Source organism: Opitutus sp. ER46 (genome assembly GCF_003054705.1).
In the GTDB taxonomy this organism is placed as follows: domain Bacteria; phylum Verrucomicrobiota; class Verrucomicrobiia; order Opitutales; family Opitutaceae; genus ER46.
Map to the genome: position 1 here is coordinate 1 of NZ_QAYX01000010.1, position 57671 is coordinate 57671.

The 57671-nt window shown below is 66.3% G+C and carries 44 protein-coding genes and 3 tRNA genes (1 of these 47 running past the window's edge); 26 read left to right on the forward strand and 21 right to left on the reverse strand.

What is annotated here, in order from left to right:
• Positions 1-790: 790 nt before the first annotated feature.
• The 4 genes from DB354_RS00160 to dnaE form a co-directional block, all read right to left on the reverse strand.
• Complete coding sequence (locus DB354_RS00160; protein ID WP_107833409.1) at positions 791-2230, reverse strand: ATP-binding protein; 1440 nt, start codon at positions 2228-2230, stop codon at positions 791-793.
• Positions 2223-2894, reverse strand: coding sequence for a response regulator transcription factor (locus DB354_RS00165; protein WP_107833410.1), 672 nt, complete (start codon positions 2892-2894; stop codon positions 2223-2225). The genes DB354_RS00160 and DB354_RS00165 overlap by 8 nt, the downstream gene beginning before the upstream one ends.
• A gap of 678 nt (positions 2895-3572) precedes the next feature.
• Positions 3573-5096 carry a DegQ family serine endoprotease gene (locus DB354_RS00170; protein ID WP_107833411.1) on the reverse strand — a complete coding sequence of 508 codons (1524 nt, stop codon included), beginning with the start codon at positions 5094-5096 and terminating at the stop codon, positions 3573-3575.
• A 155-nt stretch (positions 5097-5251) separates the two neighbouring features.
• Positions 5252-9187: a DNA polymerase III subunit alpha gene (gene dnaE / locus DB354_RS00175; protein WP_233256504.1), complete on the reverse strand. Its 3936-nt coding sequence runs from the start codon at positions 9185-9187 to the stop codon at positions 5252-5254.
• Between the two features lie 142 nt (positions 9188-9329).
• Here dnaE and DB354_RS00180 point away from each other — a divergent pair, with 142 nt between their 5' ends.
• From DB354_RS00180 to DB354_RS00190, 3 genes are all read left to right on the forward strand, one after another.
• Complete coding sequence (locus tag DB354_RS00180; RefSeq protein WP_146180039.1) at positions 9330-11810, forward strand: ABC transporter permease; 2481 nt, start codon at positions 9330-9332, stop codon at positions 11808-11810.
• Between the two features lie 241 nt (positions 11811-12051).
• Positions 12052-12249: a 30S ribosomal protein S21 gene (rpsU, locus tag DB354_RS00185; RefSeq protein WP_107833413.1), complete on the forward strand. Its 198-nt coding sequence runs from the start codon at positions 12052-12054 to the stop codon at positions 12247-12249.
• Positions 12250-12380: 131 nt separating this feature from the next.
• Positions 12381-13337: a sugar phosphate isomerase/epimerase gene (locus DB354_RS00190; RefSeq protein WP_233256505.1), complete on the forward strand. Its 957-nt coding sequence runs from the start codon at positions 12381-12383 to the stop codon at positions 13335-13337.
• Positions 13338-13428: 91 nt separating this feature from the next.
• On the opposite strand, the gene DB354_RS00195 is transcribed toward DB354_RS00190, so the two are convergent.
• Positions 13429-14460, reverse strand: a complete 1032-nt coding sequence (locus DB354_RS00195; protein WP_107833415.1) for an A/G-specific adenine glycosylase — start codon at positions 14458-14460, stop codon at positions 13429-13431.
• A gap of 136 nt (positions 14461-14596) precedes the next feature.
• On the opposite strand from DB354_RS00195, the gene rnhC reads away from it, so the two are divergent.
• Positions 14597-15610 carry a ribonuclease HIII gene (gene rnhC / locus DB354_RS00200; RefSeq protein ID WP_107833416.1) on the forward strand — a complete coding sequence of 338 codons (1014 nt, stop codon included), beginning with the start codon at positions 14597-14599 and terminating at the stop codon, positions 15608-15610.
• 27 nt (positions 15611-15637) lie between these two features.
• On the opposite strand, the gene DB354_RS00205 is transcribed toward rnhC, so the two are convergent.
• Positions 15638-16165: a hypothetical protein gene (locus DB354_RS00205; protein WP_107833417.1), complete on the reverse strand. Its 528-nt coding sequence runs from the start codon at positions 16163-16165 to the stop codon at positions 15638-15640.
• Positions 16166-17076: 911 nt separating this feature from the next.
• Here DB354_RS00205 and DB354_RS00210 point away from each other — a divergent pair.
• Positions 17077-17955 carry a ribonuclease HII gene (locus DB354_RS00210; RefSeq protein WP_233256506.1) on the forward strand — a complete coding sequence of 293 codons (879 nt, stop codon included), beginning with the start codon at positions 17077-17079 and terminating at the stop codon, positions 17953-17955.
• 73 nt (positions 17956-18028) lie between these two features.
• Entirely contained in the window at positions 18029-19213 is a 1185-nt protein-coding gene (locus tag DB354_RS00215) for an ATP-binding protein (protein WP_107833418.1), read from the forward strand.
• Positions 19214-19300: 87 nt separating this feature from the next.
• Here DB354_RS00215 and DB354_RS00220 read toward each other — a convergent pair whose 3' ends face one another.
• The gene (locus tag DB354_RS00220) at positions 19301-19969 is read right to left on the reverse strand and encodes a hypothetical protein (protein WP_107833419.1); all 669 of its coding nucleotides are present in this window, start codon (positions 19967-19969) and stop codon (positions 19301-19303) included.
• A gap of 144 nt (positions 19970-20113) precedes the next feature.
• Here DB354_RS00220 and DB354_RS00225 point away from each other — a divergent pair, with 144 nt between their 5' ends.
• The 7 genes from DB354_RS00225 to DB354_RS00255 all read left to right on the forward strand — a co-directional run bounded on the left by DB354_RS00225 (position 20114) and on the right by DB354_RS00255 (position 28376).
• The gene (locus DB354_RS00225; protein ID WP_107833420.1) at positions 20114-20662 is read left to right on the forward strand and encodes a sigma-70 family RNA polymerase sigma factor; all 549 of its coding nucleotides are present in this window, start codon (positions 20114-20116) and stop codon (positions 20660-20662) included.
• Positions 20652-21017 (forward strand): hypothetical protein, encoded by a 366-nt coding sequence (locus DB354_RS00230; RefSeq protein WP_107833421.1) that lies wholly within the window; start codon positions 20652-20654, stop codon positions 21015-21017. The genes DB354_RS00225 and DB354_RS00230 overlap by 11 nt, the downstream gene beginning before the upstream one ends.
• On the forward strand, positions 21014-21673 hold the full coding sequence (locus DB354_RS00235; protein WP_107833422.1) for a hypothetical protein: 660 nt from the start codon (positions 21014-21016) through the stop codon (positions 21671-21673). The genes DB354_RS00230 and DB354_RS00235 overlap by 4 nt, the downstream gene beginning before the upstream one ends.
• Before the next feature lie 46 nt (positions 21674-21719).
• Positions 21720-23123: a sigma-54 dependent transcriptional regulator gene (locus tag DB354_RS00240; RefSeq protein ID WP_107833423.1), complete on the forward strand. Its 1404-nt coding sequence runs from the start codon at positions 21720-21722 to the stop codon at positions 23121-23123.
• Between the two features lie 127 nt (positions 23124-23250).
• Positions 23251-24981 (forward strand): hypothetical protein, encoded by a 1731-nt coding sequence (locus DB354_RS00245; protein ID WP_146180040.1) that lies wholly within the window; start codon positions 23251-23253, stop codon positions 24979-24981.
• Between the two features lie 57 nt (positions 24982-25038).
• Complete coding sequence (locus DB354_RS00250) at positions 25039-26220, forward strand: outer membrane beta-barrel protein (RefSeq protein WP_107833425.1); 1182 nt, start codon at positions 25039-25041, stop codon at positions 26218-26220.
• A gap of 5 nt (positions 26221-26225) precedes the next feature.
• Positions 26226-28376 carry a polysaccharide biosynthesis tyrosine autokinase gene (locus tag DB354_RS00255; protein WP_107833426.1) on the forward strand — a complete coding sequence of 717 codons (2151 nt, stop codon included), beginning with the start codon at positions 26226-26228 and terminating at the stop codon, positions 28374-28376.
• Between the two features lie 49 nt (positions 28377-28425).
• Here the strand turns inward: DB354_RS00255 and DB354_RS00260 are convergent, their stop codons facing one another.
• From DB354_RS00260 to DB354_RS00270, 3 genes are all read right to left on the reverse strand, one after another.
• Positions 28426-28863, reverse strand: coding sequence for a type II toxin-antitoxin system VapC family toxin (locus DB354_RS00260; RefSeq protein WP_107833427.1), 438 nt, complete (start codon positions 28861-28863; stop codon positions 28426-28428).
• Positions 28864-28905: 42 nt separating this feature from the next.
• Complete coding sequence (locus DB354_RS00265; protein WP_107833428.1) at positions 28906-29151, reverse strand: type II toxin-antitoxin system prevent-host-death family antitoxin; 246 nt, start codon at positions 29149-29151, stop codon at positions 28906-28908.
• Positions 29152-29261: 110 nt separating this feature from the next.
• Positions 29262-29337, reverse strand: a tRNA-Gly gene (locus tag DB354_RS00270).
• A gap of 224 nt (positions 29338-29561) precedes the next feature.
• On the opposite strand from DB354_RS00270, the gene DB354_RS00275 reads away from it, so the two are divergent.
• Positions 29562-30242, forward strand: coding sequence for a UDP-N-acetylglucosamine diphosphorylase (locus DB354_RS00275; protein WP_107833429.1), 681 nt, complete (start codon positions 29562-29564; stop codon positions 30240-30242).
• 216 nt (positions 30243-30458) lie between these two features.
• A complete protein-coding gene (trpS, locus tag DB354_RS00280; RefSeq protein WP_107833430.1) occupies positions 30459-31424 on the forward strand; it encodes a tryptophan--tRNA ligase in 966 nt (321 codons plus the stop codon).
• A 24-nt stretch (positions 31425-31448) separates the two neighbouring features.
• On the opposite strand, the gene DB354_RS00285 is transcribed toward trpS, so the two are convergent.
• The 4 genes from DB354_RS00285 to DB354_RS00300 form a co-directional block, all read right to left on the reverse strand.
• Positions 31449-32114 (reverse strand): lysophospholipid acyltransferase family protein, encoded by a 666-nt coding sequence (locus tag DB354_RS00285; protein ID WP_233256507.1) that lies wholly within the window; start codon positions 32112-32114, stop codon positions 31449-31451.
• On the reverse strand, positions 32111-34120 hold the full coding sequence (gene aroA, locus DB354_RS00290; RefSeq protein WP_107833431.1) for a 3-phosphoshikimate 1-carboxyvinyltransferase: 2010 nt from the start codon (positions 34118-34120) through the stop codon (positions 32111-32113). The genes DB354_RS00285 and aroA overlap by 4 nt, the downstream gene beginning before the upstream one ends.
• A 206-nt stretch (positions 34121-34326) precedes the next feature.
• Complete coding sequence (locus DB354_RS00295; RefSeq protein WP_233256508.1) at positions 34327-35181, reverse strand: prephenate dehydrogenase/arogenate dehydrogenase family protein; 855 nt, start codon at positions 35179-35181, stop codon at positions 34327-34329.
• 232 nt (positions 35182-35413) lie between these two features.
• A complete protein-coding gene (locus DB354_RS00300; protein ID WP_107833432.1) occupies positions 35414-35830 on the reverse strand; it encodes an EVE domain-containing protein in 417 nt (138 codons plus the stop codon).
• 170 nt (positions 35831-36000) lie between these two features.
• Here DB354_RS00300 and DB354_RS00305 point away from each other — a divergent pair, with 170 nt between their 5' ends.
• Positions 36001-37008, forward strand: a complete 1008-nt coding sequence (locus DB354_RS00305; protein WP_107833433.1) for a PIN domain-containing protein — start codon at positions 36001-36003, stop codon at positions 37006-37008.
• Between the two features lie 127 nt (positions 37009-37135).
• Here the strand turns inward: DB354_RS00305 and DB354_RS00310 are convergent, their stop codons facing one another.
• Entirely contained in the window at positions 37136-39400 is a 2265-nt protein-coding gene (locus DB354_RS00310; RefSeq protein ID WP_158277292.1) for a DNA/RNA non-specific endonuclease, read from the reverse strand.
• A gap of 38 nt (positions 39401-39438) precedes the next feature.
• Positions 39439-40722 carry a hypothetical protein gene (locus DB354_RS22145; RefSeq protein WP_158277293.1) on the reverse strand — a complete coding sequence of 428 codons (1284 nt, stop codon included), beginning with the start codon at positions 40720-40722 and terminating at the stop codon, positions 39439-39441.
• A 558-nt stretch (positions 40723-41280) separates the two neighbouring features.
• Here DB354_RS22145 and DB354_RS00315 point away from each other — a divergent pair.
• Both DB354_RS00315 and DB354_RS22960 read left to right on the forward strand, forming a co-directional pair.
• Positions 41281-41356 (forward strand) — tRNA-Ala (locus DB354_RS00315).
• 141 nt (positions 41357-41497) lie between these two features.
• Positions 41498-41743 carry a GIY-YIG nuclease family protein gene (locus DB354_RS22960; protein WP_107833452.1) on the forward strand — a complete coding sequence of 82 codons (246 nt, stop codon included), beginning with the start codon at positions 41498-41500 and terminating at the stop codon, positions 41741-41743.
• A 189-nt stretch (positions 41744-41932) separates the two neighbouring features.
• Here the strand turns inward: DB354_RS22960 and DB354_RS00325 are convergent, their stop codons facing one another.
• Positions 41933-42598, reverse strand: a complete 666-nt coding sequence (locus tag DB354_RS00325; protein WP_107833435.1) for a hypothetical protein — start codon at positions 42596-42598, stop codon at positions 41933-41935.
• Between the two features lie 901 nt (positions 42599-43499).
• On the opposite strand from DB354_RS00325, the gene DB354_RS00335 reads away from it, so the two are divergent.
• Positions 43500-44279, forward strand: coding sequence for a hypothetical protein (locus DB354_RS00335; protein WP_146180041.1), 780 nt, complete (start codon positions 43500-43502; stop codon positions 44277-44279).
• Between the two features lie 159 nt (positions 44280-44438).
• Entirely contained in the window at positions 44439-44837 is a 399-nt protein-coding gene (locus tag DB354_RS00340; RefSeq protein ID WP_107833438.1) for a hypothetical protein, read from the forward strand.
• A 273-nt stretch (positions 44838-45110) separates the two neighbouring features.
• On the opposite strand, the gene DB354_RS00345 is transcribed toward DB354_RS00340, so the two are convergent.
• Complete coding sequence (locus DB354_RS00345) at positions 45111-45509, reverse strand: hypothetical protein (protein ID WP_146180042.1); 399 nt, start codon at positions 45507-45509, stop codon at positions 45111-45113.
• 365 nt (positions 45510-45874) lie between these two features.
• Between DB354_RS00345 and DB354_RS00350 the strand changes: the two genes are divergently transcribed.
• Positions 45875-46318, forward strand: a complete 444-nt coding sequence (locus DB354_RS00350; RefSeq protein ID WP_146180043.1) for a hypothetical protein — start codon at positions 45875-45877, stop codon at positions 46316-46318.
• A gap of 246 nt (positions 46319-46564) precedes the next feature.
• Here the strand turns inward: DB354_RS00350 and DB354_RS00355 are convergent, their stop codons facing one another.
• On the reverse strand, positions 46565-47215 hold the full coding sequence (locus DB354_RS00355) for a lysophospholipid acyltransferase family protein (RefSeq protein WP_158277294.1): 651 nt from the start codon (positions 47213-47215) through the stop codon (positions 46565-46567).
• Between the two features lie 252 nt (positions 47216-47467).
• Between DB354_RS00355 and DB354_RS00360 the strand changes: the two genes are divergently transcribed.
• Positions 47468-48010: a hypothetical protein gene (locus DB354_RS00360; protein WP_107833442.1), complete on the forward strand. Its 543-nt coding sequence runs from the start codon at positions 47468-47470 to the stop codon at positions 48008-48010.
• Between the two features lie 309 nt (positions 48011-48319).
• Here DB354_RS00360 and DB354_RS00365 read toward each other — a convergent pair whose 3' ends face one another.
• On the reverse strand, positions 48320-49822 hold the full coding sequence (locus DB354_RS00365; protein ID WP_158277295.1) for a PLP-dependent aminotransferase family protein: 1503 nt from the start codon (positions 49820-49822) through the stop codon (positions 48320-48322).
• A 69-nt stretch (positions 49823-49891) separates the two neighbouring features.
• On the opposite strand from DB354_RS00365, the gene DB354_RS00370 reads away from it, so the two are divergent.
• Positions 49892-50854: a DMT family transporter gene (locus tag DB354_RS00370; RefSeq protein WP_107833444.1), complete on the forward strand. Its 963-nt coding sequence runs from the start codon at positions 49892-49894 to the stop codon at positions 50852-50854.
• 165 nt (positions 50855-51019) lie between these two features.
• Here the strand turns inward: DB354_RS00370 and DB354_RS22150 are convergent, their stop codons facing one another.
• Positions 51020-51532, reverse strand: coding sequence for a YetF domain-containing protein (locus tag DB354_RS22150; protein ID WP_158277296.1), 513 nt, complete (start codon positions 51530-51532; stop codon positions 51020-51022).
• A gap of 382 nt (positions 51533-51914) precedes the next feature.
• On the opposite strand from DB354_RS22150, the gene DB354_RS00380 reads away from it, so the two are divergent.
• The 3 genes from DB354_RS00380 to DB354_RS00390 form a co-directional block, all read left to right on the forward strand.
• A tRNA-Met gene (locus tag DB354_RS00380) sits at positions 51915-51989 on the forward strand.
• A 97-nt stretch (positions 51990-52086) separates the two neighbouring features.
• Positions 52087-53283 carry a hypothetical protein gene (locus DB354_RS00385; RefSeq protein ID WP_158277297.1) on the forward strand — a complete coding sequence of 399 codons (1197 nt, stop codon included), beginning with the start codon at positions 52087-52089 and terminating at the stop codon, positions 53281-53283.
• Between the two features lie 411 nt (positions 53284-53694).
• On the forward strand, positions 53695-57671 hold the 5' portion of the coding sequence (locus tag DB354_RS00390; protein WP_107833447.1) for a hypothetical protein. 88 nt of this gene lie beyond the right edge of the window; only the first 3977 of its 4065 coding nucleotides appear in the window; it begins with the start codon at positions 53695-53697; the stop codon falls past the right edge of the window.

The window sequence follows — 57671 nt, forward strand, 5'->3', positions numbered from 1 at the left end:
TTAATTTTCATCCTCGCTCCTCGGTTTTCGAGAACCACATCCCTTCACGAAGGAGCGCGAAAATCTGGGGCGGCTGATCGCGAGGGAGGAATGCGGGTGCGGCGGCGACCACCGCCCGTTTTCGCGGGTCGGTTCGCGGCCGTTCGCGGTGGACCCTGTTTGGGAGGACGGAACCGTTCGGAAGGAAGGGTAACCACGAATGGACTCGAAGGGACACGAATGGACCCGGAAGCCCGCAGACGGCGGACGAGATGACGGGTGAACCGCGAAAGGCGCGAAGGAACGCGAAAATCTGGCGTGGCTGATCGCGAGCGATGAATGCGGGTGTGGCGGCGACCACCGCCCGTTTTCGCGGCTCGGTTCGCGGCCTTTCGCGGTGACCTGACCCTGGTATGGAGGACTTAGGCGGCTGGGGGCTTAAACCGAGATAACTAGCCAAATCTGGCTAGTTACGGGGGCTAACTAGCCAGATTTGGCTAGTTATCTCGGACGAGCGACGCTTTCGGCGGCGGGTGGTTCGCGTCCCCGGGCGCGGACGGTCACCATAAAACGGCGCGGGCGATTTTCGTCGGGTGCCTGCGCGCTTGAGTGCGCCACAGCGGTCAGGCGCAGGCGGCGGGGCGCGGGGCCGGCGGTTTAGTTCCGACCACGCACGAGACGGCGCGACGACTCGGCGCGCCGCTGCGAGGCAATCCGGCCGGAGGCCTGCGGCGACCAGACCAGACCTGCGTCGCGATCCACTGGAGACCGCGCGGCGATCCGTGGCGCGGCGATCCAACCGGGACGCAACTCACACCGCGGGTTCGGCGGCGGGGGTGGGGGCGTTCGCGGCGGGGGCGGGCGTGCTCGGGGCGGGGAAACGGAGGACGAAGCGGGCGCCGCCGGCGGGGGCGTCTTCGATCGCGATCGTGCCGCCGTGGGCTTCAACGATCGCCTTCACCATGCTGAGGCCGAGGCCGAGGCCGCGCTGGGAACGGCTGGCGTCGCCGCGGTACAGTCGGCGGAATACGGCCTCACGTTCGGCCAGCGGCACGCCGGGACCGTTGTCGGTCACGCTGAGCTCCACGCCTTCGGCCCCGATGCGGCCGGCCAGCGTGACCTTGCCGCTGGCAGGCGTGTATTTCAGCGCGTTGTCGACGAGATTGTTGATCGCCTGGCCAAGCCGGATCGCGTCCGCGTCGAACTCCACGGGCGCCGGGGCGTCGACTGTGATCGTGATCCGCTTCTCCTCGGCGACTTCGCGGTAGAGGTCGGCGGCGCGATCAAGCGCGGTGCGGACGTCGTGGCGTTCCCGATGCAGCTTCAGCGCGCCGGCTTCGGCGGCGGAGATGTCGAGCAACGCCTCCAGCAGGTGCAGCACCCGGTCGGACTCGTCCACGCAATCGGCCAGCGCGTCGCGCGCCTGGGCGGCGTCACCCGAATCCTGCAACGCAAGTTCGGCGGTGCCGCGCAGGCGCGTCAGCGGGGTGCGCAGGTCGTGCGCGAGGTTGTCGAGCGTCTCGCGGAGGACGCGGACGTGCGCGGCGTTCTTGTCAAGGAGCGTGTTGAGCTGGCGGACGAGCTCGGCGAGTTCGCCGCGGCCGTTGGGGCCGGGGACGCGCGCGGCGAGGTCGCCGGTGTCGAGGATCCGGCGGGCGGTGTCGGACACGGCGCGCAGTGGGCGCGTCGAGCGCCAGGCGAGGATGGTGCCGACGAGGATGGAAACGAGCAGGGCGCCGGCGCCGACGCCGATGAACGCGCGCCGCAGCGGCGCGAGCAGGACGGCGGTGCTGTCAGTCAGCACGCCGACCTGCAGCAACCGGCCATCGTTGAGGCTGTGCGTGGCCATGGCGTAGTCGCGCAGGACGTTGGCCGTGGGCAGGCGCAGGGTGGGTGTCTCGCGGTTGAGGACGAACGGGCCGAAGGGCACCTGCTGCACCTGGGTTTCGATCCAGGACGGCGGCGCGCCGACCCAGTCGTAGGTGCTGTCGGGATTCACGATCCGGACGAAGTACGGCTGCGGGTCGCGGATCGAATCGATGGCGCGCTTGAGCAGGATGACGCCGCCGGCGTCGTAAGCGGCGGCGAACGTCTCGGCGCGCTTGGCGGCGTTCTGGCGCTCACGGCCCTCGAGCGAGTTGGCGAGGATCCAGTAGAGCACGCCGAAGAGCACCGCCGCGCACACGGCGAAGACCAGCGCGTATTGGACCGCGAGGCGGAACGCGAGGGACTGCCGGAGCCGCTCAAGCATGGGGCCGAAAAACGTAGCCGACGCCTCGCACCGTCTCGAGGCGCGTGTGGTCGGGATCTATTTTCGCGCGGAGCCGGGAGACGACGACGTCCACGACGTTGGTCTGCGGGTCGAAGCTGTAGTCCCAGACATGCTCGAGGATCATGGTCTTCGAAACGGGGCGGCCGGCGTGCCGCAGCAGGAACGCCAGCAGCGAGAACTCGCGCGGCTGCAGTTCCACGGGCTGGCCGGCGCAGGTAACCTCGCGGGTGACGAGGTCGAGCGTGACGTCGCCGGCGGTGAGGCGAGTGGCCTCCGGCGACTGGCTGGCGCGGCGGATGAGGGCCTGGACGCGCGCGAGGAGCTCGGAGAAGGCGAACGGCTTGGTAAGGTAGTCGTCGCCGCCGCTCTGGAGGCCGCGGATGCGATCGTCGACGGAACTCTTGGCGCTGAGGAAGAGGACGGGCGTGGTGCGGCGCGCGGCGCGGAGCCGGCGGACGAGGCTGATGCCGTCGAGCTTCGGCAGCATGATGTCGACGACGGCGGCGTCGTAGTCGGTCGACTCCAAGAGGGCCAGGCCGGTCTCGCCGTCGGGCGCGTGATCGACGGCGTAGCCGGCCTGTTTCAGGCCGCGGACCACGAACGAGGCGATCTTGGCATCATCTTCGACGATGAGGACGCGCATGGGGGGCGGAGGGAGGACGGAAGAAACGGAGGGGGGGACGGAGCGACGGAGGACGGAAGAATGGAGTACGGATCGAGGAGCCGCGAAGAACGGAGGCTGGAAGGAAGGAGGAAGATCGCGATGGAAGCGGGTCGCGGGATGCGGGACAAGGTCGGTGTTGGCGGGGCCCGAGGGGGGGCATCCGGCCGGCGGCGTCCGGCCGGTCTTTCTCTTACTCGTACTCTTTCTCTTTCTTCCCGAACGGATGGCTCGGAGGGGACGGATGGAACGGAGGGGACGGATGGCGCCGCGCGGGAGCGCGGCGCGAGAACGAGAACGGCCTTCGGAGTGGAGAGTGAGCCTTCGGAGTGAAAGTGAGAGTGAAGGTGAAAGTGGGGAGCCTTCGGAGTGAGAGAGGGAGTGGGGAGACGCTGATCCCGGGGGGGCGACCCTCAATCCCTCAATCCCTCAATCCCTCAATCCCTCAATCCCTTGAGAGTAAGAGAAAGAGGAAGAGTAAGAGAAAGAGTCCGGCGGACGCCGGAAGAGGAACGGTCCCGGCTCGTGCCCAACACCCCTGCTTGGCACGAACCGGGACCGGTTAACTAGCTACAACAACACAACAACTACCAACCTTGAAGAACGCTGAGGGGGGACGGCGGCTGGGCGCGGCCCCCCGGGGAAACTTTCGATCGTGGCTTACGAGTTGTCCTTGGCGTCGGACTCGTCGACGACCGCGAAGACCGTGCTGCCGCCGCCAGAGGGGTTGCTCACCCACAGCTTGACCAGGGTCTTCTTCGACTCGGTCTTGGCGGTCAGGTCGACCGCGTCCTGGGCGTTGCGGATCGGCTTCTTGTTGATCTCGAGAATCACGTTGCCGGCGCGGATGCCGGCGCGGGCGGCGGCGGAGTCGGGATCGACGTTGGTGATCAGGGCACCCTTCACGCGGGCCGGAATGTTGAACTGCTCGCGCAGCTCGGCGGAGAGATCGTCGACGGCGACGCCGTTCAGGACGCCGGTGTCGGATTCGTCACCACCGGAGAGGAGCGACTCGGAATCCTTGCCGGAGTTCGGGCGCTGGCCGGTCGTGACGGTGATCTCCTTGGTGTCACCATCGCGGAGCACCTCGAGGTTGATCTTGGTGCCGGGGGAGGTGCTGGTGACGGCGAGCGTGAGCTCGTTGGCGCCGACGACCGGCTTGCCGTTGATCTTGGTGATGACGTCGCCACCCTTGATGCCGGCCTTGGCGGCAGGAGCGTTGGGCTCCACATCGGCGACGAGCGCGCCGCGGTTGTCCTTCAACTTGAACGACTCGATGAGGCCCGGAGTGAGATTCTGGATACTCACGCCGAGGTAGCCGCGGACGACCTTGCCGTTCTTGACGAGCGAGTCGGCGACGTGGCTGACCATGTTGGCCGGGACGGCGAAGCCGACGCCCTGGAAGCCGCCGCTGCGGCTGAGGATGGCGGAGTTCATGCCGACGAGGCGGCCCTGGATGTCGACGAGGGCGCCGCCGGAGTTGCCCGGGTTGATGGCGGCGTCGGTCTGGATGAAGTTTTCGTAACCCTGGACGTCCTGGAGGATGCCGACGCGGCGGCCCTTGGCGCTGACGATGCCGCTGGTGACGGTTTCGCCGATGCCGAACGGATTGCCGATGGCGAGGACGCGGTCGCCCACCTCGACGGTGTCGCTGTCGGCGAAGGTGACGGCGGGGAGGCCCTTGGCGTCGACCTTGATCACGGCGACGTCGGTCTGCGGGTCGCGGCCCACGACCTTGGCGGTGAGCTCACGGCCGTCGTTGAAGGTGACGTTCAGCGTGTCGGCGCCATCGACCACGTGATTGTTGGTGACGATGTAGCCGTCGGCGCTGATGACGACGCCGGAGCCGAGGCCGCTGACCGGCTGCTGGCGCATCTCGGGCATGCGGTTGCCGAAGAACTGGCGGAAGAACGGATCGTTGAAGAGCTCCTGGCCCTGGGCGGCCATTTTCTTGGCCTTGGTCTCGGTGGTGATCTTGACCACGGCAGGCGAGACGCGCTTCACGACGTCGGAGAAGCTCGAGGGCTCCATCGGCACGCGCTTGATGGGCTGCGGGTCGCGTTTGACGGAGACGGTGGCGTTGCCCGGGTTCTGGGCGGCGATGCCGACGAACGCGCCGGCGACGGCGAGGGCGCCAGCCAGGAAGGCGGCGCGGCTGCGGGTGAAGAGGGATGTGGTGTTCATGGCGTTTTTCTCGGTTTTGCTGGACCGAAGATGCCACAGCCCCCTGTCGGGCCCCTTGCGCGACCATTACAGAATGGAAAGGTTCGGGCGGCGCCCGAGGGTGGGCGGCCGCGCCGAACAATCCGGCAAATGCGAGCGAGGCGGGCGGGCGGCGCTCAGCCGCCGCCGCGTTTGCCCCAGCGGCGCTCCTGCACGAGCTCGAGGTGGCGCGTCTCGATCTGGACGCCGGCGACGGCCGGGTGCTCACGCAACTTCTGGAAGGAAGCGGCGTTGATCTTCCAGGTGAGGGCGGTGCTCGCCTCGGCGAACGGCGCGACGCGGTCCTCGAAGACGAAGGCGAATTCGACGCGGGTGTCGCCGACCTGCTTGTTGAGCGTCTCGCGCAGCAGCTGGAGGAAGGCGGGCAACTGCGGGTGCTCGGGGCGCAGGAGCCAGATCACCTTGCGGGCGAGCCGGGCGACCTGGCCGTCGAGCGGGTAGCATTCCTTCACGTTGATGCGGGCGCCCTCCTGGTTGACGAGGATGTTGCCCTGCACGAGGACGAGCGCGTTTTCGGCGAGGCTCTGGCCGTAGGAGGCGAAGGCGTCGGCGAACATGTTGAGCGCGATCGAGCCGCGCTTGTTCTGCAGCACGAAGGCGACCCACGGGCGGTTATCGCGCTTGGAGAGCCGCTTGACGATGTTGCTGGCGATGCCGCAGAGGCGGAACTCGACGCGGTCGCCCTGCTGCAGGAGCTCGTCGATCGGGTAGGTGTCGATCGCCTCGGCGAGGCCGGTGTAGGCGTTGAGCGGGTGACCGGAGACGTAGAAGCCGAGGAGCTCCTTCTCGAACGCGAGCCGGGAGTCGCGGGTGAGCTTGCGCTCGGGCGCGGCGGCCTTGCCGTTGCCGGATTTGGCGCGCGGCGTGGCGGGGCCGCCGAGATCGAGGAAGCCACGGGCCTCCTCGGCCGGGGTGGCGACGGCGACGGGCGCGGCCGCGGCGGCGGGGACCTTGCGCGAATGGCGCAGCATCTGGGCAAACTCCTCGGCGAGTCGCTCCGCGGGCGGCAGCGGCGGCGCGGCGTCCATGCCACCGAGGTCGAACAGCATGGTCTCGGCGGGGGCTTCGACCTTGGCGACCGCGGGCTGGTCCTTGCGCAGCGCCGGGTATTTGCGCTGCAGCTCGGAGAGGGCGGCGACGGCTTCGTCGATGTGCGCAAACAGGTCCTCGCGCTCGGCGCCGCTGTAGTCGAAGGCGCCGGTGGCGATCAGGTTCTCGAGGATGCGCTTGTTGACGGCGCGGGCGTCGGACCGGAGCAGGAACTCGTAATAGTCGCGGTAGGCGCCGGCGGCGTCGCGCTCGGCGATGATCTTCTGGGCGGCCTGTTCGCCGACGCCCTTGATGCCGGCGAGGCCGAAGCGGATGGCGGCCTCGGGCTCCTCGGCGCCCGCGTTGGCGTTGGCGGCGGCTCCGGTCGCGGCAGCTGGCTGCGCGGCACGGTCGCGACGGCGAAACACCGGGGTGAACGCCTCGCGCGACTCGTTGATGTCGGGTCCGAGGACGGTGATGCCCATGGCCTCGGCCTCGGCGATGAAGTGCGACACCTTTTCCGCGTTGCCGAGCTCGGCCGTGAGCACGGCGGCCATGAACTGGACCGGGTAGTTGGCTTTGAGATACGCGGTCTGGTAGCTGACGAGGGCGTAGGCGGCGGAGTGCGACTTGTTGAAGCCGTAGCTCGCGAACTTGTTCAGCAAGTCGAAGATCTCGTTGGCCTTCTTCTCGTCGATATTGTTCACGCGCTTGGCGCCCTCGACGAACTTGATGCGCTCCTTGGCCATGGCGTCGGCGTCCTTCTTGCCCATGGCGCGGCGGAGCATGTCGGCGCCGCCGAGCGTGTAGCCGGCGATGATCTTGGCGCACTCCATGACCTGCTCCTGGTACACGATGATGCCGTACGTCTCCTGCAGCGACTGCTCGAGGAGCTTGTGCGGGTACTCAACCGAGGACGGGTCCTTCTTGCCGCGGGCGTAGTCGGGGATGAACGCCATCGGGCCCGGGCGGTACAGCGCGCAGATGGCGTTGATGTCGTCGATGTTCGAGACGCCGACCTGTTTGCACGCGCTCTGCATGCCGGAGGATTCGAGCTGGAACACGCCGACCGTCTTGCCGGCGTTGAGCAGCGCGTAGGTCTTCGGGTCGTCGAGCGGGATCTTCTCGATGTCGAACTTCGGGTCGGCGGTGCGCCGCACGTTCTCCACCGCGTCGGAGATGACCGTGAGCGTCTTGAGCCCGAGGAAGTCCATCTTCAGGAGGCCGAGCTTGGTCACGGCGCCCATGTCGAACTGCACGGTGACGTCGCCTTCCTGGAGCGTGAGCGGGACGAATTCGTCGAGCGGCTTGTCGGTGATGATGATGCCGGCGGCGTGCTTGCCGGTGTTGCGCACCATGCCCTCGAGCACGCGCGCCTGCTCGAAGATCTTCTTCGCGACGGGGTTCTTGTTCACCTCGTCGCGGAGCTCGGCGCTCTTGGTGACCGCGTCCTCGAGCGTGATGTTGAGCTCGTCGGGGATCATCTTCGCGATGCGGTCGGCCTCGGCGAACGGCAGGTCGTGCACGCGCGAAATGTCGCGGATGACCATCTTCGCGCCGAGCGTGCCGTACGTGATGATGTTGGCGACGCAGTCGTTGCCGTATTTCTGCCGCACGTAGTCGATGACCTCGCCGCGGCGGCGCATGCAGAAGTCGATGTCGAAGTCGGGCGGCGACACGCGCTCCGGGTTGAGGAAGCGCTCGAACAGCAGCTTGAAGCGGATCGGGTCGAGGTTGGTGATGCCGAGCAGGTAGGCGACGAGACAGCCGGCGCCGGAACCACGACCGGGGCCGACGGGCACGCCGTGCGACTTGGCCCAGTTGATGAAGTCCCAGACGACGAGGAAGTAGTCGACGAACCCGGTGACGTTGATGATCGCGAGCTCGTAGCCCATGCGGAGCGCGAGCTCCTCCTCCGCGGTGAGCCCGCTGTAGTCGGGCGCCTGGGGCTTCTGGCCGGCGGGCAGGTTGACGAGCTTGGCGAGGCGCTCGGCCACCAGCGGGCGGCGCGAGATCTCAAGGTAGTCGTGGCCGTAGCGCCGTTGCATGCCCGACAGGCAGAGATCGAACAGGTACTCGGCGGCGGTGAACTTCGATTTGATCTCGGGCGAGAGCGGGTAACGCGGGTAGCGCTCGCTGCCCTTGGGGAAGGGGATCGCGAGTTCGCACATGTCGGCGACGAGCTGCGTGTTGGTCAGCGACTCGGGCACCTCGGCGAAAATCTTGGCCATCTCCTCGGCCGACTTGAGGTAGAACTGGGTGCCCGTGAACCGCATCCGGTCCGTGTCGTGGATCTTCGAACCGGTCTGGATGCACAGCATGGCATCGTGCGGGCCGGCGTCCTGCGCGCGGACGTAGTGCACGTCATTCGTGCAGATGACCTTCAGGTTGAACTCCTCGGCTAGCTTGAGCAGGCCGGGGATGATCTTCCGCTGCTCGGGAATGCCGTGGTCCTGGATTTCGACGAAGTAGTTTTCGCGGCCGAAAATGTCGACGAACCGGGCGCACGCCGCGCGGGCATCGTCGTAGCGGTCGTAGAGCAGCCGCTGAGGCACGAGTGAGGCGAGGCAGCCGGTGAATCCAATGAGCCCGCCGGAGTACTTGGCGAGCGTCTCGATGTCGGTCCGCGGCTTGTAGTAAAAGCCCTTGAGGTGAGCGTCGGAGACGAGCTTCAGGAGGTTCTGGTAGCCGGTGAGGTTTCGCGCGAGCAACCCGAGGTGGAAAATGGACTTTCCCTCGTCAGAGCGGCCGGTCTTTTCGAGCCGGGAGGTCTCAACCAGGTAGAGCTCGCAGCCGATCAGCGGCTTGATGCCCTTCTCCTTGGCCTGTTTGTAGAACTCGATCGCGCCGTAGAGGTTACCGTGGTCAGTGAGGGCGAGCGCCGGCATGCCCAGCTCGGCGGTCCGGCCGATCAGCCGGTCAATGCGGCAGCAGCCATCGAGCAGGCTGTAGTCGGTGTGGACGTGGAGGTGGACGAAGTTCTGGTTGGCGGTCGACACGAGCGGAGCCGAGGACAAGGCCAAGCCCGCGGCGGATCAAGCGAGGTTTTCGGCGCCACGAAGCCCGGCGGCGCGCGGCTGGTGTAACTTTCGGCGGGCGTGCGGTGTACTGCGATTGGCGCCGGCCGGGCGTCTGTTCCCGCGCGCGGTGGGCGCCGCCTTCGCCATGTCAAACCTCCGCCTTGCCCTGCGCCTGTTCGCCCAGTCGCCCGGCTTCACCGCCATCATCGTGCTGACCCTCGCCATCGGGATCGGGGCCAACACCGCCATCTTCAACCTGGTGAGCGCGACGTGTCTGCGCCCACTGCCGTACCCGGAGGCGGACCGGCTCATTGCCGTGACGGAGCGGACCGCCTCGGGCGGCGACATGAGCGTGTCGTATCCGAACTTCGTCGACTGGCGCGCCACGCAGGATGTGGCGAGCGGGCTCGCGATCTTTCGCAGCGATGGCGCGAAGCTGGTGACGCGCGACGGCGCGGAGCGGGTGACGGTGGTGCAGGTTTCCCAGGACTTCTTCCAGGTACTCGGCTACCGCATGGCGCTGGGCCGGGAGCTGCGGCCGGAGGACGACCGCGCGGCGGCGGCGCCGGTGGCGTGGCTGACGCATGCCGCGTGGCAGCGGTATTTTCACGGCGCCGTGGACATCGTGGGCCGGAGTGTGGTGCTGGAAGGGCAGGCGACGGAAATCGCGGGCGTGTTGCCGGCGGAGTTTCGGTTTCACCGGCATGCGGACGTGTTTGTGCCGATCGAGCCGATCGTGGACCGGCAGTTCATGCGGGAGCGCGAGAACCATAACGGCACGGCCGTGATCGGGCGGCTCAAGCCCGGCGTGACGATTGAGCGGGCGGCGACGCAGCTCGCCGCGATCGGGCAGCGGCTGGAGCAGCAGTACCCGAAGGCAAACGCCGGGATCCGCGTGGCGGTGCTGCCCTTGCGCGAGCAATTGCAGGGGCGGGGAACGATGAACCTCTTCCTCCTGCTCGGGGCGGTGGGCACGGTGCTGCTGATCGCGTGCGTGAATGTCGCGAACCTCCTGCTCGCGCGCTCGTTCAACCGGCGCCGGGAAATGGCAATTCGCACGGCGCTCGGGGCGTCGCGGCGCGACCTGTTCTCCCAGCTCCTGATCGAAAGCTTGGTGTACGCGCTGACGGGCGGCGTGCTCGGCACGGCGATCGCGTGGTTTGGCTACGCGTTCGTGGCGCGGCTGGCGCCGTGGGAGATGAAGGAACTGCTCGCGGCGGGCGGCAGCTTTGACGCCTGGGCGTGGTTGTTCATGGCCGGCGTGACGCTTCTCACGGGCGTCGGCTTCGGTTTCGCGCCGGCGTGGCAGCTTTCGCACAGCGATCCCAACGACGCGCTCAAGCGCACGCCTGCCGCGGTGCGCACGGCGTTCGGACGCTTTCACCTGACGGACGGGCTCGTGGTTGTGCAGGTGTCGCTCGCGGTGATGCTGCTGGTGGGCGCAGGCCTGCTGATCCAGAGCCTGTATCGGGTCGCCATGGCGCCCACGGGACTGCGACCGGACCGCGTGATCACGCTGCAGGTCGCAACGCCGCCGACGGCGGCGATGACGCGGGATCCGCATGCGTTTATCCGGCACCACGAGGCGATGCTCGCGCGGCTGCAGAGTGTGGCGGAGATCGAGTCGGTGGCGTTCTGCTCCTCGCTTCCGTACACCTGGGACAGCTCGTCGAACTGGTTCTTCCGGCCGGACCGGCCGACGCCGGAGCCGGGCAAGTTCCCGCTGGCGAACGTGCACGTGGTCACACCGGACTATTTTCGCACGATGGGCATCCCGTTACTGCGCGGCGCTGCGTTTGATGGCCGCGAACGGCGCGCGCCGCTGGTGGCGGGGCAGGCCATCAGCATGGCCACGGTCGCGCAGCTCTATGAAGGCTTCGTGGTGGATACGGTGATCAGCCGGAAAATGGCGGAACAGCACTGGCCGGGCGAGGACCCGATCGGGCGCACGTTCCAGATCGGCCAGCCGCAGATGAAGCTGCCGCAGATGCGGGTGATCGGGATCGTCGGCAACACGCTGCAATTCGGCGCCGAGCGCGGGGAACAGGTCGAATACTACACGCTGCTTTCGCAATGGCCGGCGACGCTCGGCCTGCACCTGGTGGTGCGGACGCGGGCGGACGCCGCCGCGGCGCTGGCGTCCATCCGGCGCGCGGTGCGCGACGTGGCACCGGACGAACCCATCTATGATGTGAAGCTGATGTCGGACCGCGTGGCGGAGTTTGCGAGCAACCGCCGGTTCAGCATGGGGCTGTTCGCGTTCTTTGCCGGCGTGGCCGTGTTACTGGCGAGCGTGGGCATCTACGGCGTGCTGGCGTGCGTAGTGGGGCAGAGGACCCGCGAGATCGGGATCCGGATGGCGCTGGGTGCGTCGCGCCTGAATGTGCTGGGACAGATCGTCGGGCGGGGGCTGGGGCTTGCCGGCCTGGGCGTCGGGCTCGGCCTGGCGGCGGCGTGGGCGGCCAGCCGGTTCCTGCAATCGCAGCTCTTCGGCGTGTCGACCACCGACCTGCTCACCTACCTGGCGAGCGCGCTCTTCCTGCTCGCGGCCTCGATCCTGGCGTGCGTGGTGCCGGCGCAACGGGCGTCGCGCGTGAACCCGGTGGAGGCGTTGCGCGCCGAGTGAGGCGGAGTGCGCGGGCCGGATTCCGGCCCGCTTTCGACCGACCAGGACCGCCCGCTATCCCCGTGATGCAGAGGAAATAGCGCTCGCCGGGAGCGACCTCCGCCGCAACGATTGCTGATGCGTCAGGTAACGAGGTACTTACAAAGACCTGCCGCCGGGGCAAAAAAGCCGTTGACGCGGACGATGGCGGGTGGCGTATTTACCAACTTTTCCGTTCATCCCGTCGTACACGTCTCATCTCATGGCTATCGAAATCAAGATTCGCAAAAACGAGCCGATCGATCGCGCGCTCCGTCGCATGAAGAAGAAGCTCGATCGCGAGAATATCATCAAAGGCACTCGCGCGAAGCGTTACTACGAAAAGCCCTGCGAGAAGCGCCGCCGCAAGGAGAAGGTTCAGGCCTTCACCCAGATGCTGCGCCGCCGCTACGCGGAATGAGTCAGATGCCGGCCTGAGGCCGAGCAATATCGAGCCGCGCTACCGCCCCGTTGCGGAGCGCGGTTTGTTTTTACCGATCGCCCCGAGCGCAAGACTCGGGTTGGCTCCAGCGGCTGCCCTTCCGGTTCGACGTGAAATCTAGCCTCGCACTTTCCACCTGCTGGCTGTCTCACCGTCACAACGACGGCTACGCCATGCTGCGCGAAGTCGCCGAGTTGGGCTTCGAATACGTCGAGTTGAGCCATGGCGTGAGAATCACGCTGGTCCCGGGGGTGCTCCGGGCGGTGGAGGAAGGGCTGATCAAGGTCGCGACGACCCACAATTTTTGTCCGCTGCCCACGGGCGTGACGCAGGCGGCGCCGAATCTCTTCGAGCCGTCGTCGAACGAGTCGCGGGAGCAGGACCAGTGGCTGCGGCACACAAAGCGCTCGATCGACTTCGCGGCGCAGGTGAACGCCCGTGCGATCGTCTGCCACCTGGGCAGCGTGAAATTCTTCTGGTTCAACCCGACCCGCAACGTGCGCACGTACCTGCGGGACCATCCTGGCGCCGGGCGCAATCGCGACGACCAGGCGTACCAAGCGCTGTTGGAGAAGTCCCTCGCGAAGCTGCGCCGGCGGATGCGTCCGTACTGGGAGCAGACGAAGAAGAGCATCGGCGCGGTGCTCGACTACGCGGGGGAGAAGGGCGTGAAGCTGGGGTTCGAGAACCGCGAGCGGATGGATGAACTGCCGCTGGACGGCGACCATCTCGAACTGCTCGGCGCTTTCCCGGCGGGCGCCTCGTGCGGCTACTGGCACGACGTCGGCCACGCCGACCTGAAGGAAGGCATGGGATTGCTGCGGCATCGGGAGCACCTGGAGAAGATGGCGGCGCGGACGCTCGGCTTTCACCTGCACGACGTGGACGCGCACGGGCACGACCACCAGCCGATCGGCGCGGGGCACATTGATTTTGAGATGGTGAGCCAGTTCTGGCGGCCGGAGCACCTCCTCACGCTGGAGTTCAGCCCCCGGCTTTCGGTGGACGACGTCCGCAACTCAAAGGAGCGCGTCGAGACCCTGCTCACCCAGCGCTTCGGCGCCTAACGCCGCCGCGGCACGCGAGCGCCAGTCCGACAGCCTTGAACGCCTGCGGGCCCCTTGCCACCGCCCCAGAAGAAATCGCGTCAGCGATTTCTTATTGGAGCAGCTCGGCGACCCAGCGGCGGTGGGGACCGGACAAGGTGATGGCGTCGAGTCGGGCGAGGGGGACCCACACGAGTTCGGCCGAGGGCAGCTTTCGCGGGGCGGGCGCGGCGTGGATCGTTTCGGTGATCTGAAATCGGGTGATCGCGCGGCGCTTGCGGGCGAGCGGGGCGGCGCTGCTGGCGGCGGGGTCGAAGCCGATGTGGCTGGCGAGCGGCAACTCGTGGAGGTCGGCCAGACGACGGGCGCCGGCGGGGGTGCGGTGGAGCAGCAGGCTGTCGCCCTGGCGGCACCAGACCCGCGCGACGGCGCGCTGCTCGATCTGCCTGGCGGCGAGCCGCGGGTAGGCTTCGGGTTCGCCGGCGCGCGCGGCGGCGCAGAACGTCCGCACCGGGCACGTGAGGCAGAGCGGGCTCTGGCGGAGGCAGACGGTCGCGCCCAGCTCCATCATGGCCTGGTTGTGGTTGCCGGGGGCGGACGGCAGGAGGAGCTCGGTCGCGAGCTCGGTGAAAGCCTTGGCGGCGCTGGCGGAATCGCGGAACGGCGTCGGATCGGCGGTGAGGCGGGCCAGGATGCGAACGACGTTGCCGTCGACGCAGGCGGCGGGCTGCCCGAAAGCGATGCTGGTGATGGCGGCGGCGGTGTAGGGTCCGACGCCGGGCAGTTCGAGCCACTCGGCGGGCGTGCGGGGCAGGGCGGGAAGGGCGACAACGGCCTGGGCGAGCCGGTGCAGGTTGCGGGCGCGGGAGTAGTAGCCGAGGCCCTCCCAGAGCTTGAGGACGCGCGCCTCGGGGGCGGCGGCGAGCGCGGCGAAGTCGGGCAACTCGGCCAGCCAGCGGGCGAAGTAGGGCAGCACGGTCTTCACCTGCGTCTGCTGCAGCATGAACTCGCTCACGACTGTCTTGTAGGCGGACGGGTGTTCGCGCCACGGCAGCGGGCGGGCGCTGGCGCGGTACCAGCGATGCAGTGCGTGCTGAAAGTCGGCTTTGGCGGCGATCAGGGCGCGGGAGCGGGCGGAAGGCATGGTGGGGCGCGGATTGGCCGGGAAAACCGGGCGACGGCGCAAGCCAAATAGGCACGGCCGCACGGTGGCGAACGCCTGCGCCGATGTTTCCACCAAAAGCTTTGCCCTTTGGACCTGATTTTGCGGCCATCCGCGCATGGCCAAGAAACCAGGCGGCGACGAAGACGCCCCGAAGAAGATCGCCAGCTATACGGTGAAACTCGACGACGCGCAGATGGAGACCCTGCGCGGGATCCTGGAGCAGCGCGGCTGGACGCCCTTCGAGGTGGCGTACACCCGCTTCGCGTTCAAGGCCGACCACCTCAAGGTCAACGTCTCGGCCTACACGAGCGGCAAGGTCGTGATTGCCGGCAAGGGCACGGAGGACTTCGTGCGGGACGTGCTCGAGCCCGAGGTGACGGGCGCGGCCAAGCTCGGCTACGACGACGTGCTGCATCCGGACTGGTTCGAGTCGCATGCCGGCATGGATGAAAGCGGCAAGGGCGACTTTTTCGGGCCGGTGGTGGCGGCGACGGTGATCGCGGACCGCGTGGCAATCGAAGGTTGGATCAAGGCCGGGGTGAAGGACTCGAAGCGGATCGCGGACATGCAGATCATCAAGCTCGACCAGCTTATCCGGGACACGCCCGGGGTGGCGGTCCGCACCTGCTTCTGCGGGATGCCGAAGTACAACGAGCTGATGGGGCGGCCCGGGGCGAACCTGAACCGGCTGCTGGCGTGGCAGCACGCGACGGCGCTCGAGCAGGCGCTCGCCACCAAGCGGGTGCCGTGGGGCCTGCTGGACCAGTTTACGGAGCAGCCGTTGGTGCAGCGCGAGCTGGCCCGCAAGAACGTGGCGGGTTTCGACCTGCGGATGCGGACGAAGGCGGAAGAGGACCCGGTCGTGGCGGCGGCCTCGATCGTGGCGCGAGCCGAGTTTCAGCGGCAGATGGTGATGCTCTCGAAGCAGTTTGGCGCGCGGCTGCAGAAAGGCGCGGGCCCGTTGGTGAAGGAGCAGGCAATGCAGATCATCCAGCAATTCGGCGCGCGGGCGCTGGGCAACTTTGCCAAGCTGCACTTCCGGACGGCGTACGAAGTGGTTTCGGCGGCGGGCAAACTCGACGAGTTGCCGCTGAAGGAGCCGGCGGCGCGGATGGAGTGGGGCAGCTAGCCGCCTCCGAAATTCGCCCGCAGGCTGCTAGGCGCGCGGCGTGTTGCCGGGGGCGGAGGTGGCCGCGCGCGGCGCGGCGTGTTTCCGGGCCTCGTCGACCGCGAGCTCCTCGATGTAGCGGGTAAAATCCTCGTCCTCGCCCTCGACCAATTCGGGGAGCGCGGCGCGAAATTCGGGGCGGGCGACCCACTCGCGCATGTAGTCCTCCCATGACTTCCACAAGCGGCGGGTCTGCTTGTTCATGTTCTCTTCGTACACGAGCAGGTAGGCGCGTTCGAAGAGCGAGATGAGGATGCCGAAGATCGCGAGCCGCCGTTCCTGCTGCTCGGAGGTGAGTTCCTGGGCGCGACCGTCGCGGCGGAGGAGCTGCAAGTCGGCGTTGTCGAGGACGAGCTTGAGGAACTCGCGGTATTCGTCGGACAGGCGCTGGTAGATCTCCTCGTCCTCGCTCTGCCGTTCTTTGCGCTGCTCCATCAGGAACACGATGATCGCGAACGGCAGACCGACCACGGTCACGATGTAGCTCAGGAGCTCCCAGGTTTCGAGCGACAGCATGACCTCTGGTTACGCGAGGGGCTTGAAAGGTGCAAGTTACGTGTCGGGTCGGGTGTTGGCGCGCGCTGAACCGCGCGCGACGTTGGCAGGTTGCAGGTTCGAAGGTTGCAGGTTCCGAACCACGGAAGAGGAGGTGGACCGCGAAAGACGCGAAAGGGCGCGAAAACCTGGGGTGGACGGGGGCGCGCGCTGAACCGCGCGCGCGACGTTGGCAGGTTGCAGGTTCGAAGGTTGCTGGTTCCTGAACCACGGAAGAGGAGGTGGACCGCGAAAGGCGCGAAAGGGCGCGAAAACCTGGGGTGGACGGGGGCGCGCGCTGAATCGCGCGCGCGACGTTGGCAGGTTGCAGGTTCGAAGGTTGCAGGTTCCGCACCACGGAGGATCGGGGCCGAGGACTGCGGGTTTTCGCGGCTCGTTTCGCGTAATTCGCGGTAAGCTCTGGTTAGGGGATCGGGAGGTTGAGAGTGAGTAACGGCGAAGGGACGAAGGGACGGACGCCAAGGCAGTTTTGAACAGGAGATAAGGGAGGGAACAGAGGGTCGGTTTCAGCGCGGGTTGGCGGAATCTTTCTCGTTCTCTCGAGGGATTGGGATGCGGGGTGGGCGACGCACGGAGGAGGGGAACCGCGAAAGACGCGAAGGGGCGCGAAAATCTGATGTGGACGGGGCGGGCGCTGAGCCGCGCGTGCGACGTTGGCAGGTTGCAGGTTTGAAGGTTGCCGGTTCCGAATCACGGAAGGTCGGGGGCGAGAACCGCGGGTCTTCGCGGCTCGGTTCGCGTATTTCGCGGTGCACTCCTCTTCTGTCCTCGGCGCGGTTTGTGGTCCAGAAGCTGCCGAGTTGCAGGAGGCGGGCGGGAGCCGGAAGGCGCGGGGCTTGCCAGCCATGGAGGGGGACTCTGTGATCCCCGGGATGAAGCGCCGCCAGCTGCGCGGGTTCGACCTGAAGCAAATCGAAGGAGTAAACAGCCTCATCGGCGTCGATGAGGTGGGGCGGGGCGCGTTTGCCGGGCCGGTGGTGGCGGCGGCGGTGTTGGTCAATCGCGAGTTCCTGGAAAGCCGGTGGGCGCTGACGAAGAGCGGCCGGGTGAACGACTCGAAACTCCTGACGCCCGAGCAGCGGGAGGAGCTGTGGGGGGAGTTTGAGAAGCTGACGGCGGCCGGGCTGATCCATGCGAACCACGGGTCGGCGTCGGTCGAGGAGATCGCGCAATTGAACATCCTGGGCGCCACGAAGCTGGCGATGCGGCGGGCGCTGGAGGGCATTTACCCGGCGACGGCGTTTCAGCCCGAGCGCACCGAGCCGGACCTGTTTTCCAGCCTGGAAGAGCGCGAGGCGTACACGCCCACGGTCTCGGCGCGGGTCCTGATCGACGGGTTGCCGTTGCGGAGCTTCCCGTACCCGCACCGGGCGTTCGTGCACGGTGATGCGCGCTCGCTCTGCATCGCCATGGCGTCGGTCATCGCGAAGGTGACGCGCGACCGGCTGATGGTGGCGATGGAGGCGAAGCACCCGGGCTACGGCTTTGCGCAGCACAAGGGGTACGGCACCGAGGAACATCGCGACGCGGTGCTGCGGCTCGGGCGGTGCGTGGAGCACCGCGAGGCGTTCCTGCGGAAGCTCCTGGCGGTCCGGATCGACCCGGCCCAGATGAACCTTTTCGAGAAGGGTGGCGCGGCCAAACTGGCGCCGGTCGACACTGACCCGGAGGTCGAGGGCGAGGGGGAGTCCGCCGGTGGCGGGACGGAGCCGGCGGCGAGCGAAACGAAGCCGGTGGGCGCCGACACCTGAGCGGCGCGGGACGCGCCCGGCCGGATACGGGTTTCAGCTTCCCGTTGTCGCGGCTTCGGCTTTGCTCGTGGCCATGGCCGGCAAGAAGACGACTTCGCTAGATCGGGTGCTCGGGCGGCTGGATACGCTCGACACGGTTAATCTCACGAACCTCGTGCAGCGGCTGGCGCGGGAGCGGGCGCTGTTCGAGGAGATCTTCAACACGCTGCAGGAAGGCATCCTCGTCATTCGCGACGACGGCGCGATCGAGTACGCCAACGCCTCGGCCTATGCGCTGATCGGGCTCGGGTCGGACGAACTCACCGGCGAAACGCTGTGGCGGCTGGTGCCGGGACTGCGGACCTCGCTCGGGGCGACGCTGGACGACACCCGCGCGGTGGCGCCGGTGGCGACGCGGGAATTCGAGCTGACCTACCCGGAGCCGCGGACGGTGCGGATGTACATGGTGCCGTTCACGCAGCCCACGCGCGGGGCGGCGCGGCGGTTCGTGATCATCCTGTCGGACATCACCAAGGATAAGGAAACGACGGAGGCGCGCATCGAGAACGAGCGCACGTCGTCGATCCTGCTGCTGGCGGCGGGCGTCGCGCACGAGTTGGGCAATCCGCTGAACTCGCTCACGATTCACCTCCAGTTGATCGAGCGGAAACTGAAGCGCCTGGGCGCGGGCAAGGAAGTCGACGCCGTCGCGGATTCCGTACGCGTGTGCCGCAACGAGGTCTCCCGGCTCGATGGGATCATTACCAACTTTCTCGAGGCGATCCGGCCGCGTCCGCCGGACCTCGCCGACACCGACCTCAACGACGTCCTCGACGAAGTCCTGCGTTTCCAGCACCGCGAAATGGAGGACCGGGGCATTGCGGTGGAGGCGGAGACGTCGGAGGCGCTGCCGCACGTGATGGCGGACCGCAACCAGCTGAAGCAGGTGTTCTTCAACCTCACCAAGAACGCCATGGAGGCGATGCGGCCTGGCGGGAAGCTGCGGATCCGCTCCCGGGCGGACGACGACTACGTGTATCTCATGGTTGGAGACACCGGCGCGGGCATCAAACAGGAGGATCTCGTGCGCCTGTTCCAGCCTTACTACACCACGAAGGCGGGCGGCAGCGGGTTGGGCCTGATGATCGCGCAGCGCATCATGCGCGAGCACGGCGGCCACATTGGCATCGAGAGCAAGGAAGGCGTGGGCACGATCGTAACCCTGCAGTTCCCGCGCAAGGACCGCCGCGTGCGCATGCTCCAGAGCGGCGGGCGCTAAGCGCGGCCAGCGGTTGCGATCAGCAGCGAACTGCGGGCGCAAAAAAAAGGAGCGCGGTGGCACCGCGCCCCTCGGAAATCGGAGGTGCTACTTTCGCACCGAGTCGCGGATGACGTTCTTCACGAGCACCACCTGGGACTCGGTCTTGCCGCCGATGCGGAGGCTGAGCTTCAGCGGAATCTCGTCCGCCGTGACGCCGAGCTGCGAGACCATTGGCTCGAGCGAGTCGCGCTCGCCGGGGGCAATCGTCAGCTTGGCGGGTTGGGCGGCAAAGTTGCCGAGGTCGGAATTCACCTCGCTGGCGGAGAACTCAATCGGCGTGGTGCCCTTGTTCTCGAAACCCACGCGGAGTGTCACCGGCGGCATCGGGCTGCCGGCGGCGCGGCGGGCCATCGCCTGGCGCACGTAGTCTTGCATCGCCTCCTTCTGCTGTTCCTCGGAGTCACCGTAATCGAACGAGTAGCTCTCGCTGAACGCGTCGGTGTCGCGCTTGAACCAGCCCTTGCGCTCCGGGGGCGCGGCCTTGCTGCCGGCGCCGCGCTGGAAGCCGCGGGACACGGTGACGAGCACCTGAATCTGACCGCCGGCAAACGTGGCGTCTCCCTTCATCGCGACCGGACGTTCGCCGGGAGCGAGCCGGGCCTCTTCCGCCATGAGATCACGGGGCACGGCCGGGTTGCTGCATCCCGCCCCGGCGAGGAGCGAGGCGGCGAAGATCACGGCGGCAAGTTTCAGGGGTAATGGCGTCTGCTTCATGTGTAAGTCGTGCGGGCGGCGACATCATGCGAAGCCGCCGGCGATTGCAAGGGCGCGCATGTCAAAACCGGTGCGGCCGGCGGCCCGTCCGAAAGAATCTTTCTGGCCAACCACCCGTCTTGCTGCTGACAACATGCCCTCTGCATGGACACCAGTTCAACGACGGCGCTGGCGGACTTGGTCCGACGAGCTCAGACGGGCGAAGAAGTCGCCCAACGGGAGCTCATTGTCCGTTACCAGCACCGTGTCGCGGGTTTCATCTACGCCATGACCGGTCGCAGCGATTACGTCGAGGACCTGGCGCAACAGGTGTTCATCAAGATGATCCGCGCCCTGGACCGTCTCGAGGCGCCGGCGCAGTTCGAGTCCTGGCTGTTCCGGCTGGCGCGCAACACCTGCATCGACCAGCTGCGGCGCCAGAAGCTGCGTCGGATTTTTCTGCCGTTCGGTGAGGAGCACGAAAACATTCCCGAGCCTCCCGGCGCCGTGGATACCGAGGAGCTGGACGCGCTGCGGCATGCGCTGGCGCAACTGCGGCCGCAGGACCGCGCGCTGCTGGCTCTCGTGCAGGAAGGCCGCAGCCATGCCGAGATCGCCGTGATTCTTTCCACCAGCGTCGCCGCCGTGAAGGCCCGCCTGCACCGCGCGCGTGAGCACCTCCGCGAACATTACCAACCGCAACATGAAGACTGAAGACCAAGCGTGGCGCCAGCTGCAGCAGCATGCTGCCGCTCAACTCCACCCCGATTTTTCCCAGCGGGTGCTGCGTGCCGCACATGGTCCTGCCGTCGACACCTGGCAGCAGTTGCAGGCGCGCGGGGCCAGCTCCCTCCGGCCGGGCTTCGCCGAGCGCGTCCTCCGCGCCGCGCGCCACCTCCCGGGTGTGCCGTCCTTCATTGATCAGATTGCGCTTGGGGCTGCCACGGCCGGGGTGTGCCTGTTGGGCGTCCTGTACGTGCACTCCCGCAGCACCCAGCACCAGGAGGAGATCAATCTCGCGCGCTGGGAGCAGCTCGCAGCCGAGGTCCAGGAGTACGACGTGCAATGAAGCAACGCGTCCTCATCGCCGTTTTGACGCTGCTTGGCTTTGCGGCGGGTTTCGCCGCCCGGTTGCTCACCGAATCGGGCCCCAATGTCCCGCCACCTCCGACCCCCGGCACCGAGTTTGTCCGCTCCGGCAATGGTGCCGGCCAGGCGGAAAACAAGGAGCGCCGCTCGCCAACGTATTCGGAGAAGGATCGCACCCGGCTGCTCACCGACATCCAGAAGATCCGCCCGCAGATCGAAACCTACCGCGTGCGCATCGACCAGATCGGCGACGAGTTCGAGCGCGACGTCCTCGCGATTCTCGATCCCGAACAGCGCCAGAAGTTCGAGGCCCGGCTGAAGAAGAACGCCGAACGCCGAGCCAAGGGCGAGAAGGAGGCCGCCGAGACCACCACGCTGTCCGACGAGCAGATCTTCCGCCTGCAGCAGGAGCCGCTTTGGAACGCGCTCTGGAACGTCGCGATCAACTGGCGGCTCGAGCGCCTCACCCGCGACTACAAGCTCGACGACCAGCAGCAGGCCCGCGTGCGCGTCCTCCTGCAGCAGCGCCGCGAGAAGTTTCTCGAGCTCGTCGACGCCACGCCGCCCCCGAGCATCATGCTGAGCCGGCTCGCGCCCCAGGCCGAGAAGCTTGGCGCCGCTCCCGCAAAGAACTGACCCGCGGACTTGACCGGCTGGGGGTGTACTGCGTCAATATGGCGCAATGGTTCCCAGCGTACTGATCGTTGACGACGAGAAGCACACTCGCGAAGGACTGCAGCAGGCGTTGACGGAGAATTTCGACGTCACCGTGGCGGCCAACGCGGAGGAGGCGTTCAACCTGATGGACGCCCAGCCTTTCGATGTCGTGCTCACGGACTTGCGCATGCCCGGCAAGTCGGGGCTCAAGATCATCGACAAGGCGCTGACGCTGCCGAACCGGCCGGCGGTGCTGATGATGACGGCCTATGGCAACATCGATTCCGCGGTGGAGGCCATGAAGCGCGGCGCGGTGGATTTCCTGACCAAGCCCGTCAACATCGAGCGGCTCGAGGTCCTGATCCAGCGGGCGCTGAAGACCAAGACGCTGGAGGTTGAGGTGCAGCAGCTGCATGAGCGGCTCGATGAGCGGTTCAGCATGGAGGGAATCATCGGTACCTCCGCGAAACTGAAGGAGGTCATCGAGCGCGTGCGGCTGGTGGCGCCTTCGCGGGCGACGATCCTGATCGAGGGCGAGTCGGGCTCGGGCAAGGAGCTGATCGCGCAGGCGATCCATCAGGCGAGTCCGCGGGCGCGGGCGCCGTTCATCGCGGTGCATTGCGCGGCGCTTTCGGAGAACCTGCTCGAAAGCGAAATCTTCGGCCACGAGCGAGGCGCGTTCACCGGTGCGGTGGAGCGGCGGATTGGCCGCTTCGAGTCGGCCAACAACGGCACGCTCTTCCTCGATGAAATCGGCGAGATCTCGGCGTCGACCCAGGTGAAGCTGCTGCGCTTCCTCGAGACCAAGACGATCGAACGGGTCGGTGGGTCGAAGCCGGTGGAGCTGGACGTGCGCCTGGTGGCGGCGACAAACCGCAACCTCGAGCAGATGGTGCGCGACGGGAAATTTCGCGAGGACCTCTTCTTCCGGCTCAACGTGGTGCGGGTGACGATGCCGCCGCTGCGGGAGCGCACCGAGGACATCCCGCTGTTGCTGGCGCACTTCATCAAGCAGTTCTCAGAGGAGAACGGCGTGCCGCCGCTGACGATCGAACCCGGGGCGCTGCGGACGTTGCAGGCTTATGCCTGGCCCGGGAATATCCGCGAGCTGCGCAACTTCTGCGAAAACGCCGTGGTCCTGCGCCGCGGCGGGAGCCTCACCGAATACGACCTCGAGCCGAAGTTCCGCGGCGGCGCGGCGCTGGCGGCGCCGGGAGCGGCGCCGGTGGGCGGGACGTCCGTGCCGGGACAGGCCACAGTGCCAACGAACTCCCTCTCCGTGGAGGACAACGAGAAGCGGCTGCTCCGCGAGGCCCTGATCAAGGCGCGCGGCAACCGGACGCGGGCTGCCGAGCTCATGGGCGTCAGCCGCCGCACACTGCATCGCAAGCTGGCTCAATGGCCGGAGCTCGACGTGACCGACAAGTGAGCGCGGCCCCAGGCTCGTTTCCCGGCATCGAGGCGCCAACCGCATGAAGTCTCCCCAGGAGTTCATCCACTGGCTGGAGATGGGGGCGGGCGCCCGTTGGATCCGGCTGGCCGCAGTCCTCACCGCGGTGCTCGCGCTGTCGCTGGTCATCGCGTGGAAGCAATTCAAGGGACCGAACAGCGAGGCCACGCTCGAGCAGGCCGACGTGGGACGACAGGTCGCGGCCGGCCAAGGCTTCACCACGCTGGTCAACCACCCGCAGACCGTGGCGGTGCTGACGTTGCGCGGGCGCAGATTCGATCCGGCTGTGCCGCAGCCCGAGCTGCACCATGCGCCGCTTTATTCGACTGTGATCGCGGCCGGGCTGCGGCTGCTGCCGGAAGCGCGGCGCGCCGAGCTATTCAAGGCGCCGGCACAATCGACGGACACCTTCGGCGGTGACGCTTTCCTGCTCGCGATGAACCTGGTGCTGCTGTGGCTGGCGATCTGGCTGACCTACGAGCTGGGGCGGCGGCTCTTCGAGCCCAGGGTCGGCTGGGTGGCCGCGCTGGCGGTGCTGGTGTCGCTGCCCTTCTGGCAGCAGGCGCTGGCGCTCAACGGCACGCCCCTGCTGATGGTCCTGGTCCTGGCAACGTTCCTGGTTTGGCACGCCGTCGATCGCCGGGCGGAGAGCTTGGCAACGGCGGACGTGGCGGAAGGCGCGGGGTGGGGCCGGCTTCTGGGGTGGATCGCCGGGCTCGGCGCCGGTTGCGGGCTGCTTTTCCTGACCGAATACTCGGCGGGCGCCCTGGTGCTGGTGGCGGCCGGTTATCTCCTCGTGCGGCTGGGCGAACGCCGGCGGTGGACGGCAATGGCCGCCCTGGCGCTGGGATTTGCAGTCGTCAGCGGCCCCTGGATGGTGCGCAACGTGGCGTTGACCGGGCACCCGGTGGCGCTCGCGGCGCAAAATGTCGCCTTGCGGGCAGGGGATCCCACGGCGGAGCCGGGGGTGGCGCGGGCGACGTTGTCGGCGGACGCGCCTTCGCTGTCGCTGCGCAAGCTCGGCAACAAGACGCTGACGTCGTTGCAGGAAACGGTGAAGACGAAGCTCTGGGCGGGCGGCGCGATGTGGTTCGTGGCCTTCTTCGTGGCCGGCTGGCTGTACGCTTTTCGGTCCCCGGTGGCCAACCGCCTGCGCTGGGTCTTCACGGCCAGCCTGGGCGTGCTGCTTTTGTCGCAGGCGATGCTGAACTCGGGGGAATCCGAGCGCTTGGCCGCGGTGTGGCTGTCGCCGCTGATCATGATCTTCGGGGCGGGGTTCTTCTTTGTGTTGCTGGGCAGCAACGCCTTGCTGGGCGGCTGGCCGCGCGCGATCGCCGCGGTGCTGCTGGTGGCGCAGGCGCTGCCGCTGGTGCACGACGTGATGGCTCCTCCGCCGCGGGTGCGGTTTCACTATCCGCCGTATTTCCCGGCCCTGCTGCGCGGGATGAGGACCGAGCTGGAAATCCGGCAGGCCGACCGGTTTGGGCTGATGGCGGACATCCCGGCCGGCATGGCGTGGTATGCCGGGACGCGGGTATGGACGCAGCCGGCGCGGCTGCGGGACTTCTATGCGGTGTCGTTGGAGCAGCCGATCGGCGAGCTGGTGCTGACGCCGCGCACGCTCGACCGGCCCTTCTTCTCGGAGTTGAACGCGACGCCCCCGCCGCCGGGGGCGCTCGGAAGCGTGGCGAATCGATTTGGCGATTGGGGAGAGATTTACGGCGGGCTGGTCACCGGGACCTTACCCCGCGAGTTTCCCCTGAAATCGCTCCACCGGGTCACCGAAAACCTGTGCGTTTTGCTCAATCCGGCCCTGCCGCCGGTCCGGGGAAAGTAATTGCCTAGGTAACGGCCCGCCGAGTACGGTCGCCGGCAAATCTCCGGTCCCGACCCTATGAAGTTTTCTCATGCCTTGGTCGCTGTCTGCCTCGTCGCGGCACTGCCGGTGCGGGCGGTTTACGCCCCGATTCCCGAACAGGAGCAGGGCAAGGATCTCACGGTCTCGGTGCGCGCCGGTTTGTTGTACGACAGCAACATCTTCGGTGGGGCGACCGGCGCGATAAACAGCAACGTTTACCAGCTTGCGCCGCGGCTGACCTACAATGCCTCGCTGACCGACCAGACCTTCTTTTCGGCCATCTACGGCCTCGGGCTCGACTACATTGAGCGCAGGCCGGGCACCAAACTCCTGGACAGCCACGACTTGACGCTGCGCCTGGCGCACGCGTTCGACCAGAGTCGGATCCTGGACCTCACCGATACCTACATGCTGGCGCGGAATCCCGAGTCGCTGCTCAACGGCATCCCTCAGAACACCGACCAGTCCTACGCCCGGAACCAGTTTGATGGGAGCTACAGCATGCCGGTGACGCCGAAGATCTCGCTCACCTACAAGGCGCGCTCGGCCAACATGAAGTACCGCAATGCGTCGCTCGGCCGGCTGCTGGACCGGCTTGAGAACCTCTACGGCGTGGCCGGCAGTTACGCCATTCTGCCGGAGCTGAAGGGCGTCGTGGAGTATCGGCATCTGGACGTGTACTACTGGACCGAGGGCGAAAATAAGAACAAGCGCTCGGACTACCTGATGGGCGGCGTCGACTACGAGGCGGCGAAGAAGCTGACCCTCGCGGCGCGCCTGGGAAGCGAGTGGCGCAATCGCGCGAACGAGGAGAGCACCACCGGGCCGTTCGTCGAGTTTTCGGGCCGCTACCGCTATGCCGAGAAATCGGTGCTGGCCGGCGGCTTCGCCTACACGATCGACGAGGCCTCCGACGTGGCGCGGTTCACGGACCAGGAGGTGCAGCGCTACTTCGTCAGCGTGCAGCATTCGCTCACCGCGCTGATCGTCGCCTCGGTGTCGGTCAACTACGAGCCGGCGGTGCTGCAGGCGCGGCGGGCGCTCGGCTTTGTGGATCTGAACGAGGAGACCACGCGGTTCGGCGCGGCGCTCACGTATTCGCCGACGAAGAACTGGAGCATTTCCGCCACCTACGACTGGGATCACACGTCGTCTGACGACCCGATGCGCGCGACGGAGCGCCACCGGTTCGGTTTGAACGCGAGCTACACGTTCTGAGCAGCATGGCCAACGTCCACGCTGCTCCAGTCGGTGCGTCGGTTGCAGGGTTTCTGCAGATTCTTCGCCAACGCCAGTGGTTGATTGCGCTGATCCTGGCGCTCGTGGTGGTGACCACGATCGGGGTGACGGCCTTCCTGCCCAAGGGCTATCGCGCGACCACGAAAGTGCGGGTGGAGCGGCCGGACGGGCAGGTGAAGCTCTTCCAGGCGCAGACGAGCCCGAGCTACGACCCGGTTTTCCTGCAGGATCAGTTCAAGATCATGCAGTCGGAGAAAATTCTCTACCCGGTGATCGAGCGGCTGGATCTGAACCGGAAGATCGCGGCGCTGAAGGACTCGCCGGCGGCTTTCCCCTCGGCGGTCACCTACGCGATCCTGACGCGGAAGATGCTGCGGGTGGAGTCGCAGCGGGCGTCTTCGGTGATCGAGATCAACGTGGATGCGGAGGATCCGCAGCTCGCGGCCGACATCGCGAACGAAGTGGCGCGCACGTATTCGGCGGATCGGATCGCGCTCGCGACCTCGGACCAGAGTGAGGGCATGGCGCAATTGCGGCAGGAGCTGCTGAAGCAGGAACAGGCGGTTACGCGCCAGCGCGATGCCGTCGAGAAGCTGCGCAAGGAGCTGAATATTTCCGGCGTGGACCTGAACGCGCGGTACTCCGACATGGAGATCGAGACGCTGCGGCAGATGCAGAACACGCTGATCGCCCTGAGCGTGGACGCGATCGGGCGGAAGACGCGCTGGGAGCGGTTCAAGTCGATCCCGGCGGGCGAGCGCCAGAGCCTGGTCAACTCGGAGCTGATCCCGGACCAGAACATCCAGAACCTGTTGCAGGCGTACCTCGTGGCCGACCAGAAGGTGACGCAGTTGCAGGGCCGGTTGGGCGAGGCACACCCGGACCTGATCGCGGCGGTGGACAACCGGGCGAAGATCAAGGAGCAGCTCGATGCGCAACTGCGCGGGTACGAAAACTCGCTCGAGATCGCGTACAAGGAAGCCGAGGCCCGCGTGGCGGAGCTCAAGAGCCAGTTGGCGCAGGCCAAGGTGGACCAGATCCTGTCCGCGCGGGATCGGATGCGTCCCTTCGAGGAGGCGGCGCAGAAGCTGGAGGACGAAACGCGGTTGCTGACGACGCTGAAGCTGACGTTGCGGCAGCGGGAGATCGATTTCCAGGTGCCGAAGAAGACGATCGAGATCCTGAACACGGCGGAGGCGCCGCGCTTCCCGATCCGGCCGAGCTGGCCCCTGAATCTCACGTTTGCGTTCGTGTTCGGCGCCGTGCTCGCGGTCGGCGTCGCGGTGGTGCTCGAGTATTTCGACACGAGCTTCCGGAACGTGGCGGACGTCGAGGCGCGGCTGGGTCTGCCGGTGCTGGGGGTGATTCCCTTTGCCCAGGATCCGTTGGCGCGCGGCGGCGACGACCCCGCGGAGCTGGAGCCGTACCGGGTGCTCTACACCAACTTGAACCTGGCGTTGAAACCGGGGCAGGCGCATGCGCTCGTGTTCTCGTCGGCCGGGCCGGGCGAGGGGAAGTCGACGACGCTCCACCGGCTGACGCGGCTGATGGGCGAGATGGGTGACCGCGTGCTGTTGATCGACGCGGACCTGCGACGTCCGACGCAGCATCGGATTGCCGAGCGGCCGAGATCGCCAGGCCTGAGCGATCTGCTGACTGCGCAGAAGACACTGGATGAGGTGATCCAGAAGAGCATCTCGCCGGGGCTGGACTTCATCGCGAGCGGCGCGGCCGGCAATTTCACGCTCTCGCTGATCTACGCGAACCGGCTGCGGGAACTGATGACGACGCTGCGTGGGCGGTACGACCGGATCGTGTTTGATTCGCCGCCGATCATCGGGGTGAGCGACACGAGCGTGCTGATGACGGTCGTCGATGGAGTGGTGTTGCTGATCCAGCACCGGCGCAACCCGCAGAGCATGGTTCTGCGCGCGCAGCAGATCGTCGGCGGCGTGAAGGCGTCGATCCTGGGCATCGTGCTGAACCAGATTCCCGGCAACGCTGGCGGTGACTACGGTTACTACACGAGCAACTACGCCTACTATCACGAAGGCTCACGGCGCACGCGCCGTTCAGCACGTTCCGACAAGAAGCCCGAGGCCGGCGGCGAGGATCGCCTGGACCTGCACGAGTGATCGGCGGGGGGGGGGCGCGCGGCGCTTGGCCACACGTCTCGGCAGGCTGCTAGGGGCCGATGGGCAGACCGACCGCCGCCGCGAGCTTCTTCTGGTTTGTGTCGAATGTAAGAAACAAGGCTGCCTGCAGCGTGCGTGCCGACCCGATGTGCAGGATATCGAACGAGCGGTGTCCACCGTTTGCCGTGTAAGTGTTGGATAGTGTCCGAGCTTCTTCGACGACGGCATCCAAGTCACGCTGGGCTGGCTGGAGCAGCCCTGCTTGCATATCGGCTTCGAAAGCGGTCAGCGTGGCGAAGGCTTCGTCGCGCGTGATGAGCTGGCGGAACGTGGCGAAATGGACCGCATTGGTGAGTTCGTATCGATTCAGAGGCGTCACGGTGATCGGACTGCTGGAGTCCGCGATCCAGGCGCGCGCTGCAGCCGAGTTTACGTCTGAGCCGTACAAGGAGAAGAGGAAGCTGGTGTCGGCGACGATTGTAGGCATGGCGGGACCCAATCGGTGGTCGGCCGGGCCGGGAGGCGGGCGCTAGTCGCCCTGGCTCTCCGCCAGGATGGAGGCGGACTGCTCGGCGGTAAGGTGCCGGGTCCAGGGCGCGCGGGTGAGGGCCGCGCTTCGCGACCAATCGACGGTCTGAGGGACCTTCATCGTCGGCGGTACAACCCGGGCGACGATTTGGCCCCGACGCGTAACCTGGACCTCCTCGCCGGCGCCGACCCAGCGAAGGATCTCGGCATAGTTGTTCCGGAGTTCGCGTACCGACGCCGTTTTCATGTGCTACATCGTGTAGCACATCGCTCTGAAGGCAAGGCGGACATCCTTTTGTGCCCGTCGGGAGTGCGGTAAAAACACAAAAGCCCTTGATCTCTCAAGGGCTTGGAAAATGGAGCGGGCGAAGAGACTCGAACTCTCGACGTCCACCTTGGCAAGGTGGTGCTCTACCAACTGAGCTACGCCCGCAAAACAGGGTGCTAAGGAGTAGGCCCGCGAAGACCGCCGTCAACAGCTATTTTCAAAGTTTTGATCTCCCAGAGGATGGCGGGCAGTGGACGCGGAATCTCGGCCAATTTCTGCAACGTGCGCGGAGGCCGGATACGGGAGTGGGGGCGGTGCGGAGTGCGAGGTGGGGCTGATTTCCTCCGTGTGTATTCAGGGGCAATCGTGCTAACTCGCCGGCCTACCACATGAATGCCTCCGAGTTCTTTGCGCTGCCCCCTTCGCTGGCGTCCTTTGCGGCCCATTTCCCGCCCGATGTGGCGCCTTGGGAGTGGCTGAAGCGGATTGGCCCGGCGCTGGCGGCGCTGACCGAGGTGCCCGCAACCGTCACTGTTCCGCCGGGCGTGCAGGTTGAGGGCAAGGTCTGGTTGCACCCGTCGGTGAAGCTCCCGGCCTACGCCACGCTGATCGGCCCGGCCTGGATTGGCGCCAAGACCGAGATCCGTCCGGGCGCCTTCATTCGTGGCAACGTGATCATTGGCGAGGGCTGCGTCATCGGTAACGCCTGCGAATTCAAGAATTGCCTCCTCATGGATGGCGTGCAGGTGCCGCACTTCAGCTACGTCGGGGACTCCATTCTCGGGAACAACGCGCACCTCGGCGCCGGCGTCATCTGCTCGAATCTACGCCTCGATCAGAAGCCGGTGACGGTGCGCGCCAACGGCAAGACTTACGAGACCGGCTTACGCAAGTTCGGCGCGATCCTGGGCGACGCGGCCGAGGTCGGCTGCAACTCCGTGCTCAATCCGGGCGCGATCCTCGGCCGCCGCGCGCTCGTGGCGCCGACCTCGGCGTTCTCCGGCTACCTCCCGCCCGAGAATGTCGCGTACTGTCGGTCTCAGGCGAAGATCCTCCCGCGGCGCGCCTAGACCGCCTCGCACTCGCGGCGCCTTTGCCGCCGGTCGCGACCACGCGCGGCATCGGCCCTGATCGTCGGCCGTTGGCCGTCCGGGCCTCCGTCGTGCCCGATCCCTTGCCGCCTCGCGGTCAGACTGTGGGGGCCTGCCGCCGGACCCGCTGCTTGGGACCGGTGGATTTTTCGACTGACTTCCCCGGGGGCAGTCGTGTCTGCTGCTGCCTTTCGCATGCGTACGCTCACTGGCATTCAGCCCTCCGGGACGCTCCATATCGGCAACTACTTTGGCGCCATGCGCCCGGCCATCGATGCGCAGTCGCGCGGTGATTGTTTCTACTTCATCGCCGACTACCACTCGATGACCTCGCTGTTTGACCCGGCCCAGCGCCGGACGAACACCCTTGGCGTCGCCCTCGACTGGCTCGCGGCGGGGCTCGATCCGAAGCGGTGCGTGTTCTGGCGCCAGAGCGACGTGCCCGAGGTCGCCGAGTTGATGTGGCTCCTTGGCACCCTGACGCCGATGGCGCTCCTGGAGCGCGCGCACAGCTACAAGGACAAGCTTGCCAAGGGCATCGCCCCCAACTTCGGCCTGTTCGCGTACCCGGTGCTCATGGCCGCCGACATCCTGCTGTACGACACCAACGTCGTGCCGGTGGGGCGGGACCAGAAGCAGCACGTCGAGATGACGCGCGACATGGCGATCAAGTTCAACCTGGCCTATGGCGAGACCTTCGTGGTGCCCGAGTCGGAGATCCGCGACGAGATCGCGGTCGTGCCCGGGCTCGACGGCCAGAAGATGAGCAAGAGCTACGGCAACACGATCGACATCTTCGGCGAGGAGAAGGCCACGCGGAAGAAGATCATGGGCATCGTGATGGACTCCCGCACGCCGGCCGAGCCGAAGCCCGATGCCGACCGCAACATTGCCATCCAGCTTCTCAAGCTCGTCGCGCCCGCGGAGGTCGCGACCGACTACGAGAACCGGCTGCGCGCCGGCGGACTCGGCTACGGCGACCTGAAGAAGGCGCTGTTCGAGCACTACTGGAACTACTTCGCCGCCGCCCGCGCTCGCCGCGCCGAACTCGCTGCAAACATGGACTACGTTCACCAGGTGCTCCGCGACGGGGCCCAGCGGGCGCGCGTCGTGGCCGATGGCGTGCTGGCCCGGGCCCGTACTGCGAGCGGCCTGCGCTGATTCCTTCCTGCCCGCCGCGCGCCGCTAGATGACGATCGGCGCCGGTGGTCTCGGCAGCTGCGCGATCGCATTCATGATGCGCTGGCTGGCGAGCTGATAGCGCTCCTTGCCGGCGCGCGGGTCGTCGTAGGCCTCCGGCGCGATGGGCTGCCCGAAAACCACCGAGATCGGTTTGCCGGGGGTGGGGACCTTGGCGCCGCGGCCAAAGGCTTCAAACGAGCCAAAGATCCGCGCCGGCACCACCGGCACCTGCGATTTGCACACGATGAAGCCCACCCCGGGTTTCGGCGCCTGCAGGTTGCCGTCAGGTGACCGCGTGCCTTCCGGGAAGAGGATCATCACCTTGCCGTCGGCCAGCGCGCGCAGCACGCGTTTCAGGGCGCCGACATCCTGCCCGCCGTCGCGGTCAACCGGGATTGTGCCGACTGCGTCCAGCCACCAGGAGGCGAGCTTGCCGGACCAGAGGGTCTTGCGCGCAAAGAAGCTCATCTGCCGCGGCACGTGCGCGCCGATGAACGGCGGATCCAGGTGGCTCGCGTGGTTGGCGGCGATCAGGAAGGGACCCGTACGGGGCAGGTTCTCCCGGCCCGCGACGTCGCCGCGAAAGAACATTTCGAAGCTGACGCGTATCGTGTAGTGGCAAACCCCGTACAGCGGGTCCATCCACACCTGCGGAAAGGCTTCGCTCATGGGAGGCGGCGGGCAATCTGCTCCGCCATCAACTCCACGACCTGGGGCAGGCTGACGTGCGTGGTGTCGATCGAGGTCGCGCCCTGCGGACAGGCCAGCGGCGCGGTCTTGCGGCCGCTGTCGATCCGGTCGCGCTCGGTGATCGAGTCCTGGTGCCCCTCGTTCGCGCGCCGACGGGCGCGCTCCGCCGGATCGGCGTGCAGGAAGAAGCGGAAGTCGGCCTCTGGAAAAATGACCGAGCCGATGTCACGGCCTTCCATCACGAGGCCGCGGAAACCATGGATGCGCCCGACGTCGGCCTGGCCGCGCTGGTACGCGAGCAGCGCGGTGCGCACTTCGGGGATCGCGGCGAAATGGGAGACGTGGTCGTTGACCTCGCGGCTGCGGATCTCGTCGCCCGCGACGCGCCCGCCGATTTCCATCTGGGCGGAGCGACCGTTCAGCCGGGTCGTCAGCTTCAGGTCGCCGAGCGCCGCCTTCACCGCCGGCAAGTCTGACGCGCTTACGTGCCGGCGCAGCAGCTCCGCCGTGATCGCCCGATAGAACGAGCCGGTGTCGACATGCAGGAGGTTGAAGCGATCCGCCAGCGCGCGGGAAGAGGAGGACTTGCCCGATGCCGCACCGCCATCGATCGCGACAATGAGGAAGGGGGAGGAGGGCATCGCCCTAGACGATTTTTCGCGCACGGTGCCGAGCAACTCAAAAAAGTGCGGGAAAGTTTTCGCGCAGCATTCCGGGTGTCGAATCGTGAGCCACGGCTGCCCATCGCCGCGCAGATCGTGGCTGCCGAGAATGCCAAAGCTCATTGCAAACCGGTGGTCGCCATAGGTCTCGATGGTCTCACCGGGGCGTAGAGGTTGGGGGTGAATCTCGAGACTGTCCTCGGTCTCGATCACCTTCTGGCCGAGCCGCGTGAGCTCGCGCGCCATGCCGGCCACGCGATCGGTCTCCTGCTTGCGCGTGTGCGCGATCCCGGTGATCCGCGTCGGCCCGCGTAGCAGCGGAGCGAGGGCGGCGAGGGTGAGAAACGTATCGGAGAACCCGCTGAAGTCCTGCGTCACGCCCTGCGGGGGCGTGCCGCGCGGCAGCGCGACCTTCAGTCCGCCTTCTGCCAGCGGGGTCACGCTGAGGCCAATCTGCTGCAGTACGGTTGCGAAGGCGGTGTCGCCCTGCAGTCCTTCGCCCGGGCCGCGCAAGTCGGCGACGCGAAGCGTGCCGCCCGTCGCGAGCGGCAAGGCGAGGAAGTAACTGGCGGCGGTCGCATCGGGTTCGACGGCGTAGCGGCCGCTGGCGAGCGTGTACGGCCGGCCCGCCGCGACGCGCAGGGTATCCTCGGCAACCGGTTCCACCGCCGGTTGGCCAAAGTGCTCCATGAGCCGCGTCGTCATCCGCACGAACGGCCAGCGCACGCCGCCGATGAGCTGGATTTCGAGCGGTTGCGCCGCGCGCGGGGCGACCATCAGCAGGGCGGAGAGGAGCTGGCTGCTCTCGCTGGCATCGAGGGTCACGCGCCCGCCCCGCAAGCCACGGGCGCGAATCTCGATCGGAAAAAATCCTTCCTCGCCAAGGCAGCGGATATCGGCGCCGAGCGCGCGCAGCGCCTCGAGCAGCGGCCGCATCGGGCGCTTTCGCATCTGCGCCACGCCGTCGATCAGGTACACGCCGGCCGGGGCCGTGGCACACAGGGCGGTGAGAAACCGGGCCGCGGTGCCCGCGAGACCGACGAAAAGCGCGACGGTTTTGCCCGCGAACGCACGCGACTGGCCGCCGACCGTGACGGTGTGCTTGGCGGCATCGGCCGCGACGTCGAATCCGAGACGGCGCAACGCTTCCGCCATCAGGTGCGTGTCTTCGCTGAAGAGCGCCCCGGTGAGAGTGACCGGTTCACGGCAGAGCGCCGCCAGCAGGAGCGCGCGATTGGTCAGGCTCTTCGATCCCGGCAGCGTCACCTCGCCCCGCGCGGGCTGGGTGAACGGTGGGATCGGCAGGAGCTCGGGAAGCGGCATACGAAGCGAGCAGCGTCGGCCAACTTGCGGGGCGTGTGAAGGGGAAAATCCGGCGGGCGCGCCGCGCCCGCCGAAGTGAAAGTGAAAGTGAAAGTGAAAGTGGGCGGAAGGCGCGGAGTGGCTGGTTGCGCCGGAGTGAGCGTCCTTCCCGGACGGGCGGCCGCCCGTCCTTCGTAGGATTTTTGCGGGCCCGCCCCGCAAAAATTCTACGGTCGGAACTGGTCGCGGTAAGCCTTGCCGCGTTCGATGCGCGAGACGACTTCGTGATAGTCGCGGTTCAGGAGCGCGGCCTTGAAGCCGTGCAACTCGTCCTCGAACTGCTGCAGCGCACGCAGCACCTCATCGCGGTTCTGCTCGAGAATGCTTCGCCAGATCTGGGCGTCGCTGCCCGCAATCCGCGTGGTGTCCCGCAGTCCGCCGCCGGCGTAGTTGCGCCACGCAGGATTTTTCTGCGCGAGAAACGAACAAAGGCTCGTCGCGATCACCTGGGGCAGGTGGCTGATGTGGGCGACAATCTCGTCGTGCCGGTCGGGATCGACGGTGACCACCTCGGCACCGAGCGCATGCCAGAAGCCGACCACGGTTTCCACCGCGGCGGCGGCCGTGTCGGGCAGCGGCGTGACGAAGCACGTGCGCCGCTGGAAGAGCTCGGCGGTGCTGTGTTCCCAGCCGGTCTTTTCGGACCCGGCCATCGGATGCGAGCCCACGAACGGGTTGGCCGACTTGAGCGCCGCGGCGGCGTGGCGGGCGATCTCGCCTTTCACGCTGCCGACGTCGGTCACGATTGCGCCGGGCGGAAGCGAGGCGGCGATCTGTGTGACCAGCGGGACAATCTTGTCCACCGGCGAAGCCACCACGACCAGGCTGGCGGCGCGGGCGGCGGCTTCGGGCGTGTCTGCGACCTCGTGACACCACGGCTGCTCGCGCAGCTTCAGCCGCGATTCGGGGCGGCGTGCCCAGAGGACGATGCGGTCGGCGATGCCGGCGGTGTGCGCGGCGCGGGCGACGGAACCGCCGAGCAGCCCGGGGGCGAGAATGGTGATTTGGGAGAGTCGCGGCACGGCGTACCAACCACGCAAAAACGCCCGGGGCTGTCGAGCCGGCGGCGGGGTGGTGACGCAACGGCTGCTAGGGACGCGGGCGGAGGGAAGGTGAGGGCCCGCGTCGCCCAATCGCGCCCGCGGGCACCACGGCCCCGGCCAAGGGGGATAGGTCCGTTTGGGGCTCAGCCATTGGGAAGGTCCGGTCTCCTCCCTCAATCCCTCAATCAGGGACAGGTCCGTTTTGGCCCGGCTAGCGCGCGCCGCCGAGCGCGAGGATGCGTTCGAACTCGGCGCGCGTGACCGGCTGCACGGAGAGGCGCGAGAGCTTCAGCAGCGCCATCTCGCGCAGCTCGGGGATCGTCTTGATCTGCGCGAGCGTGACGGGCTGGGGCAGGGCGGTGCGGGCCTTGAGTTCTACCGCCACCCAGCCTGGTTCGTCGGCGGTGGTGTCGGGGAAGGCAGTCCGGCTGACTTCGGCGGTGCCGATGACGGCCTTGGTGGTGACGCTCTCGTAGAAGAGCACGCGGTCGCCGCGCTGCATCGCGTTGAGGTTCAGGCGGGCGGCATAGTTGCGGACGCCGGTCCAGTCGGTGCGCCCGTCGCGTAGGAAATCGTGCCAGCTGTAGGTCTCGGGCTCGGACTTCACCAGCCAGTATTGCGTTGTCATGACACGGTGGGTTTGGTGCGCTGCAGCAAATGGAACCCACGGAGGCTGAAAAGCTAAAAGCCCGGCGCACGCAGGTGTTTCTGCTGCTGCTCACGGCCGTGATGATCGGGGTTCCGGTGGCGATTTTCTTTTTGCGCGGCTCCTAGAGCGCAACCCTCGCGCCCCGACTCATGGACAAGACTCTGCTGCCAATTCGGCTCGTGTTCATCGCGCTGTGCTCTGCCGGCGGATGGCTGGTGTGCTACACCATCAGTGAGTGGGATGCCTTCCGCGCCTTGGCGGTGGCCATCGGCTTCCTGATCGGCGTGCTCGTCGTCCTCGTGGACGTGCTGCTCAAGGGCTTTTCCTTGCGGGGCCTGTCGGCGCTGACCTTTGGGCTCTTTGTCGGCTCGCTGATTGCCTACATGCTGAGCGTATCGCCGCTGCTGTCGGAGGGTGACCCGCAGGTGATCTACCTGGTGCGACTGGGGCTGTTCCTGATCTGCACCTATCTCGCGACGGTGATCGCGTTGCGCGGCAAGGATGAGTTCAACCTGATCATCCCGTACGTGCGCTTCGTGCCGCACGAGGTGGATGTGCCGCTCGTGGTCGTCGACACCAGCGTGTTGATCGACGGCCGGATCGCGCGGGTGTGCGAGTCGGGCTTCCTGACGTCGGCGCTCGTGATCCCGCGATTCGTGCTGAACGAGCTGCGCGCGGTGGCCGATTCGAACGACCCGACCAAGCAGGCCCGGGGCCGACGTGGGCTGGAGGTGCTCAATGAGCTGCGGAAGATCAAGCACCTGGACATCCGGATCACCGAGAGCGAGGTCACGAAGCGCGAGGATGTGGATGCGAAGCTGGTGTTCCTGGCGCAGTCGATGCGGGCGAAGCTGCTGACGACGGACTACAACCTGGCGAAGATGGCCGAGTTTCACGGCGTGCCGTGGCTGAATTTCAACACCCTGGCGCGCTCGCTGCGGCCGGAGCTGATGATCGGTGAGCGCATCGAGGTGGACCTGGTGAAACCCGGCAAGGAGGAAACCCAGGCGGTCGGGTTCAACGAGGACGGCTCGATGATCGTGGTGAACGGTGGCCGCGGGCTGATCGGCCGCCGCGTCGAGGTGGAGATCATCAGCGTGCTGCCGACCGCCGGCGGGAAGATGATTTTCGCCCGGCACGTCGCGGGAACGGAGTAGCCGCCGCCTGCGCCGCGAGCGCGGTTCAGGCGGATGACTCCCGGCGTCGTCGAGTTCAGTTCGATCCGGCCTTGGGATTGGCCCGGTTTTCAGGGTCTCGTATTACGCTCGTCGGATTCTCCCGCGCCTAATTCGTCGGGGCCGCTCGGCTGCCGCGGCGCACCGCCTGGCTGGCGTCTTGGCGGCGGAGGCCGTGACCAATCGCGAGTTCCAGGCCGGTGACGGCGTGGTATTGGTCCGCGTCGGTGATCGCCGGGGCGAAGGTGACTCCGGTTGCCGCCGCGATCTCCACGATCGGCGTCATCATCGGGATGAACTCCCGCGCCACCGCGAACTCCTCGAATTGCACGTCGGACAGGTCCTGCTCGAGGACGAAGCCGTAGGCGCCGAGGCCCTGGTCTGCCCGGGTGACAATGACCTTCCAGAAACGCGAGGGAATCCTCACCAGGATCCTCGCCCCGCCGGGGCCCTTGCCTTGGAATATCTGGTCGTTCGCGTCGAGCACGGGGCCGGCGAAGACGCACAGCCGCTCGCTGGCCGCCTGCGCCAGGACCAGATTCTCCAGGTCGCCCCAGTTGTTCACGCCATTGACCGAGCGGTTGAAGTCACCCACTTGCGGCGAGCAGTTTGTCAGGTGGTACGTGTCGCCGTTGCCGCGCCGAAGTTCATCGTACGTGCGTCCCCAGGCAACGTCTTCGCGCCGCACAAGGTGTCCCTTGTCGAAGGCCTGCCGGTCCTTGTTGTAGAACACGTCGGGCAGCTGGAATTGTGCCTCGAGGCGGGGGTCCGGGAACCACTGCTCGATGTCATTCGGGCCGAGACCGGAAAGTCCCTTGCGGCTGTAATCGCGGCCTGGTTCTGGTTTCCGCAGCGCGGACTCCTTCGTCACGTTGCTCGCAGTCACCAGCGCAATCCGGCGGGCGGCGTGCATGCGGATCGAGAAGTTCTGGTACTTCAGCACATCCTCACCTGCGGTCGTTCTGGCGAGGACGTTGGGATCGGCCGCCGTCGGCATCGGCACGGAGGGCACCGTCGCGTCGGCCGACTCGTTGCGAAGGAAATCGGGGTCGTAGCCGGATCGCCCGGCGTAATCGGTTTCGTGCCAGGGCGAGCGCATCGTCTCCAGCCGTTGATCGGACGCCGCGACCGCGGTCACCACCGCACCGACGGCGTGTGTCTCGCCGATGGTCACGGTGATCTTCAGCGGAATTTCGATCTCGTACCGGCGCTCGGAGCGGGTACCCAGCGCCGCCACGTCCGTGGGGGTGGGGGCGGGCGCGGACTGTCCATCTCCGTTCGGGTCGGCGGATTCGAACGCATCCGCCCTGGCCCACCAATCCGGCCAGGCGGCGGCGTCGGCGCGCGCCGGACCGTCGAAGGTGACGCCGGCGTCGATCACCCGCGCGTCGCGCCCGAGCTCCGAGCTGGGCACGGCGTAGTTCTGCTCGCGGTAAACGCCACCGAAGTGGAGCCCAAGCACCTGGCCCGTCTGCAGGTCGATCAGTGCCGCGCCGGAGACTCCGCCGAGGGTGGAGCTGTCGTGCGTGGCCGCCCTCACGATCTTGCCGAAGCTCGCGGCGTTCATTGCCGAATGCAGCTCTCCAGGCAGCAGGCGCTTCACGCCATAGTTGTCCTGGAACAGATTGCTCTGCACGTCCGCGGGATTGCGCGGATCGAAGGATGGGTAGCCGACGAGGGCGATATCCCGGCCAGACAGGTCACGCGCGTCGGCCAACGCCAACGGCAGGCTCGGCAGGGTGTCGATCCCCTCGATTTCGAGCAGGGCCATGTCCCAGTAGGGGTGAATCATCACGACGCGCCGGGCCTTGAAGCTCGGGCCAGTCGGCCGATTCAGCTCGTGGGTCGGATTGAACGCCGCGGCGCCCGGCGTGAAGGTGATCCGCGTGCCGAGCCCGGTGGCGAAGAGTTCCGCCACGTGGCGGTTGGTCATGATCAACCCGCGGCCGACCACGAACCCGGTCCCGCCGTACGGCAATCGCGAGTTGGCTGGCAGATCGATGCGGCCGACCGATCTGCACGCCGCCTCGAGCCGGCTGCGAATCGCCGCGTCGTCGGAAAGCTGGGTCCACAGCGGATGCCCGCTCGTGAAGCTCCCATCGACGATGTCGATCGCGGGCCGGAGGTCCGCGTCGATGATCGCCTCGAGCATGTACCGCGAGTCGGCATCCGGTTCGCGGTTCAGCGCCAGCGTCTCCAGCGCCACGCGGACCGAGCCCATCCTCGATTCCGCGCCGGGGACACGGACCGATTCCAGGGGTTCGGCCGGCGGCCGCAGCGTGCCTGCCGCAACGAGCGCGCGCAGGCCCTCGATGCCGCCGTGCTTCCGTGCGATGAGTTCGACGTGTTTCTTGAGATCGTACTCGCGGTTCATGGTGGGTCCTTGGCTGCAGCCCGACGTGGGCGTTCGGTTCAGCGGGCGAGAATTTCCGGCGGCAGGCGGTTCACTTTGTAGAATCCGCCGTCGACCGGGATGGTGCCGGCGCTGATGACCGCGCCGGTGCGGCCATCGATCAACGTGTAGCTGACCACGACGCCCCCCATCGTGAAGAACGGCATCGTGCCCAAGAAGCTCCAGAGGTTCTTCCGCGTGTAGCATGTGCCGCCGGTCGTCGAGACGCGGGCGATCATGAGGTGGGCGGCGGCCTTCAGCTTGTTGCGCACTGCGTCCTGCTGGACCACGGTCACGACCGCGAACTTTCCCTTTTCGTCGGCCGTCGTGAGTTTCGTGAGGAAGGCGTCGTAGGAAGCCAGTGTGATTCTGGCCTGCTCGACGGCCGGCTTGAGCGTCGCCAGTGTCGCGGTCGCCTCCCTTTTTTCCTGCTCCGTGCCGTGCGCCGCCGCGTTGTTCAGTACTTCGAGCGACGCCACGGCGGCGTCGTATGCCTGCTGCAGCTCGATCCGCCGCTGCGCCAGTCCCTGCAGGTGGAGGAGGACCGGAGATGTCTGCAGCACGGCGGACGAGTTGTAGAGTGCAGGTACTTCCACCGTCATGGACTTGTTGCTGAGGGAGCCGGCCAGCGCGGAGAGCAGCAGGAGATCGTCGTTTGCGATCGCCACGCCCTGGACAGAATAGTCGGTCCGGAAGAATCCGAGAAGCTTGTCCACGGCCTCCAGCCCCGCGCCAATCACCGCGGGAGTGATGACCTCGGTGATCGACTTGCGGGGCGCCTCGGTGGTCGCCGCCGCTTTCAGTTTGGCGGCGGCGCGGGACACGGCGGCGTCGATGGCGTTGAACTGCGCGTCGAACGCGATCAGCGCCTGAAAATCGGGCAGATCGGAACTGCCAAACAGCACGATGGGCCCCCGGGCTTTGTCGCCCACGGTCGCGGCGATCTTCTCGGCGGCGATCGTGATCGCCCGCGATGCGAGCAACGCTGCCTCGATGGTGCCGGCCTTGTCGCCGACCTTGACCTCGCCTTTGTATTCGGCGGTCGGGACGGACAACGTGTTTTTCAGGATCGCCGCCTCGCTGTCGGAAAGCGCCCTCTGCTGGGCGGCGAGACTGGCTGCCTGGGTGGCTGCCGTGATCGCGGCCGCGGCAGGGTCAGGCGTCTGGGCCTTGGCCAGGTCCTTCTTCGCGGTGAGCAGGGTGGTCTCCGCCTTGATGGCTTCAGCTTGGGCGGTGCGGAGGGCGGCGAGGGCCTTGAAGTCCTCGGGGGTGGACGGATTGTCGAGGTTCGGGGTATCGGCCATGGCGAGACATGCTTGGAGTGCGAGGGCGGTCAGGAGCATCTCCGCGCGTGGCCGCCGCAGCGCGGGAACAAGCGCGGAGGATGGGGCAATACGTGCCGGTTTTCGGCCGGAGGACGCACGCCGAACGAACAGTGAGGCTCGGTATGCTGACATGCTGGTAAGGCGAACTGGGATCGTTGCCTGGTGGGGTAGACTGGTGCAGCAGGACGGGGCGAACGCGACAGTGTGCGGGAAATCGCTCCCAATTGGGAGGACCGAAACTACCGGAATTCCAGTAGTCCGCGGGCCCCCGACCCGCGGACGAGAGCGAGTCTCTGACGCCGTGCCTTGGGCTTTCGCGCTGGAGCTGTAGCATCAGGTCAACCGCCCGCCCGTTGGGGATCGAGTCGCCGGTACCCGCGTCGCGGGTGTAATCCAACCCCGCGCCGACGAGGCGCTTCGGCTCCCGTCGCTGGTGGAAACGAGGTGAAAAGAAGCGCGAGGAGAAAAAGGCAATTAACGCCGAAAAAAAGGTGTTTACTTGCGGGCGTTGATTCCGCAATTACGTCACCTCCTCACGGGCCAGTAGCTCAGTTGATAGAGCGCATCGTTCGCAACGATGAGGTCGTCGGTTTGATCCCGATCTGGTCCACCATCCTTCGCTCAACCGCCAGCGGTTGAGGCTACGGATGGCAGGCCATCTTTCAGAAGACGGACGCAGTATCGACTGCCCCGGCGAAGGATGCCCTCCGTAGGGTTGCCGAAGGAGGGCCAGACGTGCGACAACGGCAAAGTCGTGCACTACGTTTACATTCTCGAATCAGTAAGGGAGCCGTCCGAGAAATACGTGGGCCTGACCGACGATCTCCGTGCCCGGCTAAAGGACCACAACGCCGGTCGCTCGCCACACACCGCCAAGCATCGACCGTGGAATCTCGTATGCTACCACGCCTTCGCAGATGAGCGCCGGGCGGTCGCATTCGAGAGATATCTGAAGACCGGTTCCGGACACGAGTTTCGTCGGCGGCATTTCGGTGTTTAGCACCTCGCCGGATTGTTCGCACGATTTGTTTAGCGGGTCTCGGTTTGTGCTAAACGGACTTGTGGTCCACCATCCTTCGCTCAACCGCCAGCGGTTGAGGCTACGGATGGCAGGCCATCCTGGAATGCAGGATGAGCGCGCGGGGAAGGACGCGAAGGATGCGAATCTCCAGGTTCGTCAGGCCTGAGGCTATTCGAAGATCCTGAATTCGGCTTGGCCGTTCACCTTGCCAACCACGACTCCGCGCCGAACGACTCCGACCCAGGTCTCATTCCACTTCCGGTTGTAGATGTAGATTCTGCCTTCCTTGATCTCGCCTTCCAGTCTGACGACGCCCGCATTGGGATTCTTACTGTTGCTCTGCTCCAGGTAAAACCAGGGGCCTTCCGTGCGGGTGACGAAAAGCGTGCCGCCCTGTCCTCCCAGCGCGTTGGTTTCCCAACGCAGGGTCCTGCCGGTAATGAATGGTGCGGGCCCTGCCTCACGGTGGGCCGCTGGGAGTATCTGAAAGTTGGAGTGGGCGGTACCCGCCGAAAGGGTGCCAACGATCTTGTCGTGGAGCAGCTCGCCCTCCCACACCTCTTTCCACTGACCGACGTTCAAGAGGATGACCTTTCTTCCATTGTCGATTACGGCTCCAAACATCCTGACGGCGCCCACAGACCGATTGTGTTCATTGGTCTGCTCAATCTCGAAGAGCGCTCCGTCAACGGCCGTGACTTTCATCAACCCGCTCTGGCCACCTTCGATGGTCCAACGCAAGACCTCCCCCCTCCTGATCATGGGAATACCCTGGGCCGATGCGGATGCGATCAGCGCGATGACGAGGATGAGGGAGCCGAGGATTTTTTTCATAGGGTACCAATCAGAGGCGAAGGTGAGGTCGGGCGCGTCGGATAACGCGCCAGAGCTATCACACTGTCGGCATGAGTAGATACGTTGTCACCCCATTCTTACCAACAAGGAGATTTGATTCCCGCTGACCGCCGCGGTTGTCCGAGTTCGGCCCGCGGCATTTCGGCGCCTGGGATCCGTCGCCCCTCTGAGGGCATTTGAAGCCTAATGAGACGAAGGGGGCTTCGGTGTTGATCGGGCGTGTTCCGCGCGCGGGCCGTGCTCTGAACGCGGTCGCCAAATCGGCTCGCGAACGCCGTCCCCAGGGATCGATCGATCTCGACCGCGAGTGTCCGCTCCTTCGCCAGAAAAATGGTCAAAACGATCACACGGGCGCCTTCCTTGCGCGCTTGGATCGTTCCCGATGAATTCGCGAAATACGCGAAGGTCTCAAGGTCGCTGGCCAACAGAATCTGATCCTTCATGTCGTGACCTTTTGCCACCGTTCGAAGGGTGGCCGAAATAGACTGCCGATCCGCGTCTGTGGCGTCTGCGATCACGTATCCTCGCGGTAGGCCCCAAATACCGGCGTGCGCAACGGCGGCGAGAAATAGGAAAACGCCGACATAGCGCATCACACCTCGGACAGCTGACGATGAACTGCGGCTGCGCAGGGCGCGACTCGTGTGCGAGCCCGATGCCTGATGGATTCCGACGTGGTGCAGATTCGGCCCTCTCATCGCTGTGATTCATCGAACTCTGGGGCCCGCTTGAGACTCTTCAATGGACAAAACTTGGCGCTCCGGTGGTAGCGCGAGAGGTTCTCGGTTTTGGCGGAAATGATGGGGGCGGGTTCTTCTGGCTTCCCGAATTGATCGTTGCGCCGGTGGGGGGCGGGCGGAACATCGGCGGTTCCCACACCATGACGCCCCACGAGAAGGCTGTTAACGCGATCAATGCTCGCCTCGAGCGCCTCCAGGCCAACCTGGTCGAGGCCAAGGACGAGAACACCCAGCGGATGCTCTTCGAAGCGATCCTGGTCACCATCGCGCTCGCCGAGGGACTAAACGACTACATCGCCAAGGTGGGCGCCTACGCCCAGCGGCGGCACGCCACGGTGAAGGAGGCGCACACCGCGCTCATCGCCCAGCACAACACGCTGCTGGAGTCGGGCCGCGCGCTGCTCGAGCAGTACAAGGCCAATCCGGCCGACTCCTCCCTGCGCAAGGAGATCGACCTCGCGCAGCAGCGGATGGAGAGCATCCAGACCACGGTCCGCCGCGGCGCGAACGCCCTCCAGCGCGAACTGGCCCCTGGCATCGGACTCATCGATCCGCTCGCGGGCGAGCTCCGGCGCTTCGCCGAGGCCGACCAGCCCGAGACGCTGAAGCGGCTCATCCCCGACGTCATCGAACACGTGCGCGAGCTCTATTCCGCCCACCCGTTGCCCGCGAAGGGGCTCATCGATGCGGCGGATTGGGCCAAGGTGGTGGCGGCCGAGTTCGCCCAAGTGACCGAGTTTTACGACCTGTATGCGCGCGCCGGTTACCAGATCATCCTCGCGTTCGAGCTGCTCGCCCTGGCGCTCGCGGACGAGCCGCCGCAATCGGCGGAGGAGACCACGCGCCGGGCCAACGAAGCGTTGGTCGCGCGGCTCAAATCGACATCGGCGAGGCTTCACGGCGCACAAGAAAAGGACTGAAAGCTGAATGCTGAACGCTGAAGGGCTGAACCCGACTGACGGCACGTGCCTGGTGTCGAATGACGAATAGCAAACTAGAGACGGGCGTGCTTGCGGCACGCTGCACGCGGGCGCAGGGCGGTTTTGACTTCGCCTGCGCGGGCCTGTCCTCTCTCGGACATGGGGCTCTTCTCTCGCATCTTTGGCGGCGGGTATCGTCCGCCCGGTCGCCCGTCGGCCGACGCTGATCACCGGTCGGACGCCTGGCCCTTTGACCAGGCACCGGAAACGGCGGCCGTCACGACGCGGCAGGTGATGGAAGAGCGGCACGTCATCCAGGTCGTCATCCACTACGGGGATGATCACTCGTGGGCCTTCCTCTGCGGCACGACCGATGCCCAGGACGATGGCCGTGTGATGACGATGCAGACGCTCCTGGAGGTGGACGACACCCTGCGCTCGATTGCCGACCTGCCGCCGGGGTGGCGCGCGTGGCGGGAGAAGCGAGGCGACGCTTGGTTCAAGGAGCCTGATCCGGCCTTCGGCCAGCCCGACTGCGCAGACTCGGGCAACGCGTGATTTAGAAACCGCGCCGCAGTCGCCAGAACCCAACCGTTGGAGCTTAACCGTGATCCACGCGAACGGACGCGAAGATCCAAAGCCGTCCGCCTCGCCACGTGATTTCGTCGTGCGACCGGCCACTCGCGAAATGTCCATGCGCTGACCGTTCTCAGGGCAGGGGCATCGTTGTGGAGCTTCGCACAACCGCTTCGCCCTCCAACCTGCGCTGGCCACAGGTTTTCGCGGCTTTTCGCGCCTTTCGCGGTCCCCGTGTTATCCGCGATTCGCGGCTCAGTGCGCGAGTTCGGCTTCGGCTTCCTCGCGCGTCTCGCAGGTCGCGGTCGGGACTTTGCCCCGGTAATGCGTCAGCGAAAGCAGGTTGAACCCGATGTCCTTGTCGGGATCCGGGATCACCCGCACGACCTTGCCGATGCCGGCGGCCATGCAGACGTCCATCATCCGCGTGAGTTCGCCTACGCACTCGAGCTCCATGTGCTCGAGGTCGGCGAGATCGGTGAGCATCGTAAATCCCTGCCCAAGTTCGCCTAGCTGCGTCTTCATGTAGTCGACCTGCTTGCGCATGTCGGTCGGACGCACGACGCCGCGAAACGTGGCCCGGACGAGGTGGCGGGAGGGCTCCGTCGCGACCTGGAAGGGTGGTGGTTTGGCGCTGGGTTCTGACCTAGGCATCGCTTTCCAAGCAATCGGGACGGCGCGGCACGTCAATCCGGAGAACACGCGCAATCACATGGCTCGGCGGCGGCGCGGCCTCGCAGTGAAAGTGAGAGTGAGAGTGAAAGTGAGAGGGAGGAGCGCGCGGAGCAGATGTGGAAATGGAGTGTGGCTACTCGGCGTGGGGCGAACGATTGGGGAGGCGGATCGTCGGGGCGCGAAGTTTCGCGATATCTGGGGCCACGACGTCGAGTGCTCGGCCGCGAAACCTGTTCGTAACGGGCGCGGGGCAAACATGGCTGGTTTCTTGGCGCTGCATTTGCTACAGTGCCCACGAATCAGGGGTTCGAAACACCTCGTCCAACTCACACACCATGACCGCGATGAAGAAGAACAACGCCAAGACCAAGTCGCCTGCCCCAGCGACCCGTTCGACCAAGACTGCCAAGAAGAAGTCCGCCGGGATGGACCCGCAGACGATCGACTCTCTTACTGCCGCGCTGGCCCAGCCCGCCGCGTCGGAGGTGAAGACGGCCGCGCCTTCGGTGAAGGCCGTTCCGCCCGCTCCGGTGTTCACGAAGATCGTGGCGCGGATCGACGTCGGTTTCGGCAACGCGCTTTACGTGCGCGGCGACGGTCCCGGCCTGAGCTGGAATCAAGGCGTGCGCATGGAGTGCGTGTCGTCGGATCAGTGGGAACTGATCCTCGGTGAGTTCGCCCGGCCTATTTCGTTCAAGCTTCTGCTCAACGACATGACCTGGTGCACCGGGCCCGACAGCGTCGTGGCCTCCGGCAGCACCGTCACGCTCACGCCCGAATTCGCCTGAGCCTTTGGCTCGACGCCGGCCGCCCCAGGCGCGACCGGCGTCGTATTCCGCAGTTTTACCGAGCCGCTTCTGATGCGGTCGCGGGCTGGGGCGTTGCCTGCAAAGTACGCGGGGATCATCGCGTCGGGGGCGGCGGCGCAAGTGTCCTCACTTGGACCCCCAGATGATTCGATCACAGGGTGGAAACGTGGCGGGTGCCTCCCAACGGGGACGGGTTGGCTACGCCCGTGCTGGCGCGTTCGCCGTCTAGCGGGCGTTCGCTTCCGGATCCGGATTGAGCGCGAGGAGACGATTCCGCAGCAGCGTCAGGCCGTTCTCGCGGTCGGCGAGTTGCTCGGCGGTGACGACTTCGCAATGCATGCGCACGCGTGAAAACGGTTTTGGCAGGCAGAACTTGTCCCAGCTCCGCAGGCGCCACACGCCGGTGAACTCGCAGCCAAACACGAGCAGCGGCGCGCCTGTCCTCCGCGGCACGATAACGGCGCCGGGCTTCACGTCGTACATGGGCCCGCGCGGGCCATCGGGCGTGATGCCGATGTCGTAGCCCGCGCGCTGCGCCGCGAGGAGGGCGGTGGCGGCCTCGCGTCCGAGCCGGCTGCTGGAGCCGCGCGCGGCGCGCATACCGACCAGCGAGAAAAAGGCCGTGAGCCAGGCGCCGTCGCCGCTGGCGCTGATTAGGGCCACCAGGGGGCGCTTACCGCGGTAGCGGCGATAGATCTCGGGCGCGAGGAACAGCCGGTTGTGCCAAAGGATGAACGCGATCGGCACGTCGCGCTTCGTGATCGCGCGCCTGGCGTCTTCGTCGATTTCGAACCGCAGCGTGCGGCCCCAGAGCTGGAGCAGCATCGCCAACGGCCACAGCACGAGCCGCCGCCACCCGGAGATCTCGTGAACCACGGAATCGGGCTTGGCGGGAGGCGGCGGCACAGCGGCGGAGTCTGTCTCGGGCGAATTCAAGTGGCGCTTTGTCCCACGAAAGCGGGGCTGCCGCCAAGCCAGAAGCCGGAGGCCAGAGACCAGAAGCCGGAGGCAAAGCCGGGGACGGACCTGTCGCGGTTCGGACCCTGCAACGTTCAAACCTGCGACTTTCCAACCCTGAGTCCGGGCGCGGTTGGCGTTTTGGCGCGGGAGGGGTTCGTTCGCGGGGTGATGGTTCCGTGTCCCCACCTGCCTCCCGCGCGGCCGGGTCTCGACTGGCGGCGGCTGCATGCGTTTCGCGCCGCCGAGCGGCGCGGGGAATTCTACTTCGCCTGCCTTGAGTACGCGCAGGCGTTGTGGGAACGCCGGCTGGCGGCGCGGGCGCTGCTCTGTCTCGATCGCGCCTTCGGCGCCGACCTGACTGGCGAAGAACCGGTGCTGCGGTCGTGGCCGCTCCCGTATGCGGCGCTCGCGTGGATGCTCCGCGCCACGCCGCCGGATGTCTTTCTCGGCAACCCGCGCGTCCACTTTCAGCACTTCGCCGGCCGGATGAACGAACCGCGCCGCGAACAGCGCCGCGCGCGCGCGTGGGCCTGCTGGGCGATTGTGCGACGGCTCCGTCCCAATCTCGGAGGTGATCCTCACCACCGGATCGAGGAGCCGGCCGCCGACTGGATCGAAAAGCGCCTCGCGCAGCACGGTCATCCGGGCGAGGTCACGCTCTGGCGTTCCGTGTTGCTCCACCCGGCGGAGCCGGATGGAGCGCGGAACTAACCGAGTGAAGTCCTAGGAGGTAAGAACCTCCCAGAGCGAAGCTCGGAGCATTGATAGCTCTTTCTTGTCGGCGGCGCCTGTGGCGCCGGGGACTTCGTGGTTACCGAGTAACCCGATCGTGTGTTTTGTCACTGCGCGGGCAGGAATACTCCCGCGGGCGCCGAATGACGATGCTTATATCCGGCGACGCGCCTTCGGAGTGAAAGTGAGAGTGAGGGTGAAAGTAGGGAGCCACTGACTGGCTGACCCTCAATCCCTCAATCCCTCAATCCCTTGCTCCCTCATTCCCTTACTCCCTCGTCCCGGCGTTCACGCCGGGCGCAGCACGCGCGCGAGTGTCTCCATGCCGCGGGCGATCTGCACCTCTGACGGTGCGGCGAAGCCGAGCAGGAGGCCCGGGCGAGCCGGGCCCTGTAGGTAGAACGGCGAGAGCGCGGTGACGTTGATTCCCGCCTCGGCTGCGCGGCGTTGCACGCGCACGTCGTCGGCGCTGGCGGGCAGGAAGCCGACCGCGTGGATACCCGCCTCGGTCGGCTGCAGATTCAACTTCGTGCCCAGGTGTCGCCGCGCCGCGGCAAAGAGCGCGTCTCGGCCCTCTCGATACCGATTGCGCATGCGGCGCAGGTGCCGCTCGAAGTGGCCCTCGGCAATGAAATCGGCCAGCACTGCCTGCTCGATGGGCGAGGTGTACCGGTCGACCGCTTCGCGCAGCGCGGCGAAGGGCGCAACGAGCGCCGTCGGCAGGACGACGTAGCCGAGCCGCAGACCGGGGAACAGAAGCTTGTTGAAACTCCCGGCGTAGATCACGCGGTTGGCACGGTCGTTCTCCTGCAAGGCGCCGAGCGGGCGCACGTCGTAGCGAAACGCGCCGTCGTAGTCGTCCTCGAACACGTACGTGCCGCGGTCGCGCGCGAGTGCGAGCAACGCGAGTCGGCGTTCGAGGGAGAGGGTTGCGCCGAGCGGAAACTGGTGCGCCGGCGTCACGTAGATCATCGCCGGTGCGGGCGGTTGGCGGCGTCCGCCGGGAACCACCATGCCCGCGGCGTCCACCGGGATCGGCACCACGTGGGCGCCGGCACGGCGCAGCAGCCGGGCGGCACCGGGGTAGCCTGGATTCTCCATCCACGCGTGGTCGCCCGGGCGCAGGAGCAGGCGGAGGATGAAGTCGAAGGCCTGCTGCGTGCCGGAGACGACGGCGATCCGATCGACGTCGCAAACCACCGAGCGGGTTGCCGCCAGGTGTTCAGCGATGGCGGCGCGGAGCGGACGGTAGCCGAGGGGATCGCCGGCGGTCAGCAGCGCGGTGCGGCCCAGGCGCAGCCGCCGGCTTGTCAGCTGGGCCCAGATCGCGAGCGGGAAGGCGTCGAGACTCGGACGATAAATGTCGAACGCGGCGGGGGCGGGACTCGCCGGCGACGTCGCAGCCGTTGCGGACGCCGAGCGCGAGCGGCTGGTGGCGATGGCGGCCGGCGCATTGTGGGATGCCCGGCTGCCCGGCCCGATCGCGCGTTGGGGGCGGGCGGGAGCGGCGTCGATGAACGGGTCGGGCAGCGCGGCGGCGACCACGGTACCGGAGCCGTGGCGGGTCACGAGGTAGCCCTCGGCGCGCAGTTGCGCGAAGACGCCGACGACGGTGGCGCGGGCCAGACCCTGCTGCCGGGCGAGGTCGCGCGAGGACGGTAGCCGCGCGCCAGGTGCGAGGCGTCCGCCGACGATCGCGCGACGCAACTCGCCGTGCAGCCAGCGGTGCAGCGGCTGGTGGCGCGGGCGCGGGGCGAGTGGGAAGTCCTGGAAGCGCGGGAGGCGGGGCATGGAAAAGTGGTCTGGTGAAGATCCTTCAAGTGGACCAAAGCACAAGGCCACCTCGTGCGAAAGTGGGGCATGCATCGCACCGACCTTCTGCTGCTCCTGGGCCTCGCGGCCACGTGGGGCGCTTCGTACCTGTTCCTGCAACTGGGGGCCGGCGAGTTTGGGCCGCTGGCGCTGGCGGGGGTGCGTGCGGCAGGCGCGGCGCTGGTGCTGCTGCCCGGCGTGGTTCGCCGGGAGGCGCGGGCGGCGCTGCGCGGGCACCTTTGCCCGGTGGCGCTCCTTGGCGTGATCAACAGCGCGCTGCCGTATGTGCTCTTTGCGTACGCGTCGCTGACGCTGTCCGCGGGGTTGACCGCGCTGTTCGTGGCGCTGACGCCGCTGGCGACGGCTGCATTCGGCGCCTGGTGGGGCGAGGAACGGCTGACCCGCGGCCGGTTTGCGGGCATGGCGCTGGGGGTGGCTGGAGTGGCGTGGCTCGCGAGCGGGAAACTCGGGGTGAAGCCGGGGGCGACGGGAGTGCCGGCGCTCGCGATCGCGGCCTGTGTCGTCGGCACGGCGCTGTATGGGTTTTCGACGGTGTATGCGCGGCGTCGATTGCGGGCGATAGCGCCGCTGACAGTCGCGGCGGGGAGCCAGCTGGCCGCGGCGGCGGTACTCGCGCCCGCGGCGGTGTGGGCCTGGCCGGACGTGGTCCCGGGAGCGGGGGCGTGGGCGGCGGCCGCGGGGCTGACCGTGCTGTGCACGGCGCTGGCGTACCTCGTCTTCTTCCGGCTGATCCAGCGGGTGGGGCCGGCGCGGACGAGCGTGGTGACGCTCCTGATTCCGGCGTTTGGGCTCGGCTGGGGCGTGTTGTTCCTGGGCGAGCGGGTGAGCGTTGGGTTGCTCGGAGGGTGCGGCTTGATCCTGTTCGGAACAGCCCTGGTGACCGGCAGGCTGCGCTGGCTCGGGCGGGGTGCGGCGGTGGCGCGGACTGCGGTGGCGGCGGGAGGGCTGGAACAGGCTCGGCGTAGCGCGCGGGAGGCGGAGTGTCGCTGACGTTGGCGTGCGTCTGCCGGAGAGCGGCGTCGCGCATAAAGGAATCGAAATGCGGATGCAGGGGACCGTCCGCACAATCGTTCTCGTTCTCTCGGACCGCGCGACGTCGCACACCGGGCCGGGCGCTGCCGCCGCACCGGGCGGTCGCGGCCCAACGCGCTCGGGCTAGGCACCGTCACTTTTCACGACGGACACCTCGCCGTTGCGCTCGAGGGTCGCGCGGCGGACCTTGGCGGGCGAGTCGACGCCCTTGAGGCGAAGGTCCTCGTCGAGGTCCTCGCGGCTGAGATCGTGCCGGTCGAGCATCGCGGGCTGCACGTTGCCCTCGTCGATCAGCACGGCGGAGTGACCCTTGAGGAGGTTGCCGACGAAGGCCGAGCGAACGGCGAGCCAGCTCACGCCCCGATGGAGCAGGACGAGCATGAAGCCGACGGCGAGGGTGGGAAAGAAGGCGGCGCTGCCGTTGATGGCGCGGGAGAGACTGGAGGCGATGATGAGGGTGAGCAGGACATCGAGCGCGTTGCGGCGGGCGAAGAAGCGCTTGTGCGCGAGCCGGAGCATAATGAGCGCGGCGATGGAGACGACGATGGCCCGGGCGGCCATCTGGTACGTCTTCAGGTCCTCGGGGTTGGCATCCAGACCGAGCAAGGTGTTCAGGAAGTCGGTGAGGGTATCCATGGTGCCAGCGGCACGGACCGGGGCGGTCGGGGCGGGTTCGACCGGCGCGGCGCCTACCGGGCGCCGTCGCCGGGGCGATATCCTGCTGCCGTGGGGAGAGTTGGCCGGGAGGTCGAGGGGGCGTCGCCGGCTGCGTGGGCGAGAGTGCGCGGCGGGGATCGGTGCTGGGATTGGACCCACCGGACGCAGGCAGGCGGTGGGGGCCGATTGGGGGCTACGGGCGGAGGCGCAAGCGGGCGGCGGGAGCGGAAATGGGCCGGAAAAGGCGCCGTTTGGGTCGGCCAACGAAACCCTTGACGGGTAACCGGCTCCCCGTAACGTCCGCATTCCACGTCGATCGCCGGGTCAGAAATGACCGCGTGGCCGACGTCTTCAAAGGCACGCCAGGGTAGCTCAGTGGTAGAGCAGAGGACTCATAAGCCTTTGGTCGCCGGTTCAATCCCGGCCCCTGGCACCAGCCTTCCTAGAGGGAAAACTCGCTTGGGGCATTACCCCTGCCAAGAAGTTCTTGGCAGTCTGTTGGAGGAATCAGTGTTCCGTTCATATGCCCAAGGGTGGGCAGACCGAAGGAACCACCCAAGATCACCAAGAAAACCCTCCCAAACGGCGTGGAGCGGTTTCTTGTGCGCTGGGTGGTCATGGGCCAAGACCGACGCAAGGTCGTGGCTTCCGTGGAGGAGGCACAACTGGTCGCGAAGCAATGGGTGGATGACGGCAAGCAGGAATTGCGGGTCCTTCAAACCCGTTTGACGGCTGATGAACTTGGCGGCGCCGAAGCTATGCAGCGTGTCCTACGCACCGTTCTGCGAATCGACTTTGAGACGGCAACCGCTTGGCTCTTGGCGAACTACAAACGGCCAGCGACGATCGAATGGACGAAAGCGATCCCTGAATACGAGACCGATCGCAGGAAAGTGGGGATCACCGAATCGCAAATCAGCAACGTGGTGAAGGCAGCAAAAAGGTTTGCTGCCTTTGTCGGACGTCCTCTCGTGGGAAGCCCCACTCGCGTCGAAGTCGAAGGCCTGCTCAACACTTTGTCGGATGACGTGGGCCCGTCGACTTACAACGGTCTGCTGAGCGATGTGTCCGCCTTTCTCGGCTGGTTGGTGACCAAAGGATACCTGCCAGAAAACCCGGCTGAGGGAATGGAGCGGCGGAAAGTGAAGCGTGGAAAACCGCCAGTGCTGCAACCCGCCGCGGTCCAGTCACTGCTTCGCGATTTGGAGGTCAACGCACCGGAATGGGTCCCCTACGCCGCCTGCTGCGTCTTCGGTGCACTCCGCCCAGGCATGCGCGAGGGCGAGGCCAACCGACTCGATGCGGACCTCCGTGCCGGCAAAACCGTGCTTCATCCTGGCGGAATTGAGATCCATGGAAAGGCGCACGGGGACCGCATCCTTCCTTGGAAGCTCTGCGGGCCACTCAAGGAGTGGCTGGACGCATACCCGGCGAACGATGGATTGTGGCCAGCAGAAACGCCTCGCATCGCAGATCGGGAATGGAGCGAAGTCCGGGCAAAGCACATATTCCCCTGTGCCGACGTGCTGCGGCATACGGCGATTTCCGCCATGTGCTACGCTCCGGGCGCGTCGCCTGCAAAGGTTGCCATCGGGGCCGGCACGAGCGAGTCGAGGATTCGTACCAATTACTTGGGCCGCTGGTCCGAGGAGCTGACGAAAGCACTCTGGGACTTGAAGCCCGTACGTCAGAACACTTTGTCCGCGAAGACACGCGACCAAGCGGCGTAACCAACGGCCCTTCTCGCGTCGTAGCCGTCCGGCTATGCCACTAACCACGCGCCACGCGGCTTTGACATGGACCATGGAGCAGGTATCTGCGCAGGGGTTGTTCAGATCAGAGCTGATGTTGCGTTCGATCTCAATTGGATGGCCTCGTTGGCTACCGCACGATCCGTACAGGCGGAATCCGCTTGCCGGCGGGAGCGGTGCCGCAGCGGAAGTCATCACATTTTCTGCCGCGGAAAATGTCGGTATACCCGTCCTGCGGCGTGCGGCGCGCTCGGATTGGAAACCGCTCCTTCTAGTCGCGGCTTTGACCCAGTGCGAACTCGTGCTTGGATCGGCTTTGCCGAACGAGGGCGTGCATTGCGGCGAGGCATTGAATCTGCGGCGCTCCCGCCCCAGTGTCCCGAACTCCAGATGGATATCCCGCCTATCGAGTCGCCCGCCAATCAACAAGCCCACGACAAGTTTCGCGGGTATGGATATCAATGCTGGCTCACCGTCGATGCTTGGCTTGAGCTGAAGCCGAACGATCTACTTTTTGCCGAACGGGCAGAGGATTTCGTAACATTTTCGGATCAGCAGGCGCAGGTAGCCCAAGTCAAGGCCCTCACGGGCGAAATCACCTTGCGCAGTGAAAGCGTCGCCGAAGCTATCAACCATCTGTGGGCATTTCAAAAACTGAGTCCCGCGACCGATATCCGGTTCAGTTTTCTGACGACGGCCGGCGTGACGACCGAAAAAGGCGACCCATTCGATGGCGTAACAGGGCTTTCGCTGTGGAAGACCGCGGCCGCGACGGGCAACCTTGCCAAGGTCGAGGCGTTGCGAGCGTTTCTAGCAGCCGACGAATCCGTCGGCAAAAATCTGGATCAGGATGTCCGGGACTATTTGAAATCGGCGACGCCAGCCGACTTCCTGGCAAAAATCGTTCGTGCGCTCGTCTGGGAAACAGGCCGCGATGACGATTCCGGCGTTCGCGCCACGGTCGAGAGCCGGCTCGCGGTCCTCGCCGAGCGGCATTTTGGCGCCACGCCGGCACACGGGCGCAATCTTGCCGCCACCTTGTTCGCCGACGTCTATGCGGTCGCCTCAGCCAAGGAAAAAGTTGCCCTGACGGCTGCGGGACTGCTCGCGGCCACCCAGCGCCATCTCGTGCCGGACGTGCTTACGGCCTTGTCAGCGCGTCGGCAGGAATTACTCGGCGGAGTCTTCGCCGGCGCGACCGGTGTCACGCCAAACTGGTTTTTCTCCGACACAGTACCGCCGATTGAACCGGGCGCGGACTTTTCCCGGCGCGAGTCGGCTGTGGCCGATCTGCAAAAGGCCGTCGGCGTCGCGGCGTTCATCGTGATCGTAGGCTCGTCCGGCATGGGCAAGAGCACTCTGGCGCAACTTTTTGCCGCAGCTACTGGCGGCAACTGGCTTCTTTTCAGGGCGAGCGAGGAATCGTTCCGCACATTTCGCGGGGTCCAGGAATGCATCTCACTCATCGCTCAACAGCCGCCGCCCTTCGGTTTGCTGATCGATGACTTGCCGTGGGAGCGCTTGGACGCCGGAGCGATGAATCTCATGCGCGGCCTCGCGCTTATGGCCCGCCGACGCGGCGCGCGTCTCGTCTTTACCAATCAGCGGCCGCCCAGTGCGGTGGAACTGGCCTCTGCCGGACTGAGCGAGGCCGTCGTGGTGAAGGCGCCACCGCTCATCGACGCCGAGATCGTGGAAATCACTACTCGGATGGGCTGCGCCGATCAAAAGATCGCCGAACGCTGGGCTCCGATGGTAGCCGCGCAAACTTCCGGGCACCCCCAGCTCGTCCATGCGCAACTGATCGCATTGCGCGAGAGGGGTTGGCCTGATGTTTCCGTGGATGAATTCTCCGCCGCGAGTGCGGCCGTGCAGGAGGCGCGAGACAGGAAACAGATCCTGCTCGCAAACCTGGGGGTTGACGAAACTGAACTGCTCACGCGACTCAGCGTATTGTTTGGACCTTTCCGTCGCGATCACGCTCTGGCACTCGGTCAGCAACTCGAACGCATCGTCAAGGCGACCGCCGCTTTCGAACGACTGCACGGGCCTTGGATCGAACGGGCGTCGTCGGAGCGTTTTCAGCTCTCGCCCTTGATCGGCCCCTCCTTGCTCGTGGGGCTCACGCCCGAGCGCACGAAAGCCATGCGGATTGCCGCGGTCGAGGCGGTTGTCTCCTGCAAGCCGTTTGAGGCCATCGATGCCGTCCACGCGATGCTTAATGTCGTCCTCAGTCAGGCCACGGACTATGCGACTCCTCTCCTCATGCAATTCATGTGGGTGCCCAAAGAGCACTCCGCCGGGCTACACGCCCTTCTCTCGTGGGCTCCGTTCATGTTCACGGACGGCCAGCCGGTGTTTCCGGGCTGGCCGGCGGTCGATTTTCTTTTCCGGGTGCTACAGTTTGAAGTCGCGGCCGATACGCTGCCCGCCCAATGCGAACATTTCCTCGGGCTCTGCGATCAAATCATCGCGGCGGAAAGGGATTCCGAATCAGCGGATTCGTTGCGCGCAATTCTTGCGTTCAGCCTGGTGAAGGCTGAGGGCGCCCCCGTCCCGTTCCGCCGGCTCCTTTGGTGCATCGACGTGCTGCGGCACGTGACCGCTCAGATGAACAAGGAAGGCGCAAACCTCCCGAGTAAATTGCTGCCTGACATTTTCCATGCCGAAAGCGCCGAGGATGAAGCGGAGGTTTTCGTTGTGCTCGGGATTTTCATGCGGGCAGGCAGGCTCTCAGAGCTGAGGCAATTGCTCGAAACTTTGGAGCACGCGAGCGACGAAGATCGCAGCCGCTACTTAAGGGCGCTCTGCCGCTTCAAGCCGTCCGTGCTGATGGCGTTCGACCGAGTGTGGCTCGCCGAGGAGAAAAAACCGATTCGGTCGTGGGATGCGACCCTCGCATTGTTTCACGATTTCCTCAATGCCGCGGTGCAATGGGGGAACGAGCTGTTTGCCGCCTGCGCGGCACGTGGCATTTCGGTAATCGAGAATGAATACCTGAACCGCCCCGAAGAGGCGGCGCACGTGCTTGATCGCTTGGCGCCCGCCGATCCCGAAGTGGCTGCGATCATCTCGGAACAACGCGGCAAAATCGCGTTCCTGGCGAAGCGCTATCCCGAGGCTCAGAGACACTTCGAGGCATCACTATCCAATAATCCGTGGCGCGGGCTCACCCTGAGCGGTGTTGTTAACTGCTATCAAAACGCCGGCACGGCGGCCGGTCATGCCGGCGACTGGGCGGCATCAGCGGCGCATTTTTTGGCCGGGAGCGAACTCGCCGCCGAGGACGAAGATGAGGTTCGCGCGTTCGCAATGCTCGCGGACTCTGCTTTTGCTCTGTGGCAAACGGGACAGCATGATACAGCTGTCGAGCGGCTGGGGTTGGCGCTCGAACGCGCACCCCAATTGCCCGATCCTCGTTCGAGCCTTGGCGCACTGCGCGCTCTGAAGGCTTTCGGTCACATGCTGAATCAACTGGCTTGGGCTGGTCGGGGTCGCGCGGCCGATGTAGACCATGCACCCTTAGTCGCAGGATTTTGCAGCGATCCGCGGGCCGACGAGCGGTTGCGCGAACTTCCGCCGCCCAACGTCGCTTATTTTTGGATGCTCTACTTGTGGCTCGAACTCGACCACTTGCCCGCGCTTCCGCGCTACGCGAACAAATGGGCCGAATTGAGGCAGGTCCGGCTGCCATCGCTCCAATATTTCTTATTGGAGCTTGAAACCCGGCGCCGCCTCAAAGCCGCCGACTACGCAACCTTGCTACCCTTGGCGCTGGAGACTGCGGCGACCCTGGCGGCGCTTCATGCCTTGAAGATCGAGGACCCCAGTCAGTTCGTCACCCCTGTCGCCGATTTGCCTCCGCAGCCGTATGAGCTGCTGGCACCGTTTCCCATTCCCATTCTACTGCTCAGCACTCTGACATTTGCCGCCTTGTCGTCTCACCCAGTTGGGCCGGTTCTTGAGGCCTGGAGGGCCGCAGCTGCTGGCACGCCCCTGCAAAACGAATTAACGAACCTGCTTGATGGACTCGCGGGCGCCTTTGCAGCGCCTATCGACGACTCCACGGCGGCCGCGGCCTCGGAAGCAGATGACTGGGTGCGTTGGGCGCACGCGCTGCGCGTCGTGACGGAACTTCCGGTGGCTCCCAATCCGCTGCTCGTCGTCACAATCTTCTTCTCGTTTTCGCGCTGGCCGGTGCGGTCGTTCGGCTGGTTCGTGGACACCATGGCCCTCCTTGATCGCAAGATTTCCGCGCAGTGGGTGCGGGCTTGCGAGCAGCGTTTCGCATTCAGCAACCCAACTCTCTTTGTGCCGGAAATAAGGGGCCTGGCCACCGATCCAGAAGGCACGGTTGCACATATCGC

Coding starts and splice junctions, on each gene's coding strand:
- DB354_RS00160 (WP_107833409.1), bottom strand. CDS start 2,230: ATGCTTGAGCGGCTCCGGCAGTCCCTCGCGTTCCGCCTCGCGGTCCAA.
- DB354_RS00165 (WP_107833410.1), bottom strand. CDS start 2,894: ATGCGCGTCCTCATCGTCGAAGATGATGCCAAGATCGCCTCGTTCGTG.
- DB354_RS00170 (WP_107833411.1), bottom strand. CDS start 5,096: ATGAACACCACATCCCTCTTCACCCGCAGCCGCGCCGCCTTCCTGGCT.
- DB354_RS00180 (WP_146180039.1), top strand. CDS start 9,330: ATGTCAAACCTCCGCCTTGCCCTGCGCCTGTTCGCCCAGTCGCCCGGC.
- rpsU (WP_107833413.1), top strand. CDS start 12,052: ATGGCTATCGAAATCAAGATTCGCAAAAACGAGCCGATCGATCGCGCG.
- DB354_RS00195 (WP_107833415.1), bottom strand. CDS start 14,460: ATGCCTTCCGCCCGCTCCCGCGCCCTGATCGCCGCCAAAGCCGACTTT.
- rnhC (WP_107833416.1), top strand. CDS start 14,597: ATGGCCAAGAAACCAGGCGGCGACGAAGACGCCCCGAAGAAGATCGCC.
- DB354_RS00205 (WP_107833417.1), bottom strand. CDS start 16,165: ATGCTGTCGCTCGAAACCTGGGAGCTCCTGAGCTACATCGTGACCGTG.
- DB354_RS00210 (WP_233256506.1), top strand. CDS start 17,077: ATGAAGCGCCGCCAGCTGCGCGGGTTCGACCTGAAGCAAATCGAAGGA.
- DB354_RS00215 (WP_107833418.1), top strand. CDS start 18,029: ATGGCCGGCAAGAAGACGACTTCGCTAGATCGGGTGCTCGGGCGGCTG.
- DB354_RS00220 (WP_107833419.1), bottom strand. CDS start 19,969: ATGAAGCAGACGCCATTACCCCTGAAACTTGCCGCCGTGATCTTCGCC.
- DB354_RS00225 (WP_107833420.1), top strand. CDS start 20,114: ATGGACACCAGTTCAACGACGGCGCTGGCGGACTTGGTCCGACGAGCT.
- DB354_RS00230 (WP_107833421.1), top strand. CDS start 20,652: ATGAAGACTGAAGACCAAGCGTGGCGCCAGCTGCAGCAGCATGCTGCC.
- DB354_RS00235 (WP_107833422.1), top strand. CDS start 21,014: ATGAAGCAACGCGTCCTCATCGCCGTTTTGACGCTGCTTGGCTTTGCG.
- DB354_RS00240 (WP_107833423.1), top strand. CDS start 21,720: ATGGTTCCCAGCGTACTGATCGTTGACGACGAGAAGCACACTCGCGAA.
- DB354_RS00250 (WP_107833425.1), top strand. CDS start 25,039: ATGAAGTTTTCTCATGCCTTGGTCGCTGTCTGCCTCGTCGCGGCACTG.
- DB354_RS00255 (WP_107833426.1), top strand. CDS start 26,226: ATGGCCAACGTCCACGCTGCTCCAGTCGGTGCGTCGGTTGCAGGGTTT.
- DB354_RS00260 (WP_107833427.1), bottom strand. CDS start 28,863: ATGCCTACAATCGTCGCCGACACCAGCTTCCTCTTCTCCTTGTACGGC.
- DB354_RS00265 (WP_107833428.1), bottom strand. CDS start 29,151: ATGAAAACGGCGTCGGTACGCGAACTCCGGAACAACTATGCCGAGATC.
- DB354_RS00275 (WP_107833429.1), top strand. CDS start 29,562: ATGAATGCCTCCGAGTTCTTTGCGCTGCCCCCTTCGCTGGCGTCCTTT.
- trpS (WP_107833430.1), top strand. CDS start 30,459: ATGCGTACGCTCACTGGCATTCAGCCCTCCGGGACGCTCCATATCGGC.
- DB354_RS00285 (WP_233256507.1), bottom strand. CDS start 32,114: ATGAGCGAAGCCTTTCCGCAGGTGTGGATGGACCCGCTGTACGGGGTT.
- aroA (WP_107833431.1), bottom strand. CDS start 34,120: ATGCCGCTTCCCGAGCTCCTGCCGATCCCACCGTTCACCCAGCCCGCG.
- DB354_RS00300 (WP_107833432.1), bottom strand. CDS start 35,830: ATGACAACGCAATACTGGCTGGTGAAGTCCGAGCCCGAGACCTACAGC.
- DB354_RS00305 (WP_107833433.1), top strand. CDS start 36,001: ATGGACAAGACTCTGCTGCCAATTCGGCTCGTGTTCATCGCGCTGTGC.
- DB354_RS00310 (WP_158277292.1), bottom strand. CDS start 39,400: ATGAACCGCGAGTACGATCTCAAGAAACACGTCGAACTCATCGCACGG.
- DB354_RS22145 (WP_158277293.1), bottom strand. CDS start 40,722: ATGGCCGATACCCCGAACCTCGACAATCCGTCCACCCCCGAGGACTTC.
- DB354_RS00325 (WP_107833435.1), bottom strand. CDS start 42,598: ATGAAAAAAATCCTCGGCTCCCTCATCCTCGTCATCGCGCTGATCGCA.
- DB354_RS00335 (WP_146180041.1), top strand. CDS start 43,500: ATGACGCCCCACGAGAAGGCTGTTAACGCGATCAATGCTCGCCTCGAG.
- DB354_RS00340 (WP_107833438.1), top strand. CDS start 44,439: ATGGGGCTCTTCTCTCGCATCTTTGGCGGCGGGTATCGTCCGCCCGGT.
- DB354_RS00345 (WP_146180042.1), bottom strand. CDS start 45,509: ATGCCTAGGTCAGAACCCAGCGCCAAACCACCACCCTTCCAGGTCGCG.
- DB354_RS00350 (WP_146180043.1), top strand. CDS start 45,875: ATGAAGAAGAACAACGCCAAGACCAAGTCGCCTGCCCCAGCGACCCGT.
- DB354_RS00360 (WP_107833442.1), top strand. CDS start 47,468: ATGGTTCCGTGTCCCCACCTGCCTCCCGCGCGGCCGGGTCTCGACTGG.
- DB354_RS00365 (WP_158277295.1), bottom strand. CDS start 49,822: ATGCCCCGCCTCCCGCGCTTCCAGGACTTCCCACTCGCCCCGCGCCCG.
- DB354_RS00370 (WP_107833444.1), top strand. CDS start 49,892: ATGCATCGCACCGACCTTCTGCTGCTCCTGGGCCTCGCGGCCACGTGG.
- DB354_RS22150 (WP_158277296.1), bottom strand. CDS start 51,532: ATGGATACCCTCACCGACTTCCTGAACACCTTGCTCGGTCTGGATGCC.